This window comes from Salmonella sp. 741265055_HSA (assembly GCF_046569525.1).
GTDB lineage: Bacteria > Pseudomonadota > Gammaproteobacteria > Enterobacterales > Enterobacteriaceae > Salmonella > Salmonella enterica.
This window is the reverse complement of sequence record NZ_JBKFSQ010000021.1, coordinates 1-55,162: the sequence shown is the minus strand read 5'-3', so window position 1 is coordinate 55,162 and position 55,162 is coordinate 1. Positions and strand designations below refer to the sequence as shown.

Below are 55,162 nucleotides of genomic sequence, written 5' to 3'. Positions count from 1 at the left end.
CGCTACTCCAGCAATATCGCATTGATGTGCGGTAGCGGCTGCGCGGGCGCGCATGAGGAGTTGGTCGCGTTGGCGGCAAAACTAAAAGCGCCAATCGTTCATGCCCTGCGCGGCAAAGAGCACGTTGAGTACGATAACCCTTATGATGTGGGAATGACCGGCCTGATTGGCTTCTCTTCTGGCTTCCACACCATGATGAACGCCGATACGCTGATCCTGCTCGGCACCCAGTTCCCCTACCGCGCCTTTTATCCGAGCGATGCCAAAATCATTCAGATTGACATCAACCCGGGCAGTATTGGTGCGCACAGCAAAGTCGACATGGCGCTGGTGGGCGATATTAAAGCCACGCTTCGCGCCCTGCTGCCGCTGGTGGAAGAAAAAAGCAATCGTAAATTCCTCGATAAAGCTCTGGAGCACTATCGGGACGCCCGTAAGGGACTTGATGACTTAGCCAAACTCAGCGACAAAGCCATCCATCCGCAATATCTGGCGCAACAAATTAGTCATTTCGCCGCTGACGACGCTATTTTTACCTGCGATGTCGGCACGCCGACCGTCTGGGCGGCCCGCTATCTAAAAATGAACGGCAAGCGCCGCCTGCTGGGCTCGTTTAACCACGGGTCAATGGCCAACGCCATGCCGCAGGCGCTCGGCGCTCAGGCCACCGCGCCGGGTCGTCAGGTTATCGCGATGTGCGGTGATGGCGGCTTCAGTATGCTGATGGGCGATTTTCTCTCGGTGGTACAGATGAATCTGCCGGTAAAAATCGTCGTCTTTAATAACAGCGTGCTGGGCTTTGTGGCGATGGAAATGAAAGCCGGCGGCTACCTTACCGACGGTACCGAACTGCACGACACCAATTTCGCGCGTATCGCCGAAGCCTGCGGCATTACCGGTATTCGCGTGGAAAAAGCCGCAGACGTGGACGGAGCGCTACAGCGCGCGTTTTCCATTGACGGCCCGGTACTGGTTGACGTGGTCGTGGCAAAAGAAGAGCTGGCGATCCCGCCGCAGATCAAACTGGAACAAGCGAAAGGATTTAGCCTGTACATGCTGCGCGCCATTATTAGCGGCCGCGGCGATGAAGTGATCGAACTGGCGAAAACGAACTGGCTAAGGTAAAACAATGCACATCACCTTTTAAAATCCAGGGATGTGCCATGATTGATTTACGCAGTGATACCGTTACCCGACCGGGCCGCGCCATGCTCGAGGCGATGATGACCGCCCCGGTCGGGGACGACGTATACGGCGATGACCCTACCGTTAATGCCCTTCAGCGCTACGCCGCCGACCTTTCCGATAAAGAAGCGGCGCTTTTTTTACCCACCGGCACCCAGGCCAATCTGGTCGCGCTGCTTAGCCATTGTGAACGCGGCGAAGAGTATATCGTTGGTCAGGGCGCGCATAATTATCTCTATGAAGCTGGCGGCGCTGCGGTGCTCGGCAGCATTCAGCCGCAGCCCATCGACGCCGCCGCGGACGGTACGCTGCCGCTGGAGAACGTGGCGGCGAAGATTAAAGCGGATGACATCCACTTCGCGCGCACGCGCTTGCTCAGTCTGGAAAATACGCATAACGGGAAAGTGCTGCCGCGCGCGTATCTGAAAGACGCCTGGACATTTACCCGCGAACGTGGACTGGCGCTGCACGTTGACGGCGCCCGAATTTTTAACGCGGTGGTTGCCTACGGCTGTGAGTTAAAAGAGATTACGCAGTATTGCGACTCTTTTACCATCTGCCTGTCAAAAGGTCTCGGAACGCCGGTCGGTTCGCTGCTGGTCGGCAACCGCGATTACATTAAACGCGCGACGCGCTGGCGTAAAATGGTCGGCGGCGGAATGCGTCAGGCCGGGATTCTGGCAGCGGCCGGACTGTATGCGCTGAAGCATAACGTGGCGCGTCTGCAAGAGGACCATGATAACGCCGCCTGGCTGGCGCAGCAGCTTCGGGAAGCGGGCGCGGAGGTCATGCGCCACGAAACGAATATGCTGTTTGTTCGCGTTGGCGAAGCACAGGCCGCCGCGCTTGGCGACTATTTGCGGGAACGGAATATCCTGATTAACGCCGCGCCGATTGTGCGTCTGGTGACGCATCTGGATGTTTCTCGCGAACAGCTTGCCGACGTCGTCGCCCACTGGCGCGCCTTTTTAGCCCGCTAAGGAGAGCAACGTGGCGCAACGCATTCTGGTTCTCGGCGCCAGCGGCTATATCGGCCAGCACCTGGTCTGTGCGCTAAGTCAGCAAGGGCATCAGGTGCGGGCGGCGGCGCGGCGCGTGGAACGTCTGGAAAAACAGCGCCTCGCCAACGTCAGTTGTCATAAGGTCGATCTGCACTGGCCGGAAAATTTACCCGCGCTGCTTCGCGACATTGATACCGTTTACTATCTGGTACACGGTATGGGCGAAGGCGGCGATTTTATCGCCCATGAGCGTCAGGCGGCGCTCAACGTGCGCGACGCGCTGCGCCAGACGCCGGTTAAGCAACTTATTTTCCTCAGTTCATTGCAGGCGCCGACGCATGAGCAATCCGATCACCTGCGCGCCCGCCAGCTTACGGCTGACACGCTGCGCGACGCAGGCGTACCGGTGACGGAATTACGCGCCGGGATCATCGTCGGCGCAGGCTCCGCCGCCTTCGAAGTCATGCGTGACATGGTTTACAACCTGCCAATACTCACGCCGCCGCGCTGGGTGCGTTCGCGCACCACGCCCATCGCTCTGGAAAATTTACTCTACTACCTGGTCGGCTTGCTGGACCACCCTGCGCACGAGCATCGTATTCTGGAAGCCGCCGGGCCGCAGGTATTAAGCTATCAGCAGCAGTTTGAACGTTTTATGGCCGTCAGCGGTAAACGGCGTCCGCTGATCCCGGTGCCTTTTCCGACCCGCTGGATTTCGGTCTGGTTTTTAAACGTCATTACCTCCGTGCCGCCGACTACCGCAAAAGCCTTAATCCAGGGGTTAAGGCACGATTTGCTGGCCGATGACGCCGCGTTAAAAAAGTTGATCCCCCAAACGCTTATCACCTTTGACGACGCCGTTCGCCGCACGCTGAAAGAAGAAGAAAAACTGGTGAACTCCAGCGACTGGGGCTACGACGCGCTGGCCTTCGCCCGCTGGCGTCCCGAATACGGCTATTTTCCAAAGCAGGCGGGCTTTACCGCGCAGACCCCGGCCAGCCTATCGGCGCTCTGGCAGGTCGTAAATCGGCTGGGTGGCAAAGAGGGCTATTTTTTCGGCAATATTTTGTGGCAGACGCGCGCCGCGATGGACCGTCTGGTGGGGCATAAACTGGCGAAAGGCCGCCCGTCGCATACTTTGCTTAAGCCTGGCGATACGGTAGATAGCTGGAAAGTGATCATTGTCGAGCCAGAAAAACAGCTCACGCTCTTGTTTGGCATGAAAGCGCCGGGTCTGGGGCGGCTTAGTTTCACGCTGCATGATAAAGGCCGCTACCGCGAAATTGACGTGCGCGCCTGGTGGCATCCACACGGAATGCCGGGCCTGATTTACTGGCTACTGATGATCCCGGCGCACCTGTTTATTTTCCGGGGAATGGCAAGGCGTATTGCCCGACTTGCAGAACAAATCACAGAAAAATGAGAAAAAGTTGCTGTATTCTTTCGTGTTTCCCATTGCATACCGACGTAATTCACGGAAGAATGCGCACGACGGTTTATTAAACACAGTGGATTGATATGAAGGTACTGGTTACCGGCGCCACCAGCGGCTTAGGTCGAAACGCGGTTGAATTTTTGCGCAATAAAGGCATCAGCGTCAGAGCGACGGGTCGCAATGAAGCGATGGGCAAGCTGCTTGAAAAAATGGGCGCGGAATTCGTCCATGCGGATTTAACCGAACTGGTCTCCTCGCAGGCTAAAGTGATGCTCGCCGGGATCGACACGTTGTGGCACTGCTCCAGCTTTACCTCGCCCTGGGGAACCCAACAAGCTTTCGATCTGGCGAATGTTCGCGCCACCCGCCGTCTGGGAGAATGGGCGGTCGCTTGGGGCGTGCGCAATTTTATTCATATCTCCTCTCCCTCGCTCTATTTTGATTACCACCATCACCGTGATATCAAAGAGGATTTCCGTCCGCATCGGTTTGCCAATGAGTTCGCCCGCAGTAAAGCCGCCGGTGAAGAGGTGATTAATCTGCTGGCGCAGGCTAATCCGCAAACACGTTTTACGGTGTTGCGTCCGCAAAGCCTGTTTGGCCCGCACGATAAAGTATTTATCCCACGTCTGGCGCATATGATGCACCATTACGGTAGCGTCTTATTACCGCACGGGGGCAGCGCGCTGGTCGATATGACCTACTATGAAAATGCGATCCACGCCATGTGGCTGGCCAGCCAGCCGGGCTGCGATCATCTGCCTTCTGGCCGCGCTTATAACATCACTAACGGCGAAAACCGCACCTTACGCAGCATCGTACAAAAGTTAATTGATGAACTGACTATCGACTGCCGCATTCGCTCTGTGCCTTACCCGATGCTGGATATGATCGCCCGCAGTATGGAGCGCTTCGGCAAAAAATCCGCCAAAGAGCCCCCGCTAACGCATTACGGCGTGTCAAAACTGAATTTTGATTTTACGCTCGATACGACTCGCGCGCAGGACGAGCTGGGCTACCAGCCCATCGTCACGCTGGACGAAGGCATTGAGCGCACCGCCGCCTGGCTGCGCGATCACGGAAATTTACCGCGTTAATCCTGGCCGTACTTCTCCAGTAATGCTTCGGCGATCGCCTGCGTTTCGGCATCTGCGATGCCGCTCCATTGCGCCGGACGGAAGTGCATCTGGAACGCCATAATCACCCGCTGCTGCTCGCGCGCCGTCATATCGGCTTTGACTTCATAGCCATAGCGCGAGAGTAACGCAAGCACCGTTGCGGTATCGACTGGCGTATACGGCGCGCGTCCAGCCAGATAAAACGCCACACGCTGGACGTCAGGCCAGGCGCCAATCCCCTGCGCCGCCAGCTCGCGCCACGGGAAGCGCGGACCGGGATCGTCTTTACGCTGCGGCGCGATATCCGCATGGGCCACCACATTCTGCGGTTTGATGTCATAGCGCGCGATAATGTCCTTCGCTAACGGAATCAATGCCTGAATTTGCGCGGATTCAAACGGCGCGAAAGATTTCACCCCGCCGGACATTCGCCAGCCGCGATTTTCCAGCTCAATGCCAATAGACGTATCATTGAGACGCGTGGCACCTCGCCAGAAACTGACGCCCGCATGCCAGGCCTGATCCTGTTCCGGCACCAGTTGCCAGATGCGCGGTTTACCGCCATATAATGGCGGGGTTGCGGGAATCAGGTAATGCGAACTGACGTTGCGGCCCGTTAACGTCACCAGCGAAACGTCAAAGTTTTCCGCCGTATAGTGAATCACCAGGACTTTAATGCGCGGATAGGCCGCCTGCGCCCGATGTCGGGTATCAAGCTGATATCCCTCTTTGTCGATAATGCCTTTTTCGCTCGCGCAGCCAGTTAACAGCAACGCGAGACCAACCAGCCACAGTAGCGCTCTCATCGGCGCGTTTTCACCGCCGTTCCGCTGACGCTGACCATCAGCATACTGCCATCCTTGCCGACAGTTTCGTAATCAATATCGATGCCTACCACCGCATCGGCGCCCAACGCTTTAGCCTGCTCGCCAAGTTCCTGAAAAGCAATTTCACGCGCTTTACGCAGCTCTTTCTCATATGCGCCGGAACGTCCGCCGACGATATCCCGAATGCCGGCGAAAAAATCGCGGAAGATATTAGCGCCTAAAATGGCTTCGCCCGTCACCACACCGCAATACTCCACGATGCTTTGTCCTTCCAGCGTTGGGGTTGTTGAAAACTGCATAGTGAATCTCCCGGGTTAGCTAAGCACACGATCTCAAACGCATTATCAAGCTGATACGCTATCATTGAAAGGATATAATTGATTATCGTAGATCGGTTTTTGCTCGATCGCCTATAAGGAAATCATCATGCGCTATTCTAAACTCTCTTTGCTCATCCCGTGCGCGCTTCTGCTTAGCGCCTGTACGACCGTCACTCCCGCCTACAAAGATAATGGCCCGCGTATCGGCGCGTGTGTGGAAGGCGGCCCGGACAGCGTGGCTCAACAATTTTACGACTACCGTATTCAACACCACAGCAATGATATCGCCGCGCTTCGCCCCTACTTGAGTGATAACCTGGCGAAATTGTTGACCGACGCCAGCCGCGATACGGAACACCGCCAGTTGATGAGCGGCGATCTGTTCTCCAGCCGCGCTACGCTGCCGGATAGCGCCAACGTCGCCAGCGCATCAACCATTCCGAACCGAGATGCGCGCAACATTCCTCTGCGGGTGGCGTTAAAACAGGGCGATCAAAGCTGGCAGGATGAAGTGCTTATGATTCACGAAGGCTCATGCTGGGTGATTGACGACGTTCGCTATCTGGGCGGAGATGTCCATGCCCCTGCCGGTACGCTGCGCCAGTCGATAGAAAACCGTTAACAGACAGTATTCCCCGCTTTTGCACTCATAACCCCGTAAATTGTCTGGCATTCTGCACGGGATGCCGACAATTCTTCTTACCTACTATTCCTCCTGCTATTTTGTGCTATGTTTAGGGAAGAATGTGGGATATATTTAACTTTTAACGCATAAATATTGCATAACTATTCTGCGAAAGGTACTATCTGCGGCTTCAATAGCTATCAGACTGCCAGTATACGAGTGTCAATGAGTATTCAATTAAACGGCATTAATTGCTTTTACGGCGCGCATCAGGCGCTGTTCGATATCACGCTGGATTGCCCCGAAGGCGAAACGCTGGTGTTGCTTGGCCCAAGCGGGGCGGGTAAAAGTTCGCTGCTGCGTGTACTCAATCTGCTTGAGATGCCGCGCTCCGGCACTTTGACTATCGCCGGGAACCATTTTGACTTTACGAAAACGCCGTCCGATAAGGCGATTCGTGAGCTACGTCAAAATGTCGGAATGGTCTTTCAGCAATATAATCTTTGGCCGCATCTCACCGTTGTGCAGAATCTGATTGAAGCGCCCTGCCGCGTACTGGGTCTGACAAAAGATCAGGCGCTGGCGCGCGCAGAAAAGCTGCTGGAGCGTTTACGTCTGAAGCCATATAGCGATCGTTATCCGTTGCACCTTTCCGGCGGTCAGCAGCAGCGCGTCGCGATTGCCCGCGCGCTGATGATGGAGCCGCAGGTACTGCTGTTTGATGAACCGACCGCCGCGCTGGACCCGGAAATTACCGCTCAAATCGTCAGCATTATTCATGAGCTGGCGGAAACGAACATTACTCAGGTGATCGTTACGCATGAAGTCGAAGTGGCGCGTAAGACCGCCAGTCGTGTGATTTATATGGAAAATGGTCACATCGTCGAGCACGGTGATGCGGGTTGCTTTGCCCACCCTCAGACCGAAGCGTTCAAAAACTATCTCTCTCACTAAGATTCGGGACAATGACAATGAAAAAAGTTCTGATTGCCGCGCTAATTGCAGGCTTTAGCCTTTCCGCTACAGCAGCCCAGACCATTCGTTTTGCGACCGAAGCGTCCTATCCGCCGTTCGAATCGATGGATGCTAATAACAAGATTGTCGGCTTTGACGTCGACCTGGCCAACGCGCTATGTAAAGAGATCGACGCCTCCTGTACCTTTACCAATCAGGCGTTCGACAGCCTGATCCCCAGCCTGAAATTCCGCCGCTTCGACGCTGTAATGGCAGGAATGGATATCACGCCGGAACGTGAAAAGCAGGTGCTGTTTACCACGCCATATTACGACAACTCTGCGCTGTTCGTGGGTCAGCAGGGCAAATACACCAGCGTCGATCAACTGAAAGGCAAGAAAGTCGGCGTACAGAACGGTACGACGCACCAGAAATTCATCATGGATAAGCATCCGGAAATCACCACCGTACCGTATGACAGCTATCAGAACGCGAAGCTGGATCTACAAAATGGCCGTATCGACGCTGTTTTCGGCGACACGGCGGTCGTGACCGAATGGCTGAAAGCCAATCCTAAGCTGACGCCGGTCGGCGATAAAGTCACCGATAAAGATTATTTCGGCACCGGCCTGGGTATCGCGGTACGTCAGGGCAACACCGAGCTGCAGCAGAAATTCAATACTGCGCTGGAAAAAGTGAAGAAAGATGGGACTTACGAGACCATCTATAACAAATGGTTCCAGAAGTAATCTTTGATGAACGAATTTTTTCCTTTAGCAAGCGCCGCCGGGATGACCGTCGGCCTTGCCGTCTGCGCGCTGATCATTGGCCTCGCGTTAGCCATGTTCTTTGCCGTCTGGGAGTCCGTAAAATGGCGCCCGATTGCCTGGATAGGCTCCGCGCTGGTCACTATTTTGCGCGGCCTGCCGGAAATTCTGGTGGTGCTGTTTATCTATTTCGGCTCCTCGCAACTCCTGCTTACGCTGTCTGACGGGTTTACCCTCCATCTCGGCTTTGCGCAGATCCCGGTGCAAATGGAGATTGAGAACTTTGACGTCAGCCCGTTCCTGTGCGGCGTGATTGCGTTGTCCCTGCTGTATGCGGCCTATGCGTCGCAGACGCTACGCGGCGCGCTGAAAGCCGTTCCGTCTGGTCAGTGGGAGTCGGGTCAGGCACTGGGATTATCAAAGACGGCGATTTTTTTCCGTCTGGTGATGCCGCAGATGTGGCGTCACGCCCTGCCAGGGCTGGGTAATCAGTGGCTGGTGTTGCTAAAAGATACGGCTCTGGTCAGCCTTATCAGCGTTAACGATCTGATGTTGCAGACCAAAAGCATTGCCACACGCACCCAGGAACCGTTTAACTGGTACATTATTGCGGCGGCTATTTACCTGGTCATTACGTTGATCAGTCAGTACATTCTCAAACGCATAGACCTGCGCGCGACACGTTTTGAGCGGAGGCCGGACTAATGCTTGAGTACTTACCTGAACTGCTAAAAGGGCTACACACCAGCCTGACGCTGACCGTGGCTTCTATTGCCGTCGCTTTGGTGCTGGCGTTAGTTTTTACCATTATCCTGACACTAAAAACGCCGTTCGTGGTGTGGCTGGTGCGCGGCTATATCACGTTGTTTACCGGTACGCCGTTGTTGGTGCAAATTTTCCTGATCTACTACGGACCCGGTCAATTCCCGACCCTACAAGAGTATCCACTACTCTGGCACCTACTGTCTGAACCGTGGCTGTGCGCACTGATCGCGTTGTCGCTAAACAGCGCCGCTTACACGACGCAGCTATTTTATGGCGCGATTCGCGCGATTCCGGAAGGTCAGTGGCAGTCCTGCGGCGCGCTGGGGATGAGTAAGAAAGATACGCTGGCGATTTTGTTGCCCTATGCGTTTAAACGCGCCCTCTCCTCCTATTCTAATGAGGTGGTACTGGTCTTCAAAAGTACCTCACTGGCTTATACCATCACCTTGATGGAAGTCATGGGGTACAGTCAGTTGCTCTATGGTCGTACCTACGATGTGGTGGTATTTGGCGCGGCAGGGGTAATTTACCTGGTCGTCAACGGTCTATTGACGCTGATGATGCGTTTGATTGAGCGTAAAGCCCTGGCGTTTGAGCGGCGCAATTAACCAGGCAGGATAAGGCATTCTCGCCGCCGTTCGACAATGGTCTGATGGCGCTGCGCTTATCAAGCCTACGATGCATAATATTGAATAAATCCGACGGACAAGTGGTTAACTTGTCCGTCTTTTTTTATCCATTTCAAAATATTTAATCATTTTTATTGCATATTAATTCAATCAATGGCATTGTAAATCTATGCCGCAGACACGGCGCATAATCATAAGATTACGGGAGTGACATCATGAAAAAGTTAGTTCTGGCCGCATTACTCGCCTCTTTCGCCACTGGCAGCATCGCCGCTGAAAAAATCAATTTCGGGGTTTCCGCTACCTATCCCCCGTTTGAATCCCTGGATGCGAGTAATAAAATTGTGGGCTTCGATATCGATCTGGCAACCGCATTATGCAAGCAAATGCAGGCAGAATGTACTTTTACTAATCATGCTTTCGATAGTCTTATCCCGGCGCTGAAATTCAGAAAATATGATGCCGTCATTTCCGGAATGGACATTACCCCGGAGCGCAGTAAGCAGGTCGCCTTTAGCAATCCCTATTATGCGAACTCCGCGCTGGTGATTGCCAAAAAAGACACCTATAAAACCTTTACCGATCTAAAAGGTAAGCGTATCGGTATGGAAAATGGCACCACGCATCAAAAATATCTCCAGGATAAACATCCGGAGGTCAAAACCGTGGCCTACGACAGCTATCAGAATGCGATTATCGACCTGAAAAATGGTCGTATTGATGGTGTCTTTGGCGATACCGCAGTGGTCAATGAGTGGCTGAAAACGAATCCGCAACTGGGTCCGGCAACAGAGAAAGTGACCGATCCGCAATACTTCGGTACCGGACTTGGCATCGCGGTGCGCCCGGACAATAAGGCGTTGCTGGAAAAACTGAATAATGCGCTGGCCGCCATTAAAGCGGACGGCACTTATCAGAAAATCAGCGACCAGTGGTTCCCGCAGTAAGACATATGTTATTCTAACAACCCACCCTATTGGTGGGTTGTAAATTTTTATCATTTAATTATTTATACCCAAAATAATTCGAGTTGCTTAAAGGCGGCAAGGGAGTGAGTCCCCAGGAGCATAGATAACTATGTGACTGGGGTGAACGAGCGTAGCCAACACATAAGCAACTTGAAGTATGAAGGGTATATATTTTATATCTTCTGGTTTATCTCTTTTTATTTCAAATGACTTCGCCACACTATCTTCTGGGTCAATAATAGGTCCGAAAGACATAACTTAGAGCCTATCCCATTAGGGCTATTTTACTTACCAGAGGATCTATTATGAACAGTGATATTAACGTTATTATTAATCCCTATAATCACAATAAATTATGTGCGCTCGTCAGCTTTCAGACGACTGAACCAGTAATAGTCAGCTATATTGTCAGAGGGAAGACCAGCGCTGCCGATTTTAACTGGTCAGCCTCAGATTATACCGAGAGTCAGGAAATAAGCATTGTTGGACTTTATGCGAATTATCTAAATCACGTCGACATTACCACGCGCTCGCTTTCCGGTAACACCGAAAGTTTTACGCTAGAAATATCGACCCAGGAGCAAGATTATGGCGATACACCTCTAAATCTGACTATTAATATTCTTGATCAAACGCTGGCCGATAATACCTTAGGGCAAGGATGGTTTGTGACAAGTGAATGGAATGGGTATGATATTAACGGCGATCTGCGTATTACTGGACTATATCCGTGGATGTACGGTAACCTAAAAATTATTGATAATTCGCTTTGGTCTGCGCTTGCCAGCGAAACCTACGATCCTGAAAAACATGCCTTTGCGCCTCATCTTTATAATTTTAATCTTATCGGTAAAGTGATTCAAACGCTTACGGCGCCAGAGGGTTTTGGCTTTCACCACGATATCACGACTGATCATAACGGTAATCTCTATGTTCTGGGCTCAGTGTTAGACAACTGGTCTGACAGCCAAAAACTGGAATGCATTATCTATAAATATGCTATTGCAAGTGGAGAACTGCTCTGGCAACGCGATTACTCGAACGAGTTCATGCATGCTACCGTACTTGATAATACTGATACCAATGACGTACATTTTAATAGTCTGGAGTACATCCCTCAAACCAATCAACTGATGGTTAATTCACGTTCAACCTGTACCATTATTGGCTTAAATATTGAGACTGGCGATCTCGAATGGATTATTGATAATCCGGAATTTCCGACATTAAATGCCGACATCAATTTAAGCGTAAAAAACCCTGATAATTTCAAATATCCTAATGGCGAACATGCGGTATTTATTACCAACAATGACAAATATGCTGCTTATCAGGGGGAAAATAAATTTGTCATCTCTATGTTCAATAATAATTCATGTGCGGATGAAAATGGTAATGAGCTGGTCCGTGTCATTGAGTCCGAACCCGTAGCCTATACGGCGGCTGAACTTGATTCACTTCCGACCATTTTTGCCGTTGATCTGAATGAAAAAACGGCTCAGCGATTAGATCAGTTTACCTTCCCCGGACAGCGCAGTGAGCTCACATCTTCTGTCTTTGAAACGGGAGAGAATTACTGCGTTTATTTTGGCGCTGAACAATCATTTTTCGTTTTCGATACTGACAATACCACTGGAGTGTCAATTTTTGCTATTGATACCGGTCTTGGCTATCGTGGCCGAATTTTTAGCTACGATGAACTACGTTCCCTTATTTAAAAAATCGCCTGCATCAACAGGCGATTCGGACTAATACTTGCCGGGTGACGCTGACGCGTACCCGGCTTACAACATTGTTACGTTTTTAGATAACATCCAGACCCAGACGGCGATACTGCTCCGCCGGAGCATCATTTTCTTTCATCAAACGGATAAGTAAGTTGATCATCCTTGCTTCGATGGCCTCATCATGAATAGGATGTTGCTGCTGCGGATCGTCTCTGAGATCAAACAAGAGATGACCAAAGCTATTCACACCTTTATATTTTTCCCTGGCCGGAATACGTAATACCTGAAGCCCTTTAGTAAAGTTAAACGGAGGTGCCAGAGATAATTTTCCCAGTTCATCCACGTCATAACGCGCATTCATCTTGATCGGCATTAACGTGTAGTTCGCAATGTCATGCTCACGCCCCGGCTGCGCGGCCCGCATATAAACATAGCGTCCGTCGGTAACATTAACATGTCCGCTAAACACGCCAAACAGCGCGCCTTCCCTGACGGGTTCATCACTGGCAATGACTTTCGCCAGCGGTTGGCCCTGCATATCTGCGGGAATAGGTTGCTGAAAATAATCCAGTAGCGTTGGCGCCCAGTCAATCATCTGCACCAGCGACTGCCGTCGCGCTCCGCATACCGCGCTGCGCGGGTCCCAGATAAACAGCGGGTTATTCGCCACCTCGTTATAATAGGGCATTTGATTTTTAGCCCACCAACCGTGCTCCCCCAGCAAGAAGCCGTGATCGGTACCGACAATCAGCATCGTATCGCGCCAGAGATCGTGTTCATCCATCAGATCAAGGATACGTCCCAGATTGCGGTCGCACATAGAAACCAGGGCCCGATAACGACAGCGAATATGCGCTATCGCCTCCTCGCTTTCACTGACTTTGCCGCGCGGCCAGTCATAGTGCGGGCCTTGCCACTCATCGTCATAGAGTGATAAATATTCCTCGGTGGTATAAAACGGTTCATGCGGATCAAACGTCTCAACCTGCAATAACCAGTTATCTTCGGCATGATTTTTATGGATAAAATCGCACCCGGCATCAAAAACTTTCGTCTGGGGAAAATCAGCTTCCTGCTGGATGTATTCGCGGTTCGCCCAGTCGTGACGCCATAGCCCGGAAACGCCGCCTCCGGTTTGTTTTTGTGGAACGCGCAGTACTTCCGGAATGGGCGGCTCGCCAACGCTCGCCTTCCAGTGATCGCCCTCCTGACCGCGTACTACGTCCCAGGAGCTATAGCGGTTATGGTAGTTACCGCCGCCGTCTTCCCAGTAATGCAGATGATCGCTGATAAGATGGGTGTAGATCCCCGCTTTTTTCAATAATTCCGGCATGGAATCATCAAAGGGTTCCAGCGGCCCCCACTCACGATGCAGGAAATTATAGCGCCCGGTGTGCAGTTCCCGACGGGCTGGCATACAGGGCATACTGCCGACATAACTATTGTCAAAGGTGGCGGCATGTGCCGCCAGGCGTTGAAAGTTAGGCGCTTTCGTTAGCAAATCACCATAGGGCGGCAAATAGTTTTTATTCAGACTGTCAAACAGCAGAATAATCGCTTTCATGACTCACCCTCATTTGTTGAGCAGGTGCGGAAAATTTTTCTCTACCACATCGTAAATCTGTTTACCTATTGACTCGCCATCCATGATATTTTCAATGGGAATGAGATATTGTCCGTGTTTAGGATCGAGGCTAACGACATCAAGCAATTTTTTCGAAATCGCATAAATATCTGCCCAGTCGGTAAATCCACCGACCTCTCCCGCTGCCGTATGCTCCATATCAAAAGAGAAGTCATATTTTGCTAACGCTTTTTTAACAACAGTTTGTAACATTACGCTACTGCCTACACCATAACCGCATACGAATAGAATATTTACAGAATCTTTCATAATAAAATCCTTTATATAAACCGAATCAATTAAATGGAATAAGGACCAAGATGGAACGTTGAAGCAATAAATTTCAGTAATTCACAAATCGCAGGCCACAGAGTCGCCCAGTCAAATATTCCCGTCCAGCCCACGCCTTCTTTTGCCAGCCCGGTTAAAGGAATGGCCCATACCGTACCGAAAGTCTGAATAATCCCTAACAGGAAAGTACAAATAATAACGGAACGATATCCCCCCATTCGGTTGGCTAATACGCCGATTGGGCCGCCGGAAAAGAAGAGCGGAACAAAACCAGGCAATACCATAATAGGGCTATGGATGAGCAGCAGAATGCCCATGGAAAAAATCGTGCCGAAGGTACAAAAGACGAATCCCAGCGTGGCCGCGTTCGGCGAAAAAGGTAATAAAGCAGCAACATCCACAGCCGGTATAGCGTTAGGAATAAAGCGATCCTGCCATCCTTTAAACGAACCGTTAATTTCGCCTACCATCATCCGCACCCCCTGCAGCAAGATGACCATATACATAGAGAATTGCAGGCCCAGATTGATGATATAGATATACCAGGGTTTGCCTTTCGCCATTAACTGTACGTTATCGATCCCTGTAGCCAATAGAAAACCGCCAACGAAGAGCGTCATCACAATGGCGATTGCCGTCACGTTGTGGTTAAAAATGGCTAACCAACCGGGAAGTTTCAGGTTTTCGGCGTCATGCTTTTCCGGATCGCCGAATTTATGCGCGAATTTCGAGAAAAACCACAGTCCCAGCATCTGGTTATGCGCAATGGTAAAACCGGCGTTATTGGTCACTTTGGCGATGGGTTTAACAATAAGCGTAGTTGAAAACGCCCAAAAGACCCCGGTCAATACCCCGGCAATCACAATGGATTGTACCCAACCGAACCCCAGCCAGAAGACGATTAACCACAGTACTGCCTGTGAATGAGAGACCCCGGTATTGCCGGTAAGAAATATACCTTTTGCGCCGGTATAACGACCAAATAAAACTAATATCAGGTTAGTAAAAAACGCCAGTACAAAAACGTATCCTACATAGCCGAAATTATCGCCCAGCGCTATTTGCGTCGCGGCTTTCATGGCATATGAATCCATTAAGTATCCATGCACGCCATAAGCCTTGCTGACTGCCTCTGCAACCGGTTTAAAAGTGGCTGAAAATTGAAAGCCGCCAAATAACACCATCATCAAACCGACCATCGCGCTGATCATACCGGTGATAATTTTTATAGGCGTCTTTTTATCCAGCGCATAGCCAACACCGACTAATATCCCAATTAATATTGCCGGTTCAGTTAAAAACGTTTGAATAACATCTATAAATTTGGCAAACATCGTCTGAACGCCCTCCATAAGCGTGCCTATTCGTTGTCATGATTGACCCCTTTACTGACGTTACGTATTGCTTCGCTGATGCTATTGAAAGTTACCCGATAAACCACCTTGTCTAATTTTGCCTTACACGCACTGTAATAATCAAAAGTAGTCATTAAAAGATTTAAAGTGATTATTTGTGATTTGATTTGCAAAAATAAGGGAATATATAAATACAATCAATTGGATTTAATAATCAATTGATTGTATTTATTATTTTTATGGAATAATTTGGTGATAAAAATAAATATTGTGAATATATTATACTGACCTGCGCAGTAACGCTAAAACCTCATAATGCGCGGTATGCGGGAACATATCGAAAAGCTGAACACGTTGAATACGGTAGTTCGGCAGATGGCGAATATCCTGCGCCATCGTCTGCGCGTTACAGCTTGAATAAATAATAAAACGCGGCGCCATTTGTGCAAGGTAATCGCACAACGGCTTGCCAATGCCGCGGCGGGGAGGATTCACCAACACCAGATCGGGCGTTTCGCCTTGTGCGGTGGCGAATTGGGTGGAATCCAGCGCCTGGAAATGAAGGCGGGTTAATCCCAGCTCAGCGGCGGATTGCTTCGCGCAGGCAATCGCCTCCGGCGCGATCTCAATACCGGTTAATTGCATCTGCGGCGTCGCGCAGTGCAGACCGAATCCACCCACTCCGCAAAAAAGATCCCACATATGGCGTACCGGCAGTTGCCCTACCCAGTCGCGCGCCGTCGCATATAATCGGCTGGCGACCGTAGGGTTGGTCTGAAAGAAACTTTGCGGACGAATCCACAGCGGCACATCGTTAAAACGTTCCGCCAGCGCCTGCTGATCCGTCAGGTAGATTTCCGTCTCCCCTTCCATAATCGCCATATGTACCGGCTGAATATTTGCGGTGATCACCCTGAGCTGCGGCAGTTGCGCACGCAGCCACGGTAACGCCGCGCGCAGTTGCGTAAGTTTGGTTTCTGAACGCAACACGAAGCGTAGCATCATACCGCCATCGAACTGACTTTCCGTCAGCAACAGGTATTTCAGTTCGCCGCGTTTTCGCGCCACGTTATAAGGCGTGAGTCCGGCACGGGCAATAAAAGGTTTTAGCGCGCTGAATACGGGGGCAAAGGAGGCGGGATACAGCGGGCAGCCGCAAAGATCGACCGGCGTACCGTCGCGATGCAGCATCCCGAAGAGCGGTTTTTCTACACTACCGCTCACGACCATTTTCGCTTTGTTGCGGAAATGCTGTTCCGGGCCGCCAATCGGCGCGCACCACTGTTCAACAGGCAGCCCGGCGAGCAAACGATGTAAATCGGCTGTTTTTGCGGAAAGTTGTTCGTTAACCGACTGCGTAATCCATTGACAGGAACGGCAGCGACCCGCGTCATAGAGTGCGCACTGCATACCAAAAAACCTTCATATTATCCGGGGCGACGATTATACACATTATTGCAGCCGGAAGAACCGACGGCTGGGAGCGGGAATAAACAGCAGAAACAGGATTAAAAGATCGGGGAGTTTTTGCATGACCAGGGAATGCAGGATATCACGCTTCGATTCTCCCGCGATGCTAAACAACTCCGGATACCCGTAGCCTAACGACGCCGCCCACAGATATCCGCTCACAATAATTTGTGTCGCCAGGTACACCCAGCGCGCCCAGCTACGGCCTTTCACCAGCGAAAACGCACAATAAATTTCAACAAAGACCAGCACTAAGCTGGCCAGAAAGACCAGGGTTAAGCTCCACGTCTGCACGCTGCGATGAATAAACTCGCCCATCCCGCGTATGCCGAGGGTATTCATAATCATCAGCACATCGAGACCGCGAATCAAAATAATCGCCATAGCCGCAACCTGCACCAGCGTAGGCACATTTAAACGGGCATGTGATGAGGTTGATTGCTTTATAAATCCCAATGAATGTCTTCCCTGAAAATGATGCCGCGACCCGCGCGGCAACGCATTGCCATAGTGGAAGATTTTAGTGGCTTCAGCCGCGTCTTGCACGCTGGATATCGCGAATCCGCTGTTTTTCCGCTCGCGCCATCAGGTACCAGGCAATAAATCCGACGATTCCTACCACGCCGAGGATTAACGTCGCCAGCGCGTTGATTTCCGGGTTCACGCCCATGCGCACACTGGAGAAAACCAGCATCGGTAGCGTGGTGGCGCCGGGACCGGAAACAAAGCTGGCAATCACCAGATCGTCAAGAGAGAGCGTAAAGGCCAACAGCCAGCCTGAGATCACCGCTGGCATGATCATCGGTAACGTAATGACAAAAAAGACCTTCAACGGCGCCGCGCCAAGATCCATCGCCGCCTCTTCAATCGAACGATCCAGTTCGCGTAATCGCGAAGCGATCACCACTGCCACATAGGCGGTACAGAAAGTGACGTGCGCCAACCAGATGGTCAGCATCCCGCGATCGGAGGGCCAGCCGATAGCATGACCGAGCGCGACAAACAGTAGCAGCAGCGACAGCCCGGTAATCACATCCGGCATCACCAGCGGCGCGGTGATCATAAACGCAAAGCCGTTTGCGCCGCGAAATCGTCCAAATCGCACCATCACCACCGCAGCGATAGTACCGAGCACCACCGCCATCGTCGCCGCGCAGGCGGCAATTGTCAGGCTTAGTCCCACTGCGCTCATCATGGCGGAATCCCGAAAGAGCTCGCCATACCAGCGCGTCGACCATCCCGCCCACACCGTCACCAGCTTCGAACTGTTAAACGAGTAAATCACCAACATTAACATCGGCGCATAGAGAAAAGTAAACCCCAGCACCAGAATCAGAATGCGCCAGGGCGAGCGAACGACCGGTAAGTTATTCATCCGTGCTCCCCCGCACTTTTTTGCTGATGTTTATGGAACCACATGATCGGCACGATCAGCAGCAGCAACATAATAATGGCGACCGCAGAAGCCACCGGCCAGTCGCGGTTATTGAAAAACTCCTGCCACAGGACGCGACCAATCATGATACTGTCCGGCCCGCCAAGCAGTTCCGGGATCACGAACTCGCCCACCGCCGGGATAAAAACCAGCATCGAGCCGGCGATGATTCCGCCTTTGGTGAGCGGGACAATGATGCTAAAAAATGTTTTCAGCGGTCGGGCGCCGAGATCCAGCGACGCTTCCACCAGCGAATAATCAATACGCGTTAATGCGGTATAAATGGGCAGAACCATAAACGGCAGATACGCATAAACAATGCCGATATAGACGGCCAGGTTAGTGTGCAGGATCGTCAGCGGCTGATCGATAACCCCTAGCCACAGCAACACATTGTTCAGCACACCGTTGTTTTTCAAAATGCCCATCCAGGCATAGACGCGTATTAAAAAAGACGTCCACGAGGGCAGAATCACCAACAGCAGCAGGATATTGCGCGTGGAGGGCTTGCTGTGCGCCACCGCCCACGCCAGCGGGTAGCCCAACAGCAGGCAGCAGATCGTGGAAATACCGGCAATTTGTAACGATTGCAGATAGGCTTCGAAATAGAGCGGATCGTCGGTCAGTTGCAAAAAATTACCGAGATTGAGCGTAATCGACAACTGACCGTCAGCCCATTCCAGCAGATCGGTATACGGCGGGATCGCCCGCGCCATTTCCGCCAGGCTTATCTTAAAGACGATAAGAAACGGCAGTAAAAACAGCAGAATGAGCCAGATATAAGGCAAAGCAATAACCAGCTTACGCCCATGTTTCATTTGCATTCGCGCCAACCATAGCACCGCGCCGCCAGGTTTACTGATGCGTGCCGGAGGTTCAAGTGTGCTCATGTTTCCCCCTTATACCGTCAGGACCACGCAGCTATCCGCTTCCCAGCACAAACGCACTTCATCGCCCCAGGTCGGTAACCCTTTTCGGTAACGGTGCGCATTCTGCAGTTGAGCGCTGATCATCTGCCCGCTTTTTAGCCGCACATGATAAATAGACAAATCGCCGAGATACGCAATATGCGCCACTTCGCCGACGGCGAAATTATAGCCATCGGCAGGCGGCGACTCACACAGCATGATTTTTTCCGGACGTAGCGCCACATATACCGGCACATTATCAACGACAGAGGCATCTGCATCGACTTTTAACGGATGAACCAAACCGGGCGCGTCAATGACCAGACCGTCCTCTTCACGCGCTTTCAGTACGCCCTCAAAAACATTTACCGATCCGATAAATTCGGCGCTATAGCGGGTCGTCGGATGCTCGTAAATCTCCTCCGGTTCGCCAATTTGCACAAATTTTCCACGGTTCATGATGGCAATGCGCCCCGCCATCGTCATGGCTTCTTCCTGATCGTGCGTCACCATGACGCAGGTCACGCCGACGCGCTCAAGGATATCCACCACTTCAAGCTGCATCCGGTCGCGTAATTTTTTATCCAGCGCGCCCATCGGTTCATCCAACAAGAGCAGCTTAGGACGTTTCGCCAGACTGCGCGCCAGGGCCACGCGCTGACGCTGACCGCCGGAAAGCTGATGCGGCTTACGTTTCGCAAACTCCTGCATGTGCACCAGACCCAGCATCTCATTGACGCGGCTGGTAATCTCCGCCTTCGGCAGTTTGTCCTGCTTCAGACCAAAAGCGATGTTCTGCTCTACCGTCATATGCGGAAACAACGCATAGGACTGAAACATCATATTAATCGGACGCTGATACGGCGGAACATGCGCCAGATCGACGCCGTCGAGCATAATTTGCCCGCTGCTCGGCGGTTCAAAACCTGCCAGCATCCGTAGCAGAGTCGATTTTCCACAACCTGACGCGCCCAGCAGGGCAAAAATCTCGCCTTTATAGATAGTCAGACTGACATCATCGACAGCATGTTGCCCGTCGAATGACTTCGTCAGGTTGCGAATTTCCAGAAGCGGCGTCAGCGCTTTACGGGTTTTCACCTGCGGGCGGTGGGGGACATCATTCACAAGGCGCTCTCCGGCATAACACAATCAAACGATACAAACGGTGGAATGCCCGATAGCGCACGCTTATCAGGCCATACCGTTAATCAATTACTTACCGCTTTTCACCTTCGTCCATGCGCGGGTGCGGACGCGATCAATCTTCGGCTCCTGCACTTTCAGGGTAAACAACTTGGCCCGCACATCCGCCGGCGGATAAATTCCCGGGTTATCGCGCACCTGCTGGCTAACCAGCGCCGTCGCCTCTTTATTCGCATTGGCGTAGAAAACGTGATCGGAAATATGGGCAATCACATCAGGGCGCAGCAGATAATTAAGGAACTGGTAGGCCTCGTCTTTATTTTTGGCGTCAGCCGGCATGGCAAACACATCAAAAAACGCCATTGCCCCCTCTTTGGGGATCGAGAAAGAGATATTGACGCCATTTTTCGCCTCTTTCGCCCGGTTAGCGGCCTGCCAGACATCGCCCGCCCAGCCGATGGCTACACAGGTATCGCCATTAGCCAGATCGTTAATGTATTGCGAGGAGTGGAAATAGCGAATGTTTGGCCGTAGCTTCAACAACAGATCGGTTGCCGGGCCGGTGTAGTCATCCGCTTTGCTGCTATTCGGATCTTTACCCAGATAGTTCAGCACGGTGGCAAAAATTTCTTCAGGCGCATCAAGGAAAGAGACGCCGCAGCTTTTTAGCTTCTCCAGATTTTCCGGCTTGAGGACTAAATCCCAGCTATTCACTGGCGCATCATCCCCCAGCACCGCTTTCACTTTATCAACGTTATAGCCAATGCCCGTCGTGGCCCACATATAGGGCATGGCGTATTTGTTGTCAGGATCATGCTTCGCTACCAGTTTCAGCAGTTCAGGATCGAGGTTTTTCCAGCCGGGAAGTTTGCTTTTATCCAGCGGCTGAAAAACGCCCGCGGTGAGCTGACGCTCAAGAAAACTGGCCGATGGCACCACCAGATCGAACCCGGTGCTGCCTGCCATTAACTTGCCTTCCAGCACTTCGTTAGAGTCAAAGACATCATAGATAACGTTAATCCCGGTCTCTTTTTCAAAGTTCGCCACCGTGTCCGGCGCGATATAATCTGACCAGTTATAAATGTGCAGCGTTTTTTGTTCGGCAGCGAGCGTGCCGACAGAGACGACCATCAGAGCACCCGCAACCAGACCCGATAGCCATTTTTTCTTTAAGGCGGTCATCATCGCTTTCCTTCTGAAATCCGTTAACAAATGAACCCATTAGGCGTGGTTTAAAACATGCCTGAAATGTGCATACCTTTTCATTTGATACAAATGAAGAAGAGAGGTCGCCCTCCCTGCCATCAAGCTCGCTATAGAAGCTTCGCAAGAATAACTTTAGCTAAGGTTTGAGGCTATAGCCCAGATTAAAAAACGCCTTTTATCAATTTTTTATGCAGGTTTTGTCTATGTGATAAAGCGAAATGGTCAGAAAGGAGGTGAATAATTCTTTAAATAAAGGTTAACGACAGCATAAAAAAACGTAAACAGCAGCCGCGCTGGCAGCGACTGCCTGATTATCGGGAGGGATCAGTGAAGAAAATGGTCAACCGCGCTGGTTTTTTGCGCGTCTTCTTCCGCGTTAAACAGAAGCTGATGCGCCCCGGCCTCAAGGATCACCATAGAAATCTGCTCTTCACTTTGGCGAACAAACCATTCGAACTGTTCGTAGGTGACGCCTTGCATAACGGATAAAGACTGGCACACAACCAGCTTTGGCAGATTATCATCCTGCATATCGAGAAAGGCTTTTACCGTCAACGAACTGGCGTTGATAGCAGAGAGATCGGCCGCCAGCGGCAGCAACGCGGAAGGCCTGACCTCCGCCATCGCGGAAAAAAGAACGGTGTTGTCCACCAAATCGATTTTAGCATCGTAGACGCCGTCAAAATTCTGCATATGCGGCAAATGCAGCGCCTGGCAGGTATCACATTCGAAGAAATTCATGCCCAGGTCGTCGAGCCATTGACGCAACGTATCCAGAGTGGGAACGACCAGTGATATCATAATAATGTGCTACCTCTTACGATGACGATGAAAAAATTACCGGCACAGCTTACGCAAAAAGCGTGCTTCGTACTACGGCGGAATCCATGATTGCGATTAGCCGCCGATTTTAAGGCAAAATTCAGGCGTAGCGTGACGTTCTATCCACTGAATCATTCGCCCCGCGATATCCACGCCCGTAGTCTTTTCGATACCTTCCAGTCCCGGCGAGGCATTCACCTCCATCACCAGCGGCCCGCGCGCGGCGCGTAAAATATCGACGCCCGCCACATCCAGCCCCAGCGTTTGTGCGGCTTTGATGGCGATATCCCGTTCACGGGGCGTGATCGTCGCGATGCTGGCCACCCCGCCGCGATGAAGATTGGAGCGAAAATCACCGGCTTTCGCGCACCGCTCAATCGCCGCCACAACCTCATTGCCGACGACCAGACAACGAATATCGCATCCTTTAGCTTCGGCAATGTATTCCTGAACCAGGATATGGGCATTCAGCCCCCGAAACGCATCAATAACGCTTTCAGCAGCCTGACGCGTCTCCGCCAATACCACGCCGATCCCTTGCGTGCCTTCTACCAGCTTCACGACCAGCGGCGCCCCGCCAACCATCTTAATAAGATCGCTGGTATCATCCGGCGAATGGGCGATCCCGGTAATGGGAAGATCGATCCCCTGGCGCGCCAAAAGTTGTAGCGATCGCAGCTTATCGCGCGCGCGGGTAATGGCGACGGATTCATTCAGCGGATAGCTACCCAGTAGCTCAAACTGACGTAGCGCAGCGGTACCATAAAAGGTAATGGCCGAACCAATACGGGGAATAACGGCGTCAAAATGGGGCAGACGACGCCCCTTGTAATGGATCGACGACGCAGCCGGATTAATATTCATATAGCAGGAAAGAGGATCGAGTATCTCGACCAGATGGCCGCGCCGCATCGCCGCTTCGCGCAGACGTTTGCAAGAATAGAGCGTTCCATCCCTGGACAATATGGCAATTTTCACCCTGCACCTCGCTGAAAACCCTGAAAAGCCCGCGTATCATACACTGGCCCGCAGGTTTTAGCGCGTCGCCCAGCCCTGTTTATGCAAATATTCAAGGATAAATGGGCGATTTTCTTTAATCAGGGTGCGACGGATATGATCGCTCCAGGTATCGCGTCGCGTATTACTGCCGCGGGTCAGATAATACTCAGCCAACTGCTCGTCATAGCGCGCCAGCAGCTTTTCATCAAGCGGTTGATACTGGTTCTCATGAACCACAAGCTCGGCAGGCAGGCGCGGTTTCAGATCCGGATTATCCGCAGGCCATCCCAAACACAGGCCAAAGAGCGGCAATACATGCTTCGGCAATTTTAATAGTTCGGTAACAGACTCAATATTGTTACGGATGCCGCCGATATACACGCCGCCTAACCCCAGTGATTCCGCCGCCGTCAGCGCATTTTGCCCCATCATCGCCGTATCGACGACACCGAGCAGCAGTTGTTCGGCAAGCCCCAACTGCGCGTCAGGGCAGATCTGCAAATGACGATTAAAATCGGCGCAAAATACCCAGAACTCAGCGGCCTGCGCCACATGCTTTTGCCCGCCCGTCAGGGGCACTAACGCCTCGCGCAGCGCCCGATCGGTAATACGGATAATAGAGCTGCACTGTAAAAAACTGGAACTGGACGTGCTGCGCGCGGCGGCAATAATGGCCTCTCGCTGCGCGTCAGTCACGGGTTCATCGGTGAAATGGCGAATAGAACGATGGCCACAAAGAAGTTCAATGGTCGGACTCATTATGCTTTTCTCTATCTGAACGGGAAGAAATGTCGGGTGGACGTTTCATCAACTGCGGCGCCAGTAACTGCGCAATACGCCACATCATCGCCACCGCGGCGGGGAGGATCAACACGACGCCCAGGAAAACCATCAATACGCCAACCAGCGGCGTATTGAACGGCGCAGGCAGCGTAAGGTAATGATTAAGTGATAGCAGAGCAAGCGCCAGCAAAATCATACCGAGGCATTCCAGTATCAGTACGCTTTTGGGTAACACGCCAATCGTGCGCATATCAAGCCTCCTGGTAAACTGACGCACAGTGTAGAACGTTCTGGTCCGGCGTGCTTAACAGATATAGCCCTGGGTTATCAAAGGAACAGGCGTAACCTGCTTTTCATCTGCCGTAAATCGCGGCATGATAACACCTGTTCGCCGTCTGGCTTTATGTTCGAGGAGAGATATGTTTACTGTTATTTTTGGCCGTCCAGGGTGCCCTTATTGCGTGCGTGCAAAAGAGTTGGCGGAAAAACTGAGCAAAGAACGCGACGATTTCAACTACCGCTATATTGATATCCATGCTGAAGGCATCACTAAAGCGGATTTGGAAAAAACCGTAGGTAAACCCGTAGAAACCGTACCGCAGATTTTTGTCGATCAAAAACATATCGGCGGCTGTACGGATTTTGAAGCATGGGCAAAAGAAAATCTGAATCTTTTCGCCTGATTGCTCTGGCAACGCCCTCTACCGGAGGGCGCTATCGGCGTTTTTTTCGCCGGTGGCTAAACAGACTGCTAATAAACAAATAACAGAGCGCGCCTAACGCACACCAGAATACGGCGCTAAATAACCATGCCAGTTCTTGCCAAAACGATCGGGTAGGCATAAATACCACGCGCATTAACACCAGGCAAAACGGCGCCGCCAGCATCGCCCCGATCAGCGGTCGGATCACCTCGCGTCGGTGAGAACAAAAACTGGCCACCGCACCAGGCAACGTAAAAAATAACAGTCCAATCTCAGGATGCCCTGCCGCGCGAAAAGCGCCTTGTACATGCATAGTTAATGAAAGACACACCACAATAAAGAGTACAAAGCAGCAGACAACGCTTGCCCACCCGTGTTTATGTTTCAATCGTTCCTCCTGACACTCTCTATCGAACACGCTTTCCGCCGTGAGGCATCCAGTCAGATAAAGTCATGTGGCATTCCATGCCAAAAACACACCTGCACGATTCTTATAGCCGTTAGTACGCAATAAGATTAAACTAGCAGGATATATTGTTGTGTTGTTTTTATTTGGATGCTGTATGCAATACGATTGCACCCTTAATTCATGATAAAAACAGTAGCGTAAATTACCATTTCTTTCAACAGCTTACTCGTAAACAAGAAGTTAGTCTCCGTGAATATAAACGTCGCAGATTTGTTAAATGGGAATTACATCCTGTTATTATTTGTGGTCCTGGCTCTTGGCCTGTGTCTTGGCAAGTTACGTCTGGGTTCAGTCCAACTTGGTAATTCCATTGGCGTTTTAGTGGTCTCTCTATTATTAGGGCAGCAACACTTTAGTATTAACACCGACGCGCTAAATCTGGGATTTATGCTGTTTATTTTTTGTGTCGGCGTCGAGGCTGGCCCCAACTTTTTTTCGATTTTTTTTCGCGACGGTAAAAATTATCTGATGCTTGCCCTGGTCATGGTCGGTAGCGCTCTGCTAATCGCCTTAGGCCTTGGTAAGCTATTCGGCTGGGATATCGGCCTGACGGCCGGTATGCTGGCCGGCTCAATGACTTCCACGCCCGTGCTGGTTGGCGCAGGCGATACCCTGCGACATTCCGGCATCGCCAGCACGCAACTCTCCTCCGCTCTTGATAATCTGAGCCTGGGCTATGCCCTGACCTATCTGATTGGGCTGGTCAGTCTGATCGTGGGCGCGCGCTACTTGCCTAAACTACAGCATCAGGATTTGCAAACCAGCGCCCAGCAAATTGCTCGCGAGCGTGGTCTGGATACCGATGCTAATCGCAAAGTTTATTTGCCAGTTATCCGCGCCTATCGGGTTGGCCCGGAACTGGTGGCCTGGACAGACGGTAAAAACCTGCGCGAGCTGGGTATTTACCGCCAGACAGGCTGCTATATCGAACGTATTCGTCGTAACGGTATTCTGGCGAACCCGGATGGCGATGCGGTGCTGCAAATGGGCGATGAGATTGCGCTGGTCGGCTATCCGGACGCGCACGCCAGGCTCGATCCCAGCTTCCGTAATGGTAAGGAAGTGTTTGATCGCGATCTGCTTGATATGCGCATCGTAACGGAAGAAATTGTGGTGAAAAACCACAATGCGGTCGGTCGCCGCCTCGCTCAGCTCAAGCTGACCGATCATGGCTGCTTCCTTAACCGCGTCATCCGCAGCCAGATCGAAATGCCTATCGACGATAACGTCGTGCTGAATAAAGGCGACGTGTTACAGGTGAGCGGCGACGCCAGACGCGTAAAAACCATCGCCGATCGCATTGGTTTTATTTCGATCCATAGTCAGGTGACGGACCTGCTCGCCTTCTGCGCTTTTTTTATCATCGGGTTAATGATCGGGATGATTACCTTCCAGTTCAGCAATTTTAGTTTCGGCATCGGCAACGCGGCCGGATTGCTGTTCGCCGGGATCATGCTCGGTTTCCTGCGCGCTAACCATCCTACCTTTGGTTATATTCCACAGGGCGCACTTAACATGGTGAAAGAATTCGGCTTGATGGTATTTATGGCAGGCGTTGGTTTAAGCGCCGGCAGCGGTATCAGCAACGGCCTGGGTGCGGTCGGCGGACAAATGCTGATCGCCGGGCTTGTCGTCAGCCTGGTACCGGTGGTGATCTGCTTCTTGTTTGGCGCTTATGTGCTGCGCATGAACCGGGCGCTGCTGTTCGGCGCCATGATGGGCGCGCGTACCTGCGCCCCGGCGATGGAAATCATTAGCGATACGGCGCGCAGCAATATTCCAGCGCTGGGTTATGCGGGGACTTACGCTATCGCCAACGTTCTGCTAACGCTGGCGGGGACGCTTATTGTCATCATCTGGCCGGGGTTAGGATAAAACTGAAGTTTGCCTTTAAGTGAAAAAATTTTGCCAATAGGTCGAACTTTTCGTTAAAGCATCAGTCATACCTATTGCCACTGCTTTTCTTTGATGTCCCCATTTTGTGGAGCCCATCAACCCCGCCATTTCGGTTCAAGGTTGGTGGGTTTTTTGTTGCCTTGAATTTATACCTTTTAAAATCATAGTGTTAGAGTATGTATTTTTTAAGATGGCGACAAAATGGCGGCGGATTTTTTTTGATAGACAATTCTTTCTTGTAACCTTGCTTACTGGATAGCTATGATCCAGATGCTTAATTAATAAGGAAATGTCTATGGCACTTACCAAATGTAAAGAATGCAAAAAAGAAGTCTCAACCTCTGCAAAAACGTGTCCCCACTGTGGCGTTAAAGATCCGGGGTTTGGTGCAAAACAGAAGCTTGGCGGATGCCTTATCTTGATAATCATCGTTGCAGCAGTCATGTACTTTGTTGGTGGAAGCGATGACAAGCAAACGGCGGAAGCGCCAAAAGTATGCTCTAACACGGATACCCAGTGTAACTTTGACAAGAACATGGTCGATGCAGTGACCAAATGCAAACCACTGGTAGAACATGCAGCAAAATATGAATTTGAATGGACTGACGGCCTTTTAGATCCAATGTTCTCTCATGCACGAATCGACAGCAAAAAGAATCAGCTAACGTTCATCGGGGATAAGGTCAAATTTACAAATGGCTTTAATGCAAAAATGACCATGACTTACGCTTGCACTATGGACCTGAAAACCAAAGAAATAGTGGATTTCAAGATTTCAGAAGGCAAATTGTAAGCATCACATTTTTCAGTCTCTGAAACCCCAGGGGAAACCACGGTAGCCCGCCCCACATCTGGCGTTGCGGGCTTCTTGCCACTTATCCTTCACTGTCCCCCTAGATCATTTTAATCTACATAAAAATTTTTTTTACTTTATTTATCTGATGGTTAGAAAACCCCTCAGATCCTTCATTGATCCTTCAAAATGAAAATTACTGAAATTCCTTTCAATCTTTTCAGTTGGAGATTTCCCGCAAGCCGCCAGAACTGACGCTGTCTGGCGGTTTGGTTTGTAGGAAAAGAAAACTGAAAAATTTAATCGATCCAGAAACCGCAGGCGGGTGCGGTGTAGCGCCGTTTTTGTCTGCGAAAGATTTATTTTGTCAGCGTGTGGCGTCGTCAGCGTAACGTGACAACACAGATCCTTTTGTGGTGTTGCTCGGTAGTTGTCAGATAAAGGAAGCGCTTAGAATGCGTCTGGTGACGCCTGATGAAGGGTGTAAAAAAACCCGCATTATGCGGGCTGAAAAGAGAGAATCAGGCGATGATGTTCTGGTACTTGTTCCGGGTCTGCCCGGCCTTTACTGCCGTCTGGTTGAATGCTCCGGCATTGGTCGGCGTACCAACACTGGGGTGTGAATGGCTCGCGCACTGCTGCGCCAGCTCTGCCAGTAAATCAATGGTGTCCAGCATCATGGTTAGCGTATTTACGCCCTCGCTACCGATATGCACGGTTGGCCCCATAATCTGCTGACCGCCCGCTGCCACGGATTTACGTAATGCGGCAATCTTTTCTGTCAGGGTTCCCCCTATATCAACATTCATGGCACCGGCCACTTTCGTGGATTGCTGCCCGGCGATTTCGGTTTCTTCATTTCCTGTAATACTGGCCAGCCGGTTTCCTTTTACCGCCTGGCTGAAGTCGCCAGCACTGACCTGCTGTATGGCTCCGGCCATCAGCGTGGCGGTACCCAGTACTGTGATTTTATCCGTGGCTTTCACCGTGGTTTCACGGCTGACCAGTTCGCGCCGTTCCGTGTCGGCTTTCACCGTCCGCGCCATCGATGTTTCACTGATGGTCTGATCCGTCTGGCGTACCCAGTCTCCTGCCTGTGTCACGCGTTGCGAGACTTCCGCCCGCTGCTGTTGCAGCTGTTCGCCGGGCTTAATGTCCGGCAGACTGGTGCCATCCGGCAGCGTCTGCCTGATAAAGGGCTTATCCGGCCTGCCGCCCGTAAACGCCACCTCTACCAGCGTTCCTTCCGGTGGAAACTGGAACATTCCCGAATCGTTACCGGCCATTGGCACCGGCAGCGGTACAGCGGAATATACCGGCGTCTGGTTGTCCGGGTTGCCGTCCGCGTCAAGCAGCTGCACGTCAACGGCGTACCGTGGCCGGAACGGGTCGGCAAAATTACCGCTTTTTACGGCCTCGCTGGGTGCCACCACCCTGGCCAGTTTGGGCAGGTGAAGACCTGAAGCCAGCTCCGGGTAATGGCTTTCTATCTGACGCTGCGCCGGTGTTTTCTGCAATGGCTGACCTGTGGCGCGGTTCCGTGGTGTCCACGTGATGGTCATTGTGTCATTCGCCAGATGAACTTTGGTCACGCGTTCCCCGTTCACGTCCACGCCCGGACGAAGACTCTGGATCACCGGCAATGTCATGGAATTACCGCCCGCCGTTCCCTGGCTGAACTCTGCCGGGATTTCTACCGGGCGTCCGGCAAACAGCGCCTTTTCTGCACCGCCGACATACAGCGAACCATCCGGCAATGGATACCAGATGTAATCCGTGATACTGAATGCCCTGCCCAGGTTATTCAGCAGCTGGTATCCCGTCCCGTTATGGGTGAAATGGGGGATCGGTTTATCACTGTACGGCACATCCGGTACCGCAATGCTGATCCCGCTGTTTTCCTCCAGCCATCCGGCCACATCGCGCAGTGTGGGATGCTGGAATGAGCATGGCCACATCCGTTCAAATACGCCAGCCAGCTCGCGGACGAACAGACGCTGATAACCGTTTTCGGCAGGCTGTGAGCGCTCCACATAGCCGGTAAACCAGCGCAGAAGTAAACCGGAATACCCCACATCCAGCCGTACCAGTTTGCCGGTGTAGTCTGTGGTCGTCTGTGCCGTAATAAAGCCACGTCCACAGCTGTTCAGCTCCAGCACCAGACTGGCGTCAGCCAGGTGTATTTCATCCGTTGAAAGGTAAAGGCGTTTTACTGGTTTCATCATTAACCTAAAGCGTCATTGACGGGCTTCAGTACCCTGCGTTCAAACCACGTCAGTTTTTCTTCATCCTCTCCGGCACTCTGGCCACCGGATTGTCCCGTACTGCTGGCCGTCTGTTTTTTTGCCGTTGTTTTACCGGTTGCCCTGGCTTCCCGCTTCTCCTGTACGCTGACATGTTCCGCCAGGGTGAACGTGACCAGCCAGGCCATTTTCCCGTCCTGCGGCGGTGCATCCAGCATTCCGCTGAAGGTGGCCTCACGAAAATTCACTGCTCTGGCCACCTCATGCGCAACGCGGTATTTCATGCGTTTCCCGTCTGCATCGGTGGCGCTGGCCAGTTCAAAAATACGCTTCAGGATCTCCGGGTTTTTAAAGGGTATTTCGCCGCTGATACGCAGCTCTTTGCCCTTTGCCCCCTGCTCTGATTTGGTGGTCGCGCTGGTCTGACCGGACTGGTCTTTATCCTGAAACTGCTGGGAAACGGTCACGCGCATGTTTTTCAGCAGTATGGCCTCACCATTAAGCGCCAGTGTCGGGATCGACGTCATGAATCATGCCCCTTATTCCATCAAGATTTTTTCCAGCCAGCATGATTGCCGCAGTATAAACGGCTGAAGGCTGCGGAATGTCCTTTACCAGCGCCAGAAGGGTGGCGGCGGTGTCGCCACTGGCCGTAAATACCCATGCCCTGGCACTTTTCCCCTGCAAATCAGCAAGGCCGCTGGCCACATCGTTAATCAGGCTGTCACGCAGTTGCGTAAATTCCCCCAGTTGTTGTTTCAGCCCGTCCAGGCTGAATCCGGCGCCAGCCGCTTTCTGCGCCTCACTGATAGCGGCAGCGGATAACGCTGCCCTGCTGGTCGGAACGGACAGCGGAATGGCAACCGGCAGTCCTGCCCCGGCTTTCGCGGGGATCTGCATTTTCTCAGTAGCCAGTGTCGCCGCAGACTCAGCCAGACGTCTAACCTGGGTGAATGCGGGCGCGGGGAAAACATCCACCAGGCTGTTAAGCCCCTTCATGAAGTTTTCATGGGTCTGTCCCGTTACCATCATGATCACCACATCGGTATTGCCTCCCGTTCCGGCCAGCCTTTCCGCCAGATAATGGATTGCATTGACCGGACTCAGGTATGCCCCGTTATCTGTCTGCTGCCCCAGACCGTGAATCCACGGATGCGCCGGAACGACAGAACAATCCAGCGCAGCCAGAGAATCCGTAAAAGCCAGACGCGCTTCACGCCACATCCGGTACCTCCGGCCAGTCAGGGGAAGCTGTATCCACACGGTTAACCATTACGCTGTAGAGTTCCCATGCCTCCAGTCGCTTCTGCTCCTCATCAGTCGCGATACCACGCTTTACTGCACGCGCCAGTGGTGCAATGGCTGATTCAGCCTCAGCAAGGCGACGAACTTTTTCAGCCTCCGCCTTTTTACGCAGCTCTTCCGGCGAATAAGCCCGTTGAACGACTTTACCGTCTTTAAACTGCCAGCCGCCTGAAATATCAGCGAGACGGTTTTCATCCGTATCAGGTAGCTCCGCCACGCTCTGGCCAGCAGGCCATAAACCGGAAATATCGCGCGTGATACACGTAATAACATCGTTATCGTCGTAGGTAATTTTCAGCGTGTCTGCTGAAAATAATTGTTGGCACCCGTACCAGTCCTGACCATCCTCTGATTTAAGATGCGCCGCACCGGGGAATGATGCATCCGGTGTATAAGGGATGAAATTTTTAATATTTAAAAACTGTTCGCTCTTTTTGTTTCTTTCCGCTTTCATCATTATTCCTTCTTATACACTTGGTGCCGTTACCCACGTATCACCAATCAGATACTGAATGGGACGGTAATAAACCTTGTCATCATCACCTTCCATTTCCCAGCTACCGTCAGTATGGAACCCCGTCACCACCTGTCCGCCGCCGAGCTGAAAATCACGCCACAGACCGCCAGAAAGCGCCACCGGGCCGAGTCTGATCGCTTTGACCATATTCGAGTAGAGGTAGCCGCTCAACCAGGCTGCATTCCCTCCCCCCCACACGGTGCCTGATACGTCTCCGTTATTGGCGTAGATGGCCCCGCCTGCACGAAGTGTGTTAGCGGTGATATCTCCATTGACCGTAAAGACAATCGAACCATCGGGATTTCGCTGGCTGTACAGATGCCATCCCTGGTCGTCATCCAGTTCAATAACCGTTGGGCGGTTTCCTCCGTCACCCCACAAATTAAACGTGGCAGTCATTGTTGAATTATTATTACTCGTCAGTGACAGTTTTTTTGCGTTGCCTGCGCGTACGGCACCATTAGTGAGAACATCTACTGACATGTGTAACCCAGAATTGTCGATATAACCGACTAGGGCATTATTGGCATAAATACCCAAAACGCCGTCACTGTGCCACTTAAACCCGGTATCGTTATCGCCGAATACAATCGAATTACCGCCCAGCGCATTATCAGTACCAATGCCTAACGGACCGTTTAGCCTCCCTCCATTAACTGACAGCGCTCCGACATCTTCGGGAGTAGGTTTCATCAGGCTGTTATACAGCGTATATGTCTGACCGCTGGTTGAGTTTCCCGGCTGTACTGATGAATATTCAGGCGTACTGTGTAGCGTGACATTTGCATTACCGGTGTAATCATATTGCGCAATTAACCAGTACGCATACTGGCCGATATTAATATAAATATCGTAGGTGTCGCCTGATGTATTAACCCATGCGACCTCGTTAGCAGCAGAAGGTGAACGCCTCCATAATGTGGCGGTTATTCCAACAGGTGAACCATTACCGGCACGCAGTACCAGTTCACTGATTGCCGCTTGCTCAAATGATCCAACGTTATACCCCGAACCTCCATAAAGCTTAATTACCGCTGTTGATGTGGACTGCGGCATTACAACCGTGGCGATTTTGAACCAGCCTGATTCGCCAAGTGTAATGGTGGTCGACGTTACCGCGCCGATAGTTCTCGCAAATTGTTTTTTGTCCGGAATATCGCCGCCATTACTGTTTTTCTCCAGTCGTCCGTTCGCATTATCCATAGCCGCTTTAACCGCTTTCGGCGTTGCGGCCAGCATCTCCGAATCGCTGTTTGTTTCACTGCTTAACTGCACAAACCCTTTTTCGCGGGTTGTGGCGTCCGGATGATTACGGGATTGTTCGTGTTTTCTCAGCGCATCACTGGCCTGCTGCTCATTCAGCGTCCCTTTCGGGCGTAAATCCGTAATATTGCCGTTTTCATCAATACCCGCCACCGCAAACACATAATGCTGTATGCCGTTCTGCACATAATCCGCCAGGTTGTCAGCAACCGTAATACGGGACTGCACACCCCACACGCTGGTAAGCGTTCCTGTCCAGCATACATCCAGCCAGACTTTGACCGGCCTGGTTGTCACGGTAATATTCAGGTTTTCTGCAAGCGTTGTGCGCAGCCCTGCCACATAGCCGGTACCTTTGGTCACATAAAACTGATTCCCGCTTTTCCCGACCAGATAGCCGTCACCAAAAAACGCCGCCGCCCCGAAGATGTCGATATTTTCCAGGCGCTGGCGCTCGTCCATTCCGGCCATACGTGCGGTAAAGTCAATCTGCCAGGTCTCAGCAGGCGTATTAATTCCGGTTTCAGCCTGTGCGCCGTTATATTCCATCAGAAACGAGCGCGTAAGCACGTTCCCCTGTTGCCCTTCAGCTGTTTTAAGTTTTTGCTGTAATGGCGCATGAACAATCATTGCCAGCGTACCGCTGGCTTTATTCAGCAATCCAATCCAGTTAAAGGAAAAATCCCCCACGTCCGCCCCCAGTACGACGGAATGCACCACGGCGTTGTCATTCACCACACCCTTACGGCTGACGGCCTGCCGGTGAACAATCTGTTCAGCCGGTGGCAGGGTTTCATTGCGGTCAACCGGCTGATCCGGATCAAGTCCCGGTACGTTAGCGAACACAAATTCATCCAGCAGGACAGGCTCCCCCGTGGCACCCTGTTGCGCTTTCCACTGTTCAAATGCCAGTGTAATTGTTGTCTGTGACATATAATCCCCTTATAACCCTGCGCTGTACGTCGCGCTGCTGGTTTCCGTACCGCTCAGTGCTGCCGGATAAACCACATATTCCCCCTGATCCCATCCCGCCCGGATAGTCAGCCGTTCGGACGTGATCACTTCAAACTGGTAACGGCGGCATGTCCGCCCGTACTGCCGGATAATCTGGATCATCAACTGCGTGTTAGTCGCAATCTGGCTGTCCGTGACGCGAACCTGAATCACATCCCAGTCAATGCCCGGCTGGCGCTCCATCAGTTCAACGTACCCGATCCCCAGCCGCTCAAAGATACTGATAAATCCCTCAACAGAACCGGCGTCACGCGCATTCACGAAGGCATACGCCACACGCCTGCGGAACAGTTCCAGCGGCTCCCCGTCAAAGCGGGAAATGTCCCGGTCATACGCCAGCAGGTTAAGTAACGCCGGTGTACAGGTCAGCGGATCAAACTGGTTCAGTGGCCACGTCACCCAGCCGTACACCTCCGCCCAGAATCGCCGCGCCGTTTGCAGCAGTTTTCGCGGCTCGCCCCTGTCCATCCAGGAGGGAAGTACCATTCCGGCCAGTTTTTTCATGAACTCATTCATTCTCAATACTCACCACAAGCGATTTCAGGCGCGGCACATTCAGCTCACTGGCAATGTCATCCAGCGAAAAATTCAGCGATTCCGTTACCGGAAAGTTTTTATGGATTTCGCGCCCCAGCTGCGAGAAGGAGAACCGTGAATACGGCCACGTCCTTCTGACGTCATAGTCCGTATTTTCCCGGAAGGCGCACCGGATCAGGTTTTCAATACCGTCCTTCAGGCGCTTCTGTTCATCATCACTGATGTTGTTCAGGTTCCTGACCCAGACAGTGACCGCCAGATCGTGCAGGGTTTCCGGCATGGCATAACACTGCATATCGTCCCCGTGGCCGTGATGCCCCTGAGTGTTGATATAGTCATTCACGGCATCCACAAACGGCGCAGAAGCCACGCCGCTGTCCAGCAATAAATAGGCGTTGGCTGTCCCCGGCCCCCTCGGTGCTTCGTGCTCAAAGAAAATCCGTTCAATGCTCAGTCCGGCAACACCGGCTATCATCGACCGGTACACCGCGTCCGTGTGGTAGTTGCCCACCAGGTTAAACTGGTTACGGCAACGCTCACGCAGCTCATCATCGCTTTCCTCATCCGCGCCCGGTACGGTCAGCCAGTTCTCTTCACTGGCCACATGGCTGATGCCGTCCACGGCCACCGGCAGAATGCGGTAATATCCCGGCGCAAGGTTATATGCGCCGCCCGTTCCCGTTGCCTTTACCGGCAGCAGTGCGCTGGCGGTACCGGAGGCAATCACCACATCTTCCGTGATGGCCAGTTCATACACCCTGCCGTTAATACGTTCTGTCTGTATCACCGTTCCGGCCTTCACCGTCACCACGGCGCTGGCGTCTTCCTTGTAAAAACGGATAACGCCCTGTGCAGCGCTGGCGGGCTTCGGCGTGATATTCACCGCCCATGCCAGCAGCCGTAACATGCTTCCACTGGCCGTGGCCACAAACATATTGGCCAGTACGGTGGAGATCAGAACCTCCTTCAGCCACATTACCGGCGCGGTTACAATGGCCGTGACCAGTCGCCAGAACGGAGACATACGGGAGGTATTCGTGATAATTCCCTCCTCCGTCGCAATGGCATTAAAGCGATCGCGAATCTCTTCTTCCGTCACCGGCATACCGCTGGCTTTCACCACCTCTTCAAAGTCAACCTGTGGCTTTTCCGTCATAAATCCACCTGTACCGATATTCCGCCGAAGTCATAAGTGCTGGCCGTGATCCACAACCGTGTCCGGCTTTCTTCACCGATTTCCACCGTCCCCGGAACGATGCGCTCATCATCTTCAATCAGTAATTCCATGCGGGTAAAAATATCTGCCCGCATGGTCGGGCTTCTCTCGGCAATTAATTCCGTCGCCAGACCGCTTTCAATAATGGAATGAATAATGTCCTGCCCGATACTTTTACGGTTATTACATAATTCAGGTTCATTACCGGTATTCAGGACAAAGTCATTTCCCTGAATTAATAAATCAACATACAGGATTTCATTCATACGCCCAGCTCCTGAAACTCCATTAACTGCCCCGGCGTTATCATTTCTTTTGGATAGATATTGACAGTATTAATTTTCCGGCTGTTATCCGTCACAGACCTTGAGTTATTACTGACAGATTTACTGATACCACCTTTATCAATTCCTTTTAGCTCGCCACCTGTAGATAAATTATTTACTGTTAATGGTGGCGAAGAGGTTTCATTAGCCATTGAGATATCAACGCCGGGTATTTTATTCAGCTTCTCAACAATCCAGTTCCACGATTTCAGAAAACCACCTTTAACGGACTGCCAGACATTATCAAACATGGATACAATACCCGACGCCAGTCCACTTAATGCCTGTGAGGGTGAAAACCCTGTTAATAGCGCAATAAAACTGTTCCAGCCTTCACTGATAAATTGCCATGCTGTGGAAAACACCCCGGCCAGCCACGCCACCACCCTGGCACATGCCTGAAACGCGGATGTTTCCATAACAGCTGCTTTCACCGTATCCCAGTGTTTAATCAGCAACCAGCAACCCGCCGCAAGCAACGCTATCGCCCCGATCACAAGCAAGACCGGCCAGCTCATAAGATTAATACCGATTCCGGCCATGATTGCCGCCATACGAACGGCCAGCAACGCTCCGCGCAAAAATTTAAGCGTCGCATTCCAGGCGATAACAGCAATTTGTGCCAGCCATACCATTGCCGTATATGCTTTCGTGACGGCGGTAATGGCAACCCAGATCCCGCGTAAACCTGCCATGATGAACTTAGAAGCGCCCATCACAATATTGGCAACCGCGCCCACTGCCGCAAACCCCAGCAACGCCATAGCGGCGTAGCCGATAACACGGGCAATGTTGGGAAATAGCTGCATCCATCTGGCAAATGTCTGTCCCATATCCGCCAGACGGTTCAGCACCGGATACAATACCGGGATTAGTGTCAGCCCTATTACGGTCTGAATGGCTTTCAGGATTTGTACAAACCGATCCCACGGTTTCACCAGTTTACTGGCCATCTCCTGCGTACGTTTCAGACCGTCAGATCCGCCCAGTTCGGTGATGTTCCTCTGGAGAAGCGCCACATTACCGTAAAGGTGTTTGACCACAGCCGAACTGTCACCGAATGCCGCATCCAGTTCCGCCTGGGCTTTCAGATTCCCTTCCAGGCTCTTGCCGTATTTGCCCTGCAATTTAATCAGCATCTCAGGCATGGACAGCATTTTTCCGGTGGCGTCAGTAAAGGACAGACCCAGTTTTTTTGCCCCTTCAACTGCCCCCGTCATAAAGCCTTCATAGGCGCTGCTGGCTTCCGTTCCCAGCGTGCGGTTAAGCTGCCCCAGTACCGCCAGCTGTTCATCCAGTCCGACGCCGTAGTTGGTACCGACGCCCCGCGCCCCTTCCATCAGGTCTTTGATAGTGCCCATTTCGGTACCGAAGACCTTGCGCATATACACCATTTTTCCGGCCAGCTGCTCAGCGAACTGAACCTTGCCCAGACGCTCCGCATCGGCGGAAAAATTACCAAACATCTGCCCCATAAATTCCGCCGTTTCTGCGGCGGTGGATTTCAGGGCAAACGCCAGGGTATTAGCAACTTTTGTCACTTTCGGCAGTTCATTACCGGTCAGCCCGGCAATAGCGGAATTAATACTTTCAGTGGACTGAACAAATTCCACCGCACTGGCGCCATAAGTTGTACTGAAGCGCAGCGCATCCCGCTGTACGGCTTTTAATGCCTGATCATCAATCCCTTTTGATGCTGCATCATTCAGCGCATCATACATTTCAATTGCCGGTGATAACGCACCCCGTATGGCCATTCCTGTACCCGCTAAAGCCAGCACACCACCGCCAATCTGCATAAAGGCCGCTTTTGATTTTTCCGCAAAGCCGGTGACGCTGCTCTGTGCCTGTTTTAACGGACGGGACAGCTTATCAATCAGGCTTAATGTAAAATCTAACTGTTTCATTCTGTGCCTTTAAATGCTTTAGCCACACCATTGGCTACAGCAATTCCTGTATATTCCCAGTGACGGTTATCCAGCCAGATAGCGGCGGCAATATCGTCAACGGAATCCTGACCATGTGGTAAATAATGACGGCGAAGTATTAAATATTGTTCGAGTCCGTTCTGTTCAATTGCCCGGACTCGCTTTGTCAGTTTTTTACTTCAATTTCCAGTTCAGGGGCGTAAATATCATTAACCTTACTGACAAGCTGAAGCGCAGCGCCCGGACGTTTTAATATTTCAGCTAAAGCTTCCTTGCTTTCCGTTGCAACAATACGCGTCAGGTAGTTATGCGCAGGTGCCACTTTATTGTCCATTGCCATTTCATTAATAAACTTATTATAGGCGGTCTGATTTGGTTCAAAAATAATATCAGTCCCACAGACACACAGTTTAATTTTTTCCATATAAAAGACTCTCTCTACGATTAATTTCATCTATTAACTGATTATGGCGTGCTGCGCACTGACCATAAATTTCAAGATACGCATTCAACAGTTCCGCAGCATCTTTACCCGTAGTCCCTTTCAGGCGTGGCAGCTGCGTGACGCATTTAGTTTTCAGGTTTTCCTGATAACGCACGTTCGGTACTGGCGGCGGCGTCGTTGTACATGCGGACAAAGTCGTCAGACAGGCACACGTTAGTAAACACCGGCTTAACCACCTCCGTACGAATTTCACGCGGCGGTGCATTTTTCAAAGCCTCCAGTTGTTTTTCCAGTTTTCGCCCGGATTCACTGGCCATGCTTGCCAGCCTTTCCCCGGTAGCGCTGGCTGACCGGCTGATGGCCAGATCGATACTGTCACGCTGCCAGTTAGCCGCCTTCCACCCTGCCCAGAAGGCCAGAACAACCGTCATAAGCCAGCCCGCCACCACACGATCCATCAGCGAACCCCGTCATGCTCCAGACTGAAATGATTACCATCCGGCCTGGATTTGAAGCGCCCGCCCCAGCTGCCGCCCAGTGACTCCCAGTATTCGCCCAGCGGCAGGTAATCCTCTGTGCGGGTCTGGTACTGGCCGTTAACAAACAGGTTAAAATCCACTGCCAGACGCCGTGTATGCAGACTGTTGGTAATACCGCTGCCCTTTTTCGCGTTCAGCGCCGCCTGTTCCGGCGTGCGGTAAGCCTCCCCGAACGTCAGCCGGTAGCCGTGTTCTTCTGCCCAGTGGATCAGATTTGCCACCATAACGGTAAACAGCTGCTGTTTTTCACTCAGTGTCATTTGTCAGCCCCCTTCCCCAGAAAACCGATCCCTTTCTTACGTAGCCAGGCTTCAACACCATTAAGGCCAAGAATCCCCAACGCTGAACCAATGCCGGCAAGCGCAAGCGGATGGATATCCGGTACGAAGTAAAGCGCCACCCCTGCCGCTACTGATAACGCGCTGCCCACAATGACACGCCCCAGAACCAGACGTGCCGTGATCGGCTCGTCACTGTTCAGCATCTTGCCCAGGGCAATCAGCGCCCCCATAATTGCCAGCGCAATAAACCCTTTTTCGTAGTCCTGCATCCCTTTTCCTTACCCGATCAGATTTTCCGTAGCTTCCGCTTCCAGATACGGAACCCCGTTGATGTTGACGAACTTCGGACTGGTCACGAAGTATTTAATTTTGTGCGTGGATACGCTGCCGCCTTTTGGATCAATATCCAGCAGATTGCTTAACTGCAATTTATTGCCGAACGTCTCGACCTTCACTTCTTCACTGCCAGCTTTGGCGTAGAAAAGAAAATCCAGCGGTTCAATACCTCGCCACGAACCTGCGGCGCGGGCTTTGGCTGTCAGTACCTGAAGCACTTTAGAACTGACTTCAATTTCTCCCTCTGCGGCCACATCACCATCAACATGGCCGTCCGGCACACCACGGGTCTGGGCGGCGGCGCTGTTATCCGTGATATCCAGCGAAATTTTTTCTATATGGATCAGTTCACCATCGATGTAGGCATCAAATGACATGCCTGAAATACGTTTGGTCATGCTGCGGCCTCCAGACTGGCATCCAGTAACAGGCTGATAGTGATTTGCAGCGGCACTTCATACGTGCGTACCACAATGTAAATATCCACCGCCTTCTTGCTCTTCCAGACAATAGAGACATCTCCATCCTGCGGCGGCTTCACCTCTCCCGGAAACGACACACCGTTAATGTTGGCCGCCGTGGACATTTCGCGCAGTGGGCGGGCAAACAACGTCTGGTGTGCCGCGATGCTGCCCGGCGTACTGTTCAGCGAACGATCGGCAATTTTACCGATAGCCAGCAGGCGGACACGACGGGCGGCCTTATCCACAATACGTAGCGTCTCAATGGACTGATAATCACCCCCTTCCACATCCAGCGTACGTCCGTCAGCCCAGTAAAAGCCGTCATAATCCGGATACCACATCGGCACGCTGTAGCGCTGCGCTTCCAGCGCTTTAAGGGTGGCCAGCTCCAGTGTTTTCCCGGTGCCATCTTCCGGCAGTTCATCGCTGCCCAGATTAAGCAACGCCCCGGTTTTCACCCTCGCCGGACTGTCAGCAACCGTCACCGCCCGGTTACACAGGCGACCGGCCAGCACGCCCGGTTCATTCCCCCACAGACGCGGAACCAGCTGAACCGCTTTCTCTGCAATACCCTGCTGAAGGGTGGACAGACGTTTCAGATAATCCGCCTGGGCTTCATCCTCCTGCATACCCTGTACGGCCAGGATGAACCATACCCAGCGCCCGTATTGCGCAATCAGTTCAGATCTCAGCGTTGCCGCCTGGTTAATCTGTTCTTTTGCCGCCACATCATCCGACAGCACCACGCCTTCCACCGAGCAGGAAACCTGTGCAGCTTTGACGGCATCCACCCACGCGCCCGGCTCACTGTCTGCGGCCAGTACATGAACAAATCCCCACCAGTTCTGGCCGGCGTTCGCCATTGCCGCCAGTACATCGCTTTTTAACGGGCTGTGCCCCTCGCCCAGTAGTGCGTTAAAGTCACTCTGTGCATTAACAGCCAGCGTTTTACCCACATTTTTGGTACCCGTACCGATAAACAGCAACGTGCGCTCCACCTCGTTGGTTTCACCCAGTAACTGGTTTACCTGGTTAACGGTCACGGTTGGCCAGGTCATGTTTTCCCCTTAATATCCTGCGCCTTTACATTCCAGCCAAAGCCTATAGCCTGAAGCTGACGCGCCAGCGCTTTATCAAATTCATCGTCATTCATGCCCAGAAATACGCGGGCAGGAAGATCCACAGTCCAGCTGGTTTTCACTGCTTTACCACTCAGCTTTCGAATCAGTAATCCGGCCTGGCTGTATGGCATCGTCCGCGTGATATCGCCCAGCGTGGGCTTTTTCCAGCGTTTTCCGGTTCTCACCCGATACCCCAGCGCACGCAGTTTTTTAGCCTGGGCAGGTGTCGCCATTTTTCCGGCGTCCGCCTTACGTGGCTGACTGCTGCGGCTGACCTTTACCCGCATTCCGTTTTGTTGCGCATAACCTACGGTTCCTGCCTGAACCGGCGTTTCCCCGTTCCGGTACCCGCCGCCCTGCAAATAGATCCGTACGGCCTGAATCTCAGGCATTTCACGGATATGAAGCAGCTTTGGCAGGTTACGCAGCATCTTCCCTTTGCGTTTTGTCTTACGTCCCGGCCATTTCTGGCCGTCCGGGGATTCCTGGTTACGAACATGTCTTTTTGCCGCAGCAATTACGCCATATTTCGCCAGACGCCAGATCAGCCGCTGGCGCTTCTGCGGTGGCAACTCCATACTGGCCAGCGCCTTACGTAATTCAGTCAGCTGTTTTTTATTCAGCTCGCCACCGGCTATCATATTTCCCCGCTCACCGGCGCCCCGGTTTCATCCACACTAAAAATGCTGGCAGTTAACGCCGTCCAGATTTCAGGCTCTGCCAGTGACCAGCGCTCACCACGCCACGGAATAGCCCCGTTTTCGTCCTGCCTGATCACCAGTTCTTCCACCATCGGAACGGTCAGCACCACAGTGGCGGTTTCCTCATCTTCCACTGACACATCCCAGTCAGGTTCGGCTTCACTCAGCCCTACTTCATCCAGCAGGTCTCTGTCTGCATCGTCCAGCCACGCCGCCAGTAAGGACATAAGCAACTGCGGCGGACACAGGCGATAGGGAAAACGCGCCCAGCTCAGAACTGCGTCATACCGAATAACCGCCTGGCGATATTGCCCCAGTCCGTAATCCTTCGCGGCGGGGATGAACTTCATTTCATCCAGTACGCTGTCAAATGACTGCATCGCCCGCGGCGGAACGTTCTCCTGAAAAAAAGCGGTCAGGCTTTGGATCTGCGTCTGGCTCATACTTTTTTCACCGTTGCCCGTTTAAGCCCCTTCATGCGACGGATCACCACGGACGCCTCAGCCAGTAACCCGGCCCGTGTCTCCTGGCTTTCCTGCCCCGGATGGGTATCACGCCGTCCGATAGTGGCGAACTCACCCAACAGATCCGCTTTTGCCCTGGCAAAAACGGCTTTCATGTACTGGGCGCACAGGCTGTTAAGTCCGCCCATCTTTACACCCGGCACATCTGCCGCCAGCGTATGGCCTTTCGCTTTCCAGCTGGCCTCCACGTTTTCCAGATCGGCATTCACCTCCGCGACAGCGGCAAGCAGCGCCTGGCGGATGGTGTCAGCGTCAATATCTGGCGGTAGTGACCGCTGCGCCTGAAAATCCTTCAGATTCAGATCCGGCCAGAAACCATTATTGGCCAGCGGCTCGTCCTGATAATCCAGCGGTTTTCCACTAAACATAAATCCCCCGAAAAAGGCGGACTGACCGGTTTCCACGGCGCAATGACACACAAGGTGTTTTGCCCTCCACCGCGTCCGCCTGGCGTACGGTAGTCTTTAAAGCTGAACCGTGGTCAGTTCACTCTCATCAAACCAGGAATCTACAGCCCGGCCATCAGCAGCACGATAATGAAGCAAGTATTGATTGGCGAAAGTGGCGTACTCAGCACGCGCCTTCACATACCCATCTTCACCACTGATCGCCACTCGCACAGCCTGATTTAATTCGTATTTAAATTTGATACCTTCCATCCTTTAAGCTCCGTTTTCGAGGCGTCGAATACGGGCGGCAATGGTCTGCCGTGCTGTTCTGACGCCAATTTTTGAGTAGTGTTTTTCAGCAATGGCCAGCAACTGATCGGCTTTTTCCAGCGTTTCAATATCATCCACACCCGCAGCAGTTTGCTGGCCATCCTCATTACGCAGCAGCTCCAGCCCCGCAAATTTGTACCACTTGGCTGTTACCTGCTCATGCAGTCGCCATACCCCTGCCACACGTTCAAACGTACGGGAGAAATACGGCTCAATACTTTCTCCGCGCCCGGCGCTTTCCTGCGCCCATGCCAGCATCGTATCGGCCACAAACGTGGGAAAATTGCTGCGTAACTGATCCGGTGTGGCCTGTTGCTGACTGATTGCGATATCAGCCCATTCCAGCGCCTGATCCAGCTCGCCCACGTCAAACAGCCAGATAACACACCAGGCAAATACCGGATTGGCGTACACCTGCTTGCTTTCCAGATACGCTTCAACAGTCGGTACCCAGCGCGGCAGCAACACATCCCTTTTAAACTCAATGCGATCCGCGATTGTCGGCAGGCTGCGTACGTGTTCCACATCCGTTTCCAGCGCTTTGACCAGAAGGTGCATACTTTCCGTGGTTTCCAGCGCCTGGCTTCGCTTCAGCTTTTGTTCCATCGCAATGCGCTGGCTGTGACGCTGCGCGGGAGAAAGTGCCATTTATCAGCCCTCCGCTGGTTCGGAAACCTTGCCGATAGTTACGGCGGATTCATCAATGGCCGCATACAGTTCCGGCACTTCCACCGCATATCCTTCATTGCGCAGGTATTTGTTTTCGAACTGCTTACGGTCTTCCACAAACTCCGCCTTACGCATACGGGTATTGCGCTGGGTATAGATGTGCAGATTTTTCAGCGGCGTCACCACCATGCGTTTTCCCGGCATAAAAGGCGGGATAATGGCCGGACGGCCAGCAATGGTATTCCCCAGCAACTGCGCTGCGATTTTTTCAGTCGGACGGTCTGCGGCCTGATACAGGCGATACTGTTCAGCTGCAACCAGATCAGCCCCTACCAGAACCACCAGACGCGGGTCATTGCGGAACTGCGCCGGAATTTTGGCGTTAATCAGGTCTGACGCCATTGCATCCAGTGATTTGTAATCCCCGGCTGCATCCAGCACCACCGGATCGGTCATAATCTGATTGCCGCCCAGCAGCGTTTTCATGCGCTCATGCCAGCCGATATTCACATCTTCACCGTTCGGGTTAGCTTCGGGATCAGTGGTTTTTGCGCGGCTCTTACCGTTAAAGCCGATACGCAACATATCCAGTGCAAAAGCCTGCGTGGTAAATGCCTGGACAAGGTTGTAAAACTCGTTTTCATCTTTACCGGCGTTTGCCCAGACCGAAAGCAGATCCCAGCGCAACGCGGCGCAGCTATCTGTTTCAACCAGTGAATAGTCGTTTCCGTCCACACCAACCTGGCGAATAAAACGGCCACTTTCACTACGTCCTGTGTGTAATACGGAAGAACCAACGGAAATCACCTGGCCACTCAGCTGATCAACATCCAGACAGGTAAGCATGTCCAGGAATTCGACGGACTCCAGCAGCGCAAGACGCAGCGCATTTTCCTGCGGGTTACTCAGGGAAAAATAACGACTGGCATCACGCGCCCCAAACTGCTGCGCCATGCCCGCCGAATATCCGTCCAGTAATTCCCGCGCACGGTTATTAAGGTGCATAAAACTCCCTCGCGATTAAGCGATAATAAAAATATTTGAAACTAATCAGCGCTAAAGTGAATTACAGGAAATTAAACTTTCCGGCTTTCTCTGAAATTTTGCGGCCTGGTGTACGGACTGATTTATTTCCCAAATCGTTAAAACGCTTAACGATATCTTTTGCATTATCACGAATGGCGGCAAATTCTTCTGTATCCACCACTTCCGCAATAGTATCCACATCACCCTGAACATCATTCAGTTGATTTTCAATTTTGGCCATACGGCCTTCCAGTTCGTTTACCGCGTTTGCCAGTGCCTGTAACTTATCATCACCCTGCGCGGTATCATCTGGCGGCGTTTCATCTTCAAACTTCGGTTTAATACCAAACAAATTTTGCCAGTTCTTCATTTTTCCTTCCTGCTTAATTTTGCCATCGCGGGAAATTACATAACGGTAATAACCCTGTTCAGATAATTTGCGCTGCCGACTGAAGCGCAGCCGTGTGGTGCCAATGCTGGCAGGAGTATCCGTCACTGCCAGTCCCTTGAGGTATGTTCGTCCTGTTCCGCGCCAGTCTTCCTCCGGCTCTATGGAGAAGAAAAGAAGCTGGTCTTCTTCGTTAGCGTATATCAGCCGCATATTCGGGCAAAGACTGACATACAACCGCGCCAGCCCGTCATCCCCGTCCCGCCAGGTGGCTTCCAGTACTTCACCGAAATTACCCCCGCCTTTCTGGTGTTCCGGCCAGATTAAAGCGACATAGTGGTTATAGTCATAGGTTTCCCCCATATCGATAATCCACTGACGTTTAATTATCCTGCCGTCAACGGTATCTCCTTCAGTAGCAACACACAGCCAGTCAGTTTTTAAATGTGACATATCCCCCCTGTTCCACTTCCTGACGCTGCAAATCAATTATTGCCAAATAAAACCATTGCTGCATTACGTTTTATTCTGAACAGTTCGGATATAACGCTTTACCGAATGCAGACGAATTATCACCACCGTTTTTTTATTACAGCCACGGCATAATTACCGCATGGCTAAATACTCTGAAGAATTAAAAGGCGTTGTCCGCGCACTTTATCTGCGCCGCTATACGCCGAAAGAAATTGCATCTGAATTAAATCTGCCGAATGCGCGGATCGTTTACTACTGGGCTGAAAAATACAGCTGGGCTGATTTGCTCAGTTTTGAAAGTACTGAAGAGGCTATCGAACGCCGCTACCAGCTACTGGCCAGCCGGGATAACAAAACCGATCTCGACCTGAAAGAAATGGACATGCTCATTGCTCACGCCACAAAGCTACGTGCGCAAAGCAATAAGCATAAAGAAAAGATGGCCAGCGGACAGAATTCCGGGCAGGCAGATGCGCGGGACAGTAATGATGACGAACCCCGCCGCAAACGGAAATACAAGAAAAACGATATTTCCTCGCTGAAGCAAGAGGATTTTGACGCCTGGGCTGATGAACACCTGTTTGAATACCAGAAACACCTGCGCCGGAACATTGGCCAGCTGGTCAGAAACATCCTCAAAAGCCGCCAGATTGGTGCGACCTGGTATTTTGCGTTTGAGGCGTTTGAAAACGCAGTCATGACCGGCGATCCACAAATCTTCCTGTCGGCATCAAAGGCGCAGGCGGAAGTGTTCCGGTCTTACATTGTAAATATTGCTGAACAGTATTTCGGGATCACGCTGACCGGCAACCCCATCCGCTTGTCCAACGGCGCGGAGCTGCGCTTCCTGTCAACCAACAAGAACACCGCCCAGTCCTACAGCGGCCACCTGTACTGTGATGAATATTTCTGGGTTCCAAATTTCACAAAACTTAATGAAGTGGCCAGTGCAATGGCCACACATGACAAGTGGCGTACCACCTACTTTTCAACACCGTCAGCTAAAACTCACCAGGCGTACCCGTTCTGGACAGGCGATGAATGGAAACAGGGCAGTAAAAAACGTACTGCCATTAAGTTTCCGACCTTTGATGAATTGCGCGACGGCGGGCGGGTTTGTCCGGATGGCCAGTGGCGCTACGTCATTACGATGGAGGATGCCATTGCGGGCGGCTTCAATCTGGCCAACATCGAGAAGCTGCGCAACCGCTACAACACAGCCACTTTCAACATGCTCTATATGTGCGTGTTCGTGGACAGTAAAGATTCCGTTTTCAGCTTTTCCGACCTGGAAGCCTGCGGCGTGGAAGTGGATACCTGGCAGGATCATAACCCTGACGCCGCCCGGCCATTTGGTGACAGGCCAGTATGGGGCGGCTTTGACCCGGCTCGAAGCGGGGATTTGTCCTGTTTTGTGATTGTGGCACCGCCGATGTTCGCCGTGGAGAAATTCCGCGTTCTGAAGGTGATTTACTGGAAAGGAATGAACTTCCGGTACCAGGCAAAGCAGATCGAGCAGCTGTTTAAAAAATACAACTTCACCTATCTGGGCGTGGACGTTACCGGTATTGGCCAGGGCGTTTTTGACAACATTCAGCATTTTGCCATGCGTGTGGCCGTCGCCATTCGTTACGACCTGAACACGAAAAATCAGCTGGTACTGAAGGCGGCTGACGTGGTCGAAAGTCAGCGAATTGAATGGGACAAAAACCTGAAAGAGATCCCGGCCAGCTTTATGTCCGTACGCCGCACAACCACGCAAAGCGGTAACGCCATGACCTTTGTTGCAGACCGCAGCCAGGACACAGGACACGCCGAAGCGTTCTGGGCGATAACCCACGCCCTGCATAACGAACCTCTGAACTATGAAAATAAACCTAAATCACGCTGGAATTTAAGGAACAAGGCAGCATGAGTAAAAAGAAACACTTCGTTAAGCGCGACCAGCGCGGCGATAAGTCAAAAAAAATGAGCATCATTACGTTCGGCAAACCGGAACCTGTTCTGACCACCGGCACCGACTACCGGGATATCTGGTACGACAATGCCGCCGATCATTTTACCCAGCCAATTGACCGGCTGGCACTGGCACAACTGATTAACCTTAACGGTCAACATGGCGGTATCATCCACGCCCGTAAAAACATGATTGTGTCTGATTATCTGTCTGGCGGCCTGACTTACGACCAGCTGGAAGCCGCAGCTTTTGACTACATCACATTTGGGGATATTGCGCTTGGAAAAATTCGTAACGGATGGGGAGACGTGATCGGACTGGAACCCTTACCCGGCCTCTATATCCGACGCAGGAAAGACAGGAACAACGCAACTGATCAACCTGGTGATTACGTGGTGCTACAGGAAGGCGAACCACAGATATGGCCTGAAGAAGATATTATCTTCATCAAAATGTATGACCCGCAACAGCATATTTACGGACTGCCGGACTACATCGGCGGCGTACATTCTGCATTACTCAACAGTGAAGCGGTCATTTTCCGTCGCCGTTACTACCACAATGGCGCCCACACTGGCGGCATTCTCTACACTCGCGATCCCAGCATGACGGATGAAATGGAAGAGGAAATTGAACAGCAGCTGCGTGACAGCAAAGGGATCGGCAACTTCTCCACCATCCTGGTAAATATTCCCGGTGGAGACGGTGACGCCATCAAATTCATTGAAATGGGGGATATTTCCGCTAAGGATGAATTTGCCAACATCAAAAATATCAGCGCCCAGGATATTCTGAACGCGCACCGTTTTCCTGCCGGGCTTGCCGGCATTGTCCCGCAAAATACTGCCGGACTGGGTGACGTAGAAAAGGCCGAACGGATTTATAAAAAAAGCGAAGTCGCCCCTGTTCAGCGCCGGTTTATGATGGCCGTAAACAATGATCCAGAAATACCGGAAAACCTGCACCTGAACTTTGATTTAAGTTACACAGAATCAACGGATAAGGGTGCGGTATGAGGCAAAAAAGGCTAAAATCCAGGCATCATTTAACAGCTGGAGCATGGAATATGCGAGTTCTGAAAATCGAATGCCCTGAATGCGGCTCAAAAGCTGTTATTCGTAAAACGAACCGGAAACACCGGCAGATTGCCGATATTTACTGCGCCTGTTCAGATGTTGAGTGTGGCCACACGTTTGTTATGAATCTGACGTTCTCCCACACTCTCAGCCCAAGCGCTAAAACAGGTGATGCTATGGTACAAAAAATACTGAATGCCCTTTCACCCGATCAGCGTCAGATGGCATTAGACCTACTGAAAGCGACTCCCGCCGCCTGATAAGCCCCCTTTTTGGGGGCTTTTGCCTTCATATTCATCAAGCTTACTTTCCAGATCCGCAGTCAATTCGCTCAGCCAGGCCAGTGCTATATCTTTTTCACAGCCAGTGCACTTACTGTTTGCAATCAACCTGGTAAACAAAGCAATCCGTTGCAATGCGATGGTTTCCAAAAACAAATCCTGCACAAGCATCCTCCTAAAAACAGAACAACTGTATATAATTACAGTATACATTTAAGCACAAAATGTAAAAGGGATTTTTCCTGCTATTTAGTGATAAGCGTTTACCTTTCACAGACTTAAAACTAAAACCATCCCGGCCACAGCTCCTGCATTGGCTCGTTTTGCTTCTCCTGTAGTCGTCCGTTCCGGTATATGAGTGCTGACTGACCGAAACGAAGCCCTCCCCCTCGTTTCAGTATGTCTATTTCTTCATCAGAACCATCGAACCCCCGGCTTCTTAATTCCAGTTTTAACCGTCTGCGGGTTCCACCCTCCGTACAGTTATTGACAGAACTCCAAGGGGCGGCGTTGCCGCCAGAAAAACCCGCCTCCGCTGACGCTTCGGTCAACTTCGCAACCTTCTGCCACTTAACCAGACGGGTGCAGACCTCTGAATCTGGAACCAAAGGAGAATAAACACCCTGTACGCGCTGCACGTCTTCCGCATATTCGTTACCCTGTTCCGTAATTTCATAGGCCAGACGAACAACCAGATCACGGCGGGCAACCAGTGCGCCGCCCTGCGCCTGGGTATATGCAGCCCAGTCCCCGACATCAGCAGCAGCCAGAACCGCATCCATTCTGCGATCGGTCAGCACCTGATCCCGCAACCGACGAAGCTCACGCCAGACTGTCACCGGCGCACCGCCAATCTGCTGAAACTGGCGAATGCGCCAGCGTGAAGCCCATGCAGAAACAGATTTAGCCATATCCCGCAGGTTTTCGCCGGTTTCTTCGTCCTGCTCGCCATCCAGCGCGAATCCATCAATGTTTTTGGAAATGTATTTGGCGATGTAGCCCGTCGCTGACCCTTTAGCGGGATCGATGGCTTCAACATGGAAACGTGCCTTTAGCGCATTTGGCGTTTGCAGTTCTTCGGAATCGGTAATTCTGGCGTGATAACAAAGAATATCTCGCACCGTGTCCACGTCCTGCGGGCGCATGAACAGCAACATATGCCAGTGCGGTGTCCCGTCATGGTGAGGTTCGACAACCCTGAACCCAAATACATGGATACCCGCACGCGAGATCGCGGCGCGGGCTTTTGCCCATACGCCACATAAATATCGCTGGGTATCCTGCGGCGTACTTCCATCCCATTGCGATACAAAGCCCCCTTTGCTGTGTACCGCATGGAAACGAGATGGCGCGGTGATAGTGTAAAACTCACCGGCCAGCCCTTCTTCATTGGCCATATCTTCAAATCCTCGCATTCTTACCATTAGCTCACAGCGACGGATCGCCGGATTTGCAACACTGCGGTGTACCATGCTGTCCAGTGCAATGCGCAACCCTTCATCATTCAGCAGATCAAACTTTTTAAAGAACTCCAGATTTCGTTTTTTCTGTTCTATCCATTCCCCCAGCGTTTTACGGGATACATAAGCGCTGGCCGCTTTCTGCACCAGCCCCACGGCTATGGCCATATGCTCACGCTGTACGTCACGCGCTCGCTTCAGGCGCAGATACCACCATTCAGGTGCCATCATGCGAAGAATGCCGGATTCAGCCTTACGTGTTTCCAGTTGCCCGGCATTGGCTTCATGTTCTGCCCAGTATGGCGGCTGATTATTCAGCATCCGACTGCACGCACAAAGATAGCGATAAGACTCCATCGTTCGGCGGTGCAGCTCTTTAGCGTCGTCAGTGCCGGAATCAAACCGTTCTGTGAAGTCATACAGCGACTGGGAGATCCAGCCAGATATCTGGCCAGCCAGTTTTTTAAGTTCCGGGCGGTCAAGTGACGGCAGGCGTTCCAGCGACTTGCCAAAAGGAAGGTCTATTGCATCAGCGGCCAGCTTATAACGAGCAGCCACTTTGCGCAGACGTGGCAATACATTCCCTCCAATAGTCTGACGCAGGAATGTATTGGCACGGCGACGCCCGTCAGGGCCAGTAAAAATCTTTTCGTAACGACGGCCAAAATACCCGGCTAACCAGTCGGGTATTTCATGCAGGTATTGAGCACGCCATTTATGATCCTGCGGGTTTACAGCCCACAGGCGGCGCTCCGTGATTGTCACGTCTGCCGGTGTACCTGGCGCGAAGGTTTCACGCCGCCAGGCATCAACGGCGTAGCAATCTTCGTTTATTGCCAGCGTCATGCGCTGGCCTCAGGATTCGTCGGTAAAGGCCATTTAAGTATCAGTTCTGCCGCCATTTTCGGGCTTGCAGCTGCCGCACCAACACTACGCGGCGCATTAACCTTTAAGGCTTCAAACCCTGCATAAAGGTAATGCACCATTTCCAGATCGCTGTTTGACGCTACTACCTGAACTCCACGTTCAGCCAGGCGCCGCAGCTTACGCGCCAGCCGCCCCTGATCCATGTGCGAAAAACCACGCTCATGGTAAGCGGTGAAATTATCGCTATCTGTCAGATAAGGCGGATCGCAGTAAACAACGTCATTCCCGTCCCGAACCAAATCGAGCGTTTCTGAATAGTGGGCAGTAATGAATGTTGCGCGCTTTGCTTTTTCAGCAAAGGCGCAGATTTCATCAGCAGGGAAATAAGGCTTTTTGTACTTACCAAACGGAACATTGAACTGACCGCGGCGATTGTACCGGCACAGGCCATTAAAGCAGTGCCGGTTCAGGTACAGGAAACGCGCAGCAGCTTCTACGGATTCCGAACCAAAGGATTTACCTGACAGGTTGAACGCATCACGCACCGCGTAATAGAAAACCGCCCGGCTTTCTTCGTCACCTAACGAACCGGCAGTAAACAGACTCTCCAGCTCATTAAGCAACGCATCTGTGTGATATGCCATCGCTTTATAAAGATTAACCAGATCAGGATTCACATCTGCAATCAGATACTCGTCATAATCCGTATTCATCATGACGGCACAGGAACCGGCGAACGGTTCAACCAGGCGTTTACCTTCTGGAAGATGCTGGCGCAACTTCGGCATAAGGCGGGCTTTGCTGCCCACCCATTTAAGAGGAGTTTTTACTGCCATGCGGCACCGCCCTTACCAAAAATCACCGATTCTTCGCGCAACAGTTCAATTATTTCAGCAGCATTAAGCCCCTCGGTGGCCGCATGGGTGGCCAGCTTATCCAGACGAGAGGAAAACAGAACGGCGGCTGCTGCCTTTCCCTCATCTACGGCTTTTTTTAAGATTTCCTGATAGTTTGAAAGAGGAGTAGTAACGTTTACTTCAGAGCTAATTTGTGCCATTTCAATATCCTCAAGACAAAAGAATCCCCGGCCACTTGAACCGTGGCCAAAAAATTCAGGTTGTTAATTAGTGAAAAGCGGGTTGTGTAGTGACGGCTGAATAATTCGGTGCCGGAATAAGGTGAAGCTCATAGGTTGTCCGCCACCACTCCTGAATCAGCGCCTTTATCTCGCCAACACCCAGCGCCCCGGCTGTATAGAAAATTGCGCGAATCCCCGCCAGTGCTTCAATCTGTGCCTCTTTGCTCTCAGCTTCGCGGTACACGCAGCACCAGAAAGCGGCATTGATCGCCAGCCAGTGGCGCTGGTTAGTCATGTGTTCGGTGTCATTGAAGAAAAACGGATGCAACGCAATGCGGCCATTTTTACTGGCGCTTTTCTCTGCAAACGCTACCGCGTAGTTATGCGGGACTCCCCACACAGCCAGTTCAGCCCCCAACGATTTACCCTCTACAGAAATAATGCTCATCAGTGATTCCCCTGCTGCAATTTATGGACAATATGAGGTGCGATAATCATCTGCACTTTGTTCCTGGTATTAATGGGATGGACGATTTTTACTGGACGTTCAGCGGTTCGTCTGGAGAAATCACTGTCCCGTAAACTCCCGAATCCGCTAAAAGTTAAACGAGCACGGGAAATTCCCTGGCGCAGCTGTATCATGTCCCGATACTCCAACCGCTCAAAAAGTTCTCGCCAGCAACAATTACTTAAGCTGCGTTTAAAAACGCCGGATCTGGAATTGATTGCAGCAGCATGAAGAACCACCCCGCGCCATTCTGGTGTCAGGTTGTCCCACCACTCAGCGGCTTCACTGCTAGTACTGAAATATTTGCGCCGAATCTTTTTAAGATGATCCAGCCCACGCTTTTGCTGTTCCTGGTTAATTGCCATAACGCCCCCCAACCATTCCCAGCAGGCGGCGGGTTTTAGTCGTCAGGAAACGCAGAACAGAACCGCCCTTCATCTGGACAGACTCATGTGCATTGAATTTATAGGTGTGACCAGGATTCCAGCGCTGGCCGTTCGGCAGTTCTATCCAGCCCGTTGAACCACTCGGCAACTGCATGGCTGGTGATTCTTTTTTCAGGTAAGTCACAAATGATCTGGCTTGCATTATTGTTTTCCCTCCAGACTGACACGGCGTGAAACGTCGTAATCGCTCAAATGTACATCCCCCAAATCATCGTCACCGTTCAGCCCGGCAAATGCTGGGACACGAATAACGCTATATGCGGCTCTACCGTAGTAGCGTGGAACGCGCTTGATGAATGTTCCGTGAATAAGGTATTGCCCGCCCAATGAAGGGGTTATAACGACGCGCTGTCCGGGTTTTAGTTGCGTTGGTTTCATAGTCCCTCACATCAGGCCGGTGGCGTTAGTTGCAACCAGATCCACCGCTGCGGCTAAAACCGGCGCAGAATGGATACGGCTTTCAACGGTGTAAGCCAACACGGAAAGGCTACGGATAGCATCGCGAGCGCGATCAAGAATTTGTGTACGGCGGGCGGCGGTCATGTGCTCTGTTGATACCGCTTCCCCAGCAATCGCGCCCACACTGGCGGTAGCGCTCAACGCGCAAAACTGCATATTCGCTTCAGTTGCGTTATTTACCGGCACTGATGGCAAGCAATTAATCTGCGAAAGCATTCCATCCAGCAGACGCGCATCTTCTGTATGGTCAGTAATGGCCAGAAGTTCATCACAGGTCAGGCGATGCGGTTGTAACGGATTTAACTTATTGCGTAACAACTGTGGTCTCATACCAACGGCAGCGGCCACATCTTCCAGATTGTGTGCTAGCGCGAACGCTCGGCAAGCGGCATTAAAGTGCGCATGTTTAGAAGTCTGATAATCAAACATAGTCAACACTCCCCCTGAGTTTCAAAATCGAATCAGTTAAGTACGATGTTGCAACCCGCAAGGGCGTCGATTGTCATAGCCGCGATATTGATCATCACTTTTTCACGGCCTTTATCTTTACGTAAACGATGGCGAGGCAAGCGGCCATCTTTCAGCATGGCATCAACTGTATCTTCAGATAATCCCGTTAATTCGATGTACTTTTCTTTAGAGATTGAAGGGACAGGCAGATTAATTGAAATGTTGGTGGTCATAGTGCAAGATTCCTCTTTTGAGTAATCAACCGTTGCGAGCGGTTTTAAACAGTAATGAATGCAATAGCAAACTTCGAGAGAAGGTTAAGATC

66 protein-coding genes (1 of these 66 cut by a window edge) are annotated in these 55,162 nt (G+C 51.8%); 17 read left to right on the top strand and 49 right to left on the bottom strand.

Going from position 1 to position 55,162, the window contains the following annotated elements:
- The 4 genes from poxB to ACLD4K_RS13295 all read left to right on the top strand — a co-directional run.
- Positions 1 to 1,125, top strand: the 3' portion of a protein-coding gene (gene poxB / locus ACLD4K_RS13310; RefSeq protein ID WP_411011991.1) for a ubiquinone-dependent pyruvate dehydrogenase. It extends 594 nt beyond the left edge of the window; the window shows 1,125 of its 1,719 coding nt (coding positions 595-1,719); the start codon falls outside the window, past its left edge; its stop codon occupies positions 1,123 to 1,125.
- Between the two features lie 38 nt (positions 1,126 to 1,163).
- On the top strand, positions 1,164 to 2,165 hold the full coding sequence (gene ltaE, locus ACLD4K_RS13305) for a low-specificity L-threonine aldolase (RefSeq protein ID WP_411010900.1): 1,002 nt from the start codon (positions 1,164 to 1,166) through the stop codon (positions 2,163 to 2,165).
- A 10-nt stretch (positions 2,166 to 2,175) separates the two neighbouring features.
- Entirely contained in the window at positions 2,176 to 3,609 is a 1,434-nt protein-coding gene (locus ACLD4K_RS13300; RefSeq protein ID WP_021294545.1) for an SDR family oxidoreductase, read from the top strand.
- Between the two features lie 95 nt (positions 3,610 to 3,704).
- Positions 3,705 to 4,718: an NAD-dependent epimerase/dehydratase family protein gene (locus tag ACLD4K_RS13295; protein ID WP_000866904.1), complete on the top strand. Its 1,014-nt coding sequence runs from the start codon at positions 3,705 to 3,707 to the stop codon at positions 4,716 to 4,718.
- On the opposite strand, the gene ACLD4K_RS13290 is transcribed toward ACLD4K_RS13295, so the two are convergent.
- Positions 4,715 to 5,545 carry an N-acetylmuramoyl-L-alanine amidase gene (locus ACLD4K_RS13290; protein ID WP_411011990.1) on the bottom strand — a complete coding sequence of 277 codons (831 nt, stop codon included), beginning with the start codon at positions 5,543 to 5,545 and terminating at the stop codon, positions 4,715 to 4,717. The genes ACLD4K_RS13295 and ACLD4K_RS13290 overlap by 4 nt on opposite strands.
- Positions 5,542 to 5,865, bottom strand: a complete 324-nt coding sequence (locus ACLD4K_RS13285; RefSeq protein WP_001160725.1) for a heavy metal-binding domain-containing protein — start codon at positions 5,863 to 5,865, stop codon at positions 5,542 to 5,544. The genes ACLD4K_RS13290 and ACLD4K_RS13285 overlap by 4 nt, the downstream gene beginning before the upstream one ends.
- A gap of 127 nt (positions 5,866 to 5,992) precedes the next feature.
- Between ACLD4K_RS13285 and ACLD4K_RS13280 the strand changes: the two genes are divergently transcribed.
- The 7 genes from ACLD4K_RS13280 to ACLD4K_RS13250 all read left to right on the top strand — a co-directional run bounded on the left by ACLD4K_RS13280 (position 5,993) and on the right by ACLD4K_RS13250 (position 12,312).
- On the top strand, positions 5,993 to 6,508 hold the full coding sequence (locus tag ACLD4K_RS13280) for a lipoprotein (RefSeq protein WP_001270724.1): 516 nt from the start codon (positions 5,993 to 5,995) through the stop codon (positions 6,506 to 6,508).
- 228 nt (positions 6,509 to 6,736) lie between these two features.
- The gene (gene artP / locus ACLD4K_RS13275) at positions 6,737 to 7,465 is read left to right on the top strand and encodes an arginine ABC transporter ATP-binding protein ArtP (RefSeq protein ID WP_000027186.1); all 729 of its coding nucleotides are present in this window, start codon (positions 6,737 to 6,739) and stop codon (positions 7,463 to 7,465) included.
- A 17-nt stretch (positions 7,466 to 7,482) separates the two neighbouring features.
- Positions 7,483 to 8,214, top strand: a complete 732-nt coding sequence (gene artI / locus ACLD4K_RS13270; RefSeq protein WP_411010898.1) for an arginine ABC transporter substrate-binding protein ArtI — start codon at positions 7,483 to 7,485, stop codon at positions 8,212 to 8,214.
- A gap of 6 nt (positions 8,215 to 8,220) precedes the next feature.
- Positions 8,221 to 8,937, top strand: coding sequence for an arginine ABC transporter permease ArtQ (gene artQ, locus ACLD4K_RS13265; protein WP_001001675.1), 717 nt, complete (start codon positions 8,221 to 8,223; stop codon positions 8,935 to 8,937).
- The gene (artM, locus tag ACLD4K_RS13260) at positions 8,937 to 9,605 is read left to right on the top strand and encodes an arginine ABC transporter permease ArtM (protein WP_000895396.1); all 669 of its coding nucleotides are present in this window, start codon (positions 8,937 to 8,939) and stop codon (positions 9,603 to 9,605) included. The genes artQ and artM overlap by 1 nt, the downstream gene beginning before the upstream one ends.
- Before the next feature lie 236 nt (positions 9,606 to 9,841).
- Positions 9,842 to 10,573, top strand: a complete 732-nt coding sequence (gene artJ, locus ACLD4K_RS13255) for an arginine ABC transporter substrate-binding protein ArtJ (protein WP_000737538.1) — start codon at positions 9,842 to 9,844, stop codon at positions 10,571 to 10,573.
- A gap of 326 nt (positions 10,574 to 10,899) precedes the next feature.
- Positions 10,900 to 12,312, top strand: a complete 1,413-nt coding sequence (locus ACLD4K_RS13250) for an aryl-sulfate sulfotransferase (protein WP_183058622.1) — start codon at positions 10,900 to 10,902, stop codon at positions 12,310 to 12,312.
- 85 nt (positions 12,313 to 12,397) lie between these two features.
- On the opposite strand, the gene ACLD4K_RS13245 is transcribed toward ACLD4K_RS13250, so the two are convergent.
- From ACLD4K_RS13245 to ACLD4K_RS13185, 13 genes are all read right to left on the bottom strand, one after another.
- Positions 12,398 to 13,885: a sulfatase gene (locus ACLD4K_RS13245; protein WP_000644019.1), complete on the bottom strand. Its 1,488-nt coding sequence runs from the start codon at positions 13,883 to 13,885 to the stop codon at positions 12,398 to 12,400.
- A gap of 9 nt (positions 13,886 to 13,894) precedes the next feature.
- Entirely contained in the window at positions 13,895 to 14,215 is a 321-nt protein-coding gene (locus ACLD4K_RS13240; protein ID WP_000655399.1) for a PTS sugar transporter subunit IIB, read from the bottom strand.
- Between the two features lie 29 nt (positions 14,216 to 14,244).
- Positions 14,245 to 15,588, bottom strand: coding sequence for a PTS sugar transporter subunit IIC (locus tag ACLD4K_RS13235; protein ID WP_000399318.1), 1,344 nt, complete (start codon positions 15,586 to 15,588; stop codon positions 14,245 to 14,247).
- Positions 15,589 to 15,870: 282 nt separating this feature from the next.
- Positions 15,871 to 17,001, bottom strand: coding sequence for a 23S rRNA (uracil(747)-C(5))-methyltransferase RlmC (rlmC, locus tag ACLD4K_RS13230; RefSeq protein WP_183058620.1), 1,131 nt, complete (start codon positions 16,999 to 17,001; stop codon positions 15,871 to 15,873).
- 42 nt (positions 17,002 to 17,043) lie between these two features.
- A complete protein-coding gene (locus tag ACLD4K_RS13225; protein ID WP_000505788.1) occupies positions 17,044 to 17,517 on the bottom strand; it encodes a YbjO family protein in 474 nt (157 codons plus the stop codon).
- 73 nt (positions 17,518 to 17,590) lie between these two features.
- Positions 17,591 to 18,436: a putrescine ABC transporter permease PotI gene (potI, locus tag ACLD4K_RS13220; RefSeq protein WP_001061621.1), complete on the bottom strand. Its 846-nt coding sequence runs from the start codon at positions 18,434 to 18,436 to the stop codon at positions 17,591 to 17,593.
- Positions 18,433 to 19,386: a putrescine ABC transporter permease PotH gene (potH, locus tag ACLD4K_RS13215; RefSeq protein ID WP_411011989.1), complete on the bottom strand. Its 954-nt coding sequence runs from the start codon at positions 19,384 to 19,386 to the stop codon at positions 18,433 to 18,435. Before potH ends, potI begins: the two co-directional genes overlap by 4 nt.
- A 9-nt stretch (positions 19,387 to 19,395) precedes the next feature.
- Positions 19,396 to 20,529 (bottom strand): putrescine ABC transporter ATP-binding subunit PotG, encoded by a 1,134-nt coding sequence (potG, locus tag ACLD4K_RS13210; protein WP_183058619.1) that lies wholly within the window; start codon positions 20,527 to 20,529, stop codon positions 19,396 to 19,398.
- 87 nt (positions 20,530 to 20,616) lie between these two features.
- Positions 20,617 to 21,729, bottom strand: coding sequence for a spermidine/putrescine ABC transporter substrate-binding protein PotF (gene potF / locus ACLD4K_RS13205; RefSeq protein ID WP_000125769.1), 1,113 nt, complete (start codon positions 21,727 to 21,729; stop codon positions 20,617 to 20,619).
- Positions 21,730 to 22,077: 348 nt separating this feature from the next.
- Positions 22,078 to 22,554 (bottom strand): YbjN domain-containing protein, encoded by a 477-nt coding sequence (locus tag ACLD4K_RS13200; protein ID WP_000624814.1) that lies wholly within the window; start codon positions 22,552 to 22,554, stop codon positions 22,078 to 22,080.
- 96 nt (positions 22,555 to 22,650) lie between these two features.
- Positions 22,651 to 23,553 carry a 30S ribosomal protein S6--L-glutamate ligase gene (gene rimK / locus ACLD4K_RS13195; protein ID WP_000684361.1) on the bottom strand — a complete coding sequence of 301 codons (903 nt, stop codon included), beginning with the start codon at positions 23,551 to 23,553 and terminating at the stop codon, positions 22,651 to 22,653.
- 57 nt (positions 23,554 to 23,610) lie between these two features.
- A complete protein-coding gene (gene nfsA, locus ACLD4K_RS13190) occupies positions 23,611 to 24,333 on the bottom strand; it encodes a nitroreductase NfsA (RefSeq protein ID WP_000075300.1) in 723 nt (240 codons plus the stop codon).
- On the bottom strand, positions 24,317 to 24,607 hold the full coding sequence (locus ACLD4K_RS13185; RefSeq protein WP_411011988.1) for a YbjC family protein: 291 nt from the start codon (positions 24,605 to 24,607) through the stop codon (positions 24,317 to 24,319). Before ACLD4K_RS13185 ends, nfsA begins: the two co-directional genes overlap by 17 nt.
- 169 nt (positions 24,608 to 24,776) lie before the next feature.
- Here ACLD4K_RS13185 and ACLD4K_RS13180 point away from each other — a divergent pair, with 169 nt between their 5' ends.
- Positions 24,777 to 25,040, top strand: coding sequence for a GrxA family glutaredoxin (locus ACLD4K_RS13180; RefSeq protein WP_000495513.1), 264 nt, complete (start codon positions 24,777 to 24,779; stop codon positions 25,038 to 25,040).
- Between the two features lie 31 nt (positions 25,041 to 25,071).
- Here ACLD4K_RS13180 and ACLD4K_RS13175 read toward each other — a convergent pair whose 3' ends face one another.
- Positions 25,072 to 25,449, bottom strand: a complete 378-nt coding sequence (locus tag ACLD4K_RS13175) for an inner membrane protein YbjM (RefSeq protein ID WP_000680850.1) — start codon at positions 25,447 to 25,449, stop codon at positions 25,072 to 25,074.
- A gap of 270 nt (positions 25,450 to 25,719) precedes the next feature.
- Between ACLD4K_RS13175 and ACLD4K_RS13170 the strand changes: the two genes are divergently transcribed.
- Both ACLD4K_RS13170 and ACLD4K_RS13165 read left to right on the top strand, forming a co-directional pair.
- Positions 25,720 to 27,405, top strand: coding sequence for an aspartate:alanine antiporter (locus ACLD4K_RS13170; protein WP_001024853.1), 1,686 nt, complete (start codon positions 25,720 to 25,722; stop codon positions 27,403 to 27,405).
- 316 nt (positions 27,406 to 27,721) lie between these two features.
- Positions 27,722 to 28,219 carry a zinc ribbon domain-containing protein gene (locus ACLD4K_RS13165; RefSeq protein ID WP_001229272.1) on the top strand — a complete coding sequence of 166 codons (498 nt, stop codon included), beginning with the start codon at positions 27,722 to 27,724 and terminating at the stop codon, positions 28,217 to 28,219.
- Positions 28,220 to 28,740: 521 nt separating this feature from the next.
- On the opposite strand, the gene ACLD4K_RS13160 is transcribed toward ACLD4K_RS13165, so the two are convergent.
- The 24 genes from ACLD4K_RS13160 to ACLD4K_RS13045 all read right to left on the bottom strand — a co-directional run bounded on the left by ACLD4K_RS13160 (position 28,741) and on the right by ACLD4K_RS13045 (position 46,234).
- A complete protein-coding gene (locus tag ACLD4K_RS13160; protein WP_411011987.1) occupies positions 28,741 to 30,444 on the bottom strand; it encodes a hypothetical protein in 1,704 nt (567 codons plus the stop codon).
- Positions 30,444 to 30,989 carry a hypothetical protein gene (locus tag ACLD4K_RS13155; RefSeq protein WP_000200789.1) on the bottom strand — a complete coding sequence of 182 codons (546 nt, stop codon included), beginning with the start codon at positions 30,987 to 30,989 and terminating at the stop codon, positions 30,444 to 30,446. Before ACLD4K_RS13155 ends, ACLD4K_RS13160 begins: the two co-directional genes overlap by 1 nt.
- Positions 30,961 to 31,686 carry a hypothetical protein gene (locus ACLD4K_RS13150; protein ID WP_000267951.1) on the bottom strand — a complete coding sequence of 242 codons (726 nt, stop codon included), beginning with the start codon at positions 31,684 to 31,686 and terminating at the stop codon, positions 30,961 to 30,963. Before ACLD4K_RS13150 ends, ACLD4K_RS13155 begins: the two co-directional genes overlap by 29 nt.
- A complete protein-coding gene (locus ACLD4K_RS13145; protein ID WP_020437995.1) occupies positions 31,676 to 32,221 on the bottom strand; it encodes a tail fiber assembly protein in 546 nt (181 codons plus the stop codon). Before ACLD4K_RS13145 ends, ACLD4K_RS13150 begins: the two co-directional genes overlap by 11 nt.
- Positions 32,222 to 32,233: 12 nt before the next feature.
- On the bottom strand, positions 32,234 to 34,480 hold the full coding sequence (locus ACLD4K_RS13140) for a phage tail protein (protein ID WP_411011986.1): 2,247 nt from the start codon (positions 34,478 to 34,480) through the stop codon (positions 32,234 to 32,236).
- A gap of 9 nt (positions 34,481 to 34,489) precedes the next feature.
- Positions 34,490 to 35,077, bottom strand: coding sequence for a phage tail protein (locus tag ACLD4K_RS13135; protein WP_001001824.1), 588 nt, complete (start codon positions 35,075 to 35,077; stop codon positions 34,490 to 34,492).
- A complete protein-coding gene (locus tag ACLD4K_RS13130; RefSeq protein ID WP_020437993.1) occupies positions 35,070 to 36,254 on the bottom strand; it encodes a baseplate J/gp47 family protein in 1,185 nt (394 codons plus the stop codon). Before ACLD4K_RS13130 ends, ACLD4K_RS13135 begins: the two co-directional genes overlap by 8 nt.
- A complete protein-coding gene (locus tag ACLD4K_RS13125; protein WP_001002797.1) occupies positions 36,251 to 36,580 on the bottom strand; it encodes a DUF2590 family protein in 330 nt (109 codons plus the stop codon). Before ACLD4K_RS13125 ends, ACLD4K_RS13130 begins: the two co-directional genes overlap by 4 nt.
- Positions 36,577 to 38,547, bottom strand: coding sequence for a phage tail tape measure protein (locus tag ACLD4K_RS13120; RefSeq protein ID WP_045160255.1), 1,971 nt, complete (start codon positions 38,545 to 38,547; stop codon positions 36,577 to 36,579). Before ACLD4K_RS13120 ends, ACLD4K_RS13125 begins: the two co-directional genes overlap by 4 nt.
- Positions 38,544 to 38,687, bottom strand: a complete 144-nt coding sequence (locus ACLD4K_RS13115; RefSeq protein ID WP_370922079.1) for a DUF6890 family protein — start codon at positions 38,685 to 38,687, stop codon at positions 38,544 to 38,546. The genes ACLD4K_RS13120 and ACLD4K_RS13115 overlap by 4 nt, the downstream gene beginning before the upstream one ends.
- Before the next feature lie 47 nt (positions 38,688 to 38,734).
- Positions 38,735 to 38,992, bottom strand: a complete 258-nt coding sequence (locus ACLD4K_RS13110; protein WP_000411339.1) for a putative phage tail assembly chaperone — start codon at positions 38,990 to 38,992, stop codon at positions 38,735 to 38,737.
- On the bottom strand, positions 38,979 to 39,167 hold the full coding sequence (locus ACLD4K_RS13105; RefSeq protein ID WP_001270303.1) for a hypothetical protein: 189 nt from the start codon (positions 39,165 to 39,167) through the stop codon (positions 38,979 to 38,981). Before ACLD4K_RS13105 ends, ACLD4K_RS13110 begins: the two co-directional genes overlap by 14 nt.
- Complete coding sequence (locus tag ACLD4K_RS13100) at positions 39,139 to 39,471, bottom strand: hypothetical protein (protein WP_000376372.1); 333 nt, start codon at positions 39,469 to 39,471, stop codon at positions 39,139 to 39,141. The genes ACLD4K_RS13105 and ACLD4K_RS13100 overlap by 29 nt, the downstream gene beginning before the upstream one ends.
- Positions 39,471 to 39,812, bottom strand: coding sequence for a M15 family metallopeptidase (locus ACLD4K_RS13095; protein ID WP_000175560.1), 342 nt, complete (start codon positions 39,810 to 39,812; stop codon positions 39,471 to 39,473). Before ACLD4K_RS13095 ends, ACLD4K_RS13100 begins: the two co-directional genes overlap by 1 nt.
- Positions 39,809 to 40,102: a phage holin family protein gene (locus tag ACLD4K_RS13090; RefSeq protein ID WP_001154425.1), complete on the bottom strand. Its 294-nt coding sequence runs from the start codon at positions 40,100 to 40,102 to the stop codon at positions 39,809 to 39,811. Before ACLD4K_RS13090 ends, ACLD4K_RS13095 begins: the two co-directional genes overlap by 4 nt.
- A 9-nt stretch (positions 40,103 to 40,111) precedes the next feature.
- Positions 40,112 to 40,567, bottom strand: a complete 456-nt coding sequence (locus ACLD4K_RS13085; RefSeq protein ID WP_000166743.1) for a phage protein — start codon at positions 40,565 to 40,567, stop codon at positions 40,112 to 40,114.
- The gene (locus tag ACLD4K_RS13080; RefSeq protein ID WP_411011985.1) at positions 40,564 to 41,691 is read right to left on the bottom strand and encodes a DUF2586 domain-containing protein; all 1,128 of its coding nucleotides are present in this window, start codon (positions 41,689 to 41,691) and stop codon (positions 40,564 to 40,566) included. The genes ACLD4K_RS13085 and ACLD4K_RS13080 overlap by 4 nt, the downstream gene beginning before the upstream one ends.
- Positions 41,688 to 42,395, bottom strand: coding sequence for a hypothetical protein (locus ACLD4K_RS13075; protein ID WP_183073073.1), 708 nt, complete (start codon positions 42,393 to 42,395; stop codon positions 41,688 to 41,690). Before ACLD4K_RS13075 ends, ACLD4K_RS13080 begins: the two co-directional genes overlap by 4 nt.
- The gene (locus ACLD4K_RS13070) at positions 42,392 to 42,898 is read right to left on the bottom strand and encodes a phage tail protein (protein WP_000084221.1); all 507 of its coding nucleotides are present in this window, start codon (positions 42,896 to 42,898) and stop codon (positions 42,392 to 42,394) included. The genes ACLD4K_RS13075 and ACLD4K_RS13070 overlap by 4 nt, the downstream gene beginning before the upstream one ends.
- Entirely contained in the window at positions 42,895 to 43,347 is a 453-nt protein-coding gene (locus tag ACLD4K_RS13065) for a head completion/stabilization protein (protein WP_024136587.1), read from the bottom strand. Before ACLD4K_RS13065 ends, ACLD4K_RS13070 begins: the two co-directional genes overlap by 4 nt.
- Positions 43,348 to 43,443: 96 nt before the next feature.
- Positions 43,444 to 43,638, bottom strand: coding sequence for a hypothetical protein (locus ACLD4K_RS13060; RefSeq protein WP_000398492.1), 195 nt, complete (start codon positions 43,636 to 43,638; stop codon positions 43,444 to 43,446).
- Between the two features lie 3 nt (positions 43,639 to 43,641).
- Positions 43,642 to 44,346 carry a phage terminase small subunit gene (gene gpM / locus ACLD4K_RS13055; RefSeq protein ID WP_001218534.1) on the bottom strand — a complete coding sequence of 235 codons (705 nt, stop codon included), beginning with the start codon at positions 44,344 to 44,346 and terminating at the stop codon, positions 43,642 to 43,644.
- 3 nt (positions 44,347 to 44,349) lie between these two features.
- Positions 44,350 to 45,372 (bottom strand): phage major capsid protein, P2 family, encoded by a 1,023-nt coding sequence (locus ACLD4K_RS13050; protein WP_024156703.1) that lies wholly within the window; start codon positions 45,370 to 45,372, stop codon positions 44,350 to 44,352.
- 61 nt (positions 45,373 to 45,433) lie between these two features.
- Positions 45,434 to 46,234: a GPO family capsid scaffolding protein gene (locus tag ACLD4K_RS13045; RefSeq protein ID WP_411011984.1), complete on the bottom strand. Its 801-nt coding sequence runs from the start codon at positions 46,232 to 46,234 to the stop codon at positions 45,434 to 45,436.
- Between the two features lie 160 nt (positions 46,235 to 46,394).
- Between ACLD4K_RS13045 and ACLD4K_RS13040 the strand changes: the two genes are divergently transcribed.
- Genes ACLD4K_RS13040 through ACLD4K_RS13030 form a run of 3 tightly spaced genes read left to right on the top strand, consistent with a single transcriptional unit; the run spans position 46,395 to position 49,548 of the window.
- A complete protein-coding gene (locus ACLD4K_RS13040) occupies positions 46,395 to 48,170 on the top strand; it encodes a terminase large subunit domain-containing protein (RefSeq protein ID WP_111751494.1) in 1,776 nt (591 codons plus the stop codon).
- Positions 48,167 to 49,228 (top strand): phage portal protein, encoded by a 1,062-nt coding sequence (locus ACLD4K_RS13035; RefSeq protein WP_000038208.1) that lies wholly within the window; start codon positions 48,167 to 48,169, stop codon positions 49,226 to 49,228. Before ACLD4K_RS13040 ends, ACLD4K_RS13035 begins: the two co-directional genes overlap by 4 nt.
- A complete protein-coding gene (locus ACLD4K_RS13030) occupies positions 49,225 to 49,548 on the top strand; it encodes an ogr/Delta-like zinc finger family protein (RefSeq protein ID WP_001552031.1) in 324 nt (107 codons plus the stop codon). The genes ACLD4K_RS13035 and ACLD4K_RS13030 overlap by 4 nt, the downstream gene beginning before the upstream one ends.
- Here the strand turns inward: ACLD4K_RS13030 and ACLD4K_RS13025 are convergent.
- The 9 genes from ACLD4K_RS13025 to ACLD4K_RS12985 form a co-directional block, all read right to left on the bottom strand.
- The gene (locus ACLD4K_RS13025) at positions 49,522 to 49,740 is read right to left on the bottom strand and encodes a hypothetical protein (RefSeq protein ID WP_023199746.1); all 219 of its coding nucleotides are present in this window, start codon (positions 49,738 to 49,740) and stop codon (positions 49,522 to 49,524) included. The genes ACLD4K_RS13030 and ACLD4K_RS13025 overlap by 27 nt on opposite strands.
- 113 nt (positions 49,741 to 49,853) lie before the next feature.
- The gene (locus tag ACLD4K_RS13020) at positions 49,854 to 51,875 is read right to left on the bottom strand and encodes a replication endonuclease (RefSeq protein ID WP_411011983.1); all 2,022 of its coding nucleotides are present in this window, start codon (positions 51,873 to 51,875) and stop codon (positions 49,854 to 49,856) included.
- Positions 51,872 to 52,732: a DNA adenine methylase gene (locus ACLD4K_RS13015; protein WP_000279402.1), complete on the bottom strand. Its 861-nt coding sequence runs from the start codon at positions 52,730 to 52,732 to the stop codon at positions 51,872 to 51,874. The genes ACLD4K_RS13020 and ACLD4K_RS13015 overlap by 4 nt, the downstream gene beginning before the upstream one ends.
- Complete coding sequence (locus ACLD4K_RS13010; RefSeq protein WP_000057334.1) at positions 52,723 to 52,953, bottom strand: DUF2732 family protein; 231 nt, start codon at positions 52,951 to 52,953, stop codon at positions 52,723 to 52,725. Before ACLD4K_RS13010 ends, ACLD4K_RS13015 begins: the two co-directional genes overlap by 10 nt.
- 67 nt (positions 52,954 to 53,020) lie before the next feature.
- Positions 53,021 to 53,422: a hypothetical protein gene (locus ACLD4K_RS13005; RefSeq protein ID WP_000022786.1), complete on the bottom strand. Its 402-nt coding sequence runs from the start codon at positions 53,420 to 53,422 to the stop codon at positions 53,021 to 53,023.
- Positions 53,422 to 53,847, bottom strand: coding sequence for a hypothetical protein (locus tag ACLD4K_RS13000; protein WP_000996837.1), 426 nt, complete (start codon positions 53,845 to 53,847; stop codon positions 53,422 to 53,424). The genes ACLD4K_RS13005 and ACLD4K_RS13000 overlap by 1 nt, the downstream gene beginning before the upstream one ends.
- Complete coding sequence (locus tag ACLD4K_RS12995) at positions 53,837 to 54,070, bottom strand: phage filamentation protein Fil family protein (protein ID WP_411011982.1); 234 nt, start codon at positions 54,068 to 54,070, stop codon at positions 53,837 to 53,839. The genes ACLD4K_RS13000 and ACLD4K_RS12995 overlap by 11 nt, the downstream gene beginning before the upstream one ends.
- A gap of 242 nt (positions 54,071 to 54,312) precedes the next feature.
- Positions 54,313 to 54,816, bottom strand: coding sequence for a phage regulatory CII family protein (locus ACLD4K_RS12990; RefSeq protein WP_411011981.1), 504 nt, complete (start codon positions 54,814 to 54,816; stop codon positions 54,313 to 54,315).
- Positions 54,817 to 54,848: 32 nt separating this feature from the next.
- Positions 54,849 to 55,070 carry a hypothetical protein gene (locus tag ACLD4K_RS12985; protein WP_032411114.1) on the bottom strand — a complete coding sequence of 74 codons (222 nt, stop codon included), beginning with the start codon at positions 55,068 to 55,070 and terminating at the stop codon, positions 54,849 to 54,851.
- Positions 55,071 to 55,162 lie beyond the last annotated feature (92 nt).

Coding starts and splice junctions, on each gene's coding strand:
- ACLD4K_RS13160 (WP_411011987.1), bottom strand. CDS start 30,444: ATGATGAAACCAGTAAAACGCCTTTACCTTTCAACGGATGAAATACAC.
- ACLD4K_RS13290 (WP_411011990.1), bottom strand. CDS start 5,545: ATGAGAGCGCTACTGTGGCTGGTTGGTCTCGCGTTGCTGTTAACTGGC.
- ACLD4K_RS13025 (WP_023199746.1), bottom strand. CDS start 49,740: ATGCTTGTGCAGGATTTGTTTTTGGAAACCATCGCATTGCAACGGATT.
- ACLD4K_RS13140 (WP_411011986.1), bottom strand. CDS start 34,480: ATGTCACAGACAACAATTACACTGGCATTTGAACAGTGGAAAGCGCAA.
- ACLD4K_RS13080 (WP_411011985.1), bottom strand. CDS start 41,691: ATGACCTGGCCAACCGTGACCGTTAACCAGGTAAACCAGTTACTGGGT.
- ACLD4K_RS13285 (WP_001160725.1), bottom strand. CDS start 5,865: ATGCAGTTTTCAACAACCCCAACGCTGGAAGGACAAAGCATCGTGGAG.
- ACLD4K_RS13135 (WP_001001824.1), bottom strand. CDS start 35,077: ATGAATGAGTTCATGAAAAAACTGGCCGGAATGGTACTTCCCTCCTGG.
- ltaE (WP_411010900.1), top strand. CDS start 1,164: ATGATTGATTTACGCAGTGATACCGTTACCCGACCGGGCCGCGCCATG.
- artI (WP_411010898.1), top strand. CDS start 7,483: ATGAAAAAAGTTCTGATTGCCGCGCTAATTGCAGGCTTTAGCCTTTCC.
- ACLD4K_RS13165 (WP_001229272.1), top strand. CDS start 27,722: ATGGCACTTACCAAATGTAAAGAATGCAAAAAAGAAGTCTCAACCTCT.
- ACLD4K_RS13060 (WP_000398492.1), bottom strand. CDS start 43,638: ATGGAAGGTATCAAATTTAAATACGAATTAAATCAGGCTGTGCGAGTG.
- potI (WP_001061621.1), bottom strand. CDS start 18,436: ATGAATAACTTACCGGTCGTTCGCTCGCCCTGGCGCATTCTGATTCTG.
- ACLD4K_RS12995 (WP_411011982.1), bottom strand. CDS start 54,070: ATGCAAGCCAGATCATTTGTGACTTACCTGAAAAAAGAATCACCAGCC.
- ACLD4K_RS13235 (WP_000399318.1), bottom strand. CDS start 15,588: ATGGAGGGCGTTCAGACGATGTTTGCCAAATTTATAGATGTTATTCAA.
- ACLD4K_RS13250 (WP_183058622.1), top strand. CDS start 10,900: ATGAACAGTGATATTAACGTTATTATTAATCCCTATAATCACAATAAA.
- ACLD4K_RS13295 (WP_000866904.1), top strand. CDS start 3,705: ATGAAGGTACTGGTTACCGGCGCCACCAGCGGCTTAGGTCGAAACGCG.
- ACLD4K_RS13185 (WP_411011988.1), bottom strand. CDS start 24,607: ATGCGCACGATTGGCGTGTTACCCAAAAGCGTACTGATACTGGAATGC.
- rlmC (WP_183058620.1), bottom strand. CDS start 17,001: ATGCAGTGCGCACTCTATGACGCGGGTCGCTGCCGTTCCTGTCAATGG.
- ACLD4K_RS13070 (WP_000084221.1), bottom strand. CDS start 42,898: ATGAGCCAGACGCAGATCCAAAGCCTGACCGCTTTTTTTCAGGAGAAC.
- ACLD4K_RS12990 (WP_411011981.1), bottom strand. CDS start 54,816: ATGTTTGATTATCAGACTTCTAAACATGCGCACTTTAATGCCGCTTGC.
- ACLD4K_RS13005 (WP_000022786.1), bottom strand. CDS start 53,422: ATGAGCATTATTTCTGTAGAGGGTAAATCGTTGGGGGCTGAACTGGCT.
- gpM (WP_001218534.1), bottom strand. CDS start 44,346: ATGGCACTTTCTCCCGCGCAGCGTCACAGCCAGCGCATTGCGATGGAA.
- artJ (WP_000737538.1), top strand. CDS start 9,842: ATGAAAAAGTTAGTTCTGGCCGCATTACTCGCCTCTTTCGCCACTGGC.
- ACLD4K_RS13045 (WP_411011984.1), bottom strand. CDS start 46,234: ATGTCACATTTAAAAACTGACTGGCTGTGTGTTGCTACTGAAGGAGAT.
- artP (WP_000027186.1), top strand. CDS start 6,737: ATGAGTATTCAATTAAACGGCATTAATTGCTTTTACGGCGCGCATCAG.
- ACLD4K_RS13100 (WP_000376372.1), bottom strand. CDS start 39,471: ATGGATCGTGTGGTGGCGGGCTGGCTTATGACGGTTGTTCTGGCCTTC.
- ACLD4K_RS13180 (WP_000495513.1), top strand. CDS start 24,777: ATGTTTACTGTTATTTTTGGCCGTCCAGGGTGCCCTTATTGCGTGCGT.
- ACLD4K_RS13120 (WP_045160255.1), bottom strand. CDS start 38,547: ATGAAACAGTTAGATTTTACATTAAGCCTGATTGATAAGCTGTCCCGT.
- ACLD4K_RS13035 (WP_000038208.1), top strand. CDS start 48,167: ATGAGTAAAAAGAAACACTTCGTTAAGCGCGACCAGCGCGGCGATAAG.
- ACLD4K_RS13015 (WP_000279402.1), bottom strand. CDS start 52,732: ATGGCAGTAAAAACTCCTCTTAAATGGGTGGGCAGCAAAGCCCGCCTT.
- ACLD4K_RS13125 (WP_001002797.1), bottom strand. CDS start 36,580: ATGAATGAAATCCTGTATGTTGATTTATTAATTCAGGGAAATGACTTT.
- potF (WP_000125769.1), bottom strand. CDS start 21,729: ATGACCGCCTTAAAGAAAAAATGGCTATCGGGTCTGGTTGCGGGTGCT.
- ACLD4K_RS13155 (WP_000200789.1), bottom strand. CDS start 30,989: ATGACGTCGATCCCGACACTGGCGCTTAATGGTGAGGCCATACTGCTG.
- potH (WP_411011989.1), bottom strand. CDS start 19,386: ATGAGCACACTTGAACCTCCGGCACGCATCAGTAAACCTGGCGGCGCG.
- ACLD4K_RS12985 (WP_032411114.1), bottom strand. CDS start 55,070: ATGACCACCAACATTTCAATTAATCTGCCTGTCCCTTCAATCTCTAAA.
- ACLD4K_RS13150 (WP_000267951.1), bottom strand. CDS start 31,686: ATGTGGCGTGAAGCGCGTCTGGCTTTTACGGATTCTCTGGCTGCGCTG.
- ACLD4K_RS13030 (WP_001552031.1), top strand. CDS start 49,225: ATGAGGCAAAAAAGGCTAAAATCCAGGCATCATTTAACAGCTGGAGCA.
- ACLD4K_RS13110 (WP_000411339.1), bottom strand. CDS start 38,992: ATGGAAAAAATTAAACTGTGTGTCTGTGGGACTGATATTATTTTTGAA.
- ACLD4K_RS13090 (WP_001154425.1), bottom strand. CDS start 40,102: ATGCAGGACTACGAAAAAGGGTTTATTGCGCTGGCAATTATGGGGGCG.
- ACLD4K_RS13010 (WP_000057334.1), bottom strand. CDS start 52,953: ATGGCACAAATTAGCTCTGAAGTAAACGTTACTACTCCTCTTTCAAAC.
- artQ (WP_001001675.1), top strand. CDS start 8,221: ATGAACGAATTTTTTCCTTTAGCAAGCGCCGCCGGGATGACCGTCGGC.
- nfsA (WP_000075300.1), bottom strand. CDS start 24,333: ATGAGTCCGACCATTGAACTTCTTTGTGGCCATCGTTCTATTCGCCAT.
- ACLD4K_RS13240 (WP_000655399.1), bottom strand. CDS start 14,215: ATGAAAGATTCTGTAAATATTCTATTCGTATGCGGTTATGGTGTAGGC.
- ACLD4K_RS13200 (WP_000624814.1), bottom strand. CDS start 22,554: ATGATATCACTGGTCGTTCCCACTCTGGATACGTTGCGTCAATGGCTC.
- ACLD4K_RS13280 (WP_001270724.1), top strand. CDS start 5,993: ATGCGCTATTCTAAACTCTCTTTGCTCATCCCGTGCGCGCTTCTGCTT.
- ACLD4K_RS13000 (WP_000996837.1), bottom strand. CDS start 53,847: ATGGCAATTAACCAGGAACAGCAAAAGCGTGGGCTGGATCATCTTAAA.
- ACLD4K_RS13075 (WP_183073073.1), bottom strand. CDS start 42,395: ATGATAGCCGGTGGCGAGCTGAATAAAAAACAGCTGACTGAATTACGT.
- ACLD4K_RS13020 (WP_411011983.1), bottom strand. CDS start 51,875: ATGACGCTGGCAATAAACGAAGATTGCTACGCCGTTGATGCCTGGCGG.
- artM (WP_000895396.1), top strand. CDS start 8,937: ATGCTTGAGTACTTACCTGAACTGCTAAAAGGGCTACACACCAGCCTG.
- ACLD4K_RS13040 (WP_111751494.1), top strand. CDS start 46,395: ATGGCTAAATACTCTGAAGAATTAAAAGGCGTTGTCCGCGCACTTTAT.
- ACLD4K_RS13050 (WP_024156703.1), bottom strand. CDS start 45,372: ATGCACCTTAATAACCGTGCGCGGGAATTACTGGACGGATATTCGGCG.
- ACLD4K_RS13145 (WP_020437995.1), bottom strand. CDS start 32,221: ATGAAAGCGGAAAGAAACAAAAAGAGCGAACAGTTTTTAAATATTAAA.
- ACLD4K_RS13130 (WP_020437993.1), bottom strand. CDS start 36,254: ATGACGGAAAAGCCACAGGTTGACTTTGAAGAGGTGGTGAAAGCCAGC.
- ACLD4K_RS13095 (WP_000175560.1), bottom strand. CDS start 39,812: ATGACACTGAGTGAAAAACAGCAGCTGTTTACCGTTATGGTGGCAAAT.
- ACLD4K_RS13065 (WP_024136587.1), bottom strand. CDS start 43,347: ATGTTTAGTGGAAAACCGCTGGATTATCAGGACGAGCCGCTGGCCAAT.
- ACLD4K_RS13085 (WP_000166743.1), bottom strand. CDS start 40,567: ATGACCAAACGTATTTCAGGCATGTCATTTGATGCCTACATCGATGGT.
- ACLD4K_RS13245 (WP_000644019.1), bottom strand. CDS start 13,885: ATGAAAGCGATTATTCTGCTGTTTGACAGTCTGAATAAAAACTATTTG.